43 protein-coding genes (1 of these 43 only partly in view) are annotated in these 55,709 nt (G+C 47.5%); 21 read left to right on the top strand and 22 right to left on the bottom strand.

Features of this window, described 5'->3' with window-relative positions; translation table 11 throughout:
• Positions 1–175: 175 nt before the first annotated feature.
• From L0U89_RS16780 to L0U89_RS16765, 4 genes are read right to left on the bottom strand one after another with little or no spacing between them, the layout of a single operon-like run.
• A complete protein-coding gene (locus tag L0U89_RS16780) occupies positions 176–910 on the bottom strand; it encodes a sugar isomerase domain-containing protein (protein WP_234862574.1) in 735 nt (244 codons plus the stop codon).
• 2 nt (positions 911–912) lie between these two features.
• Complete coding sequence (locus tag L0U89_RS16775; protein ID WP_234862573.1) at positions 913–3,054, bottom strand: c-type cytochrome domain-containing protein; 2,142 nt, start codon at positions 3,052–3,054, stop codon at positions 913–915.
• Between the two features lie 14 nt (positions 3,055–3,068).
• On the bottom strand, positions 3,069–4,520 hold the full coding sequence (locus tag L0U89_RS16770) for a DUF1501 domain-containing protein (protein WP_234862572.1): 1,452 nt from the start codon (positions 4,518–4,520) through the stop codon (positions 3,069–3,071).
• A 1-nt stretch (position 4,521) separates the two neighbouring features.
• Complete coding sequence (locus L0U89_RS16765) at positions 4,522–6,831, bottom strand: PSD1 and planctomycete cytochrome C domain-containing protein (protein ID WP_234862571.1); 2,310 nt, start codon at positions 6,829–6,831, stop codon at positions 4,522–4,524.
• A gap of 240 nt (positions 6,832–7,071) precedes the next feature.
• Here L0U89_RS16765 and fahA point away from each other — a divergent pair, with 240 nt between their 5' ends.
• Positions 7,072–8,343 carry a fumarylacetoacetase gene (gene fahA / locus L0U89_RS16760; protein WP_234862570.1) on the top strand — a complete coding sequence of 424 codons (1,272 nt, stop codon included), beginning with the start codon at positions 7,072–7,074 and terminating at the stop codon, positions 8,341–8,343.
• Between the two features lie 112 nt (positions 8,344–8,455).
• Here the strand turns inward: fahA and L0U89_RS16755 are convergent, their stop codons facing one another.
• Positions 8,456–9,202 (bottom strand): energy transducer TonB, encoded by a 747-nt coding sequence (locus L0U89_RS16755; protein WP_234862569.1) that lies wholly within the window; start codon positions 9,200–9,202, stop codon positions 8,456–8,458.
• 182 nt (positions 9,203–9,384) lie between these two features.
• Here L0U89_RS16755 and pgi point away from each other — a divergent pair, with 182 nt between their 5' ends.
• On the top strand, positions 9,385–11,031 hold the full coding sequence (pgi, locus tag L0U89_RS16750; RefSeq protein ID WP_234862568.1) for a glucose-6-phosphate isomerase: 1,647 nt from the start codon (positions 9,385–9,387) through the stop codon (positions 11,029–11,031).
• Positions 11,032–11,065: 34 nt separating this feature from the next.
• Here pgi and L0U89_RS16745 read toward each other — a convergent pair whose 3' ends face one another.
• The 5 genes from L0U89_RS16745 to L0U89_RS16725 form a co-directional block, all read right to left on the bottom strand.
• Positions 11,066–12,724, bottom strand: a complete 1,659-nt coding sequence (locus L0U89_RS16745) for an amidase (protein WP_234862567.1) — start codon at positions 12,722–12,724, stop codon at positions 11,066–11,068.
• Between the two features lie 214 nt (positions 12,725–12,938).
• Positions 12,939–13,784 (bottom strand): glycosyltransferase family 2 protein, encoded by an 846-nt coding sequence (locus tag L0U89_RS16740; RefSeq protein WP_234862566.1) that lies wholly within the window; start codon positions 13,782–13,784, stop codon positions 12,939–12,941.
• Complete coding sequence (locus L0U89_RS16735; RefSeq protein ID WP_234862565.1) at positions 13,781–14,854, bottom strand: glycosyltransferase family 4 protein; 1,074 nt, start codon at positions 14,852–14,854, stop codon at positions 13,781–13,783. The genes L0U89_RS16740 and L0U89_RS16735 overlap by 4 nt, the downstream gene beginning before the upstream one ends.
• Positions 14,855–14,893: 39 nt before the next feature.
• Complete coding sequence (locus L0U89_RS16730) at positions 14,894–15,727, bottom strand: glycosyltransferase family 2 protein (protein WP_234862564.1); 834 nt, start codon at positions 15,725–15,727, stop codon at positions 14,894–14,896.
• Positions 15,724–16,578, bottom strand: a complete 855-nt coding sequence (locus L0U89_RS16725; protein ID WP_008628828.1) for a glycosyltransferase family 2 protein — start codon at positions 16,576–16,578, stop codon at positions 15,724–15,726. Before L0U89_RS16725 ends, L0U89_RS16730 begins: the two co-directional genes overlap by 4 nt.
• A 326-nt stretch (positions 16,579–16,904) precedes the next feature.
• On the opposite strand from L0U89_RS16725, the gene L0U89_RS16720 reads away from it, so the two are divergent.
• The 5 genes from L0U89_RS16720 (at position 16,905) to L0U89_RS16700 (ending at position 22,770) form a co-directional block, all read left to right on the top strand.
• On the top strand, positions 16,905–17,999 hold the full coding sequence (locus L0U89_RS16720) for an alpha/beta fold hydrolase (protein ID WP_234862563.1): 1,095 nt from the start codon (positions 16,905–16,907) through the stop codon (positions 17,997–17,999).
• A complete protein-coding gene (locus L0U89_RS16715; protein ID WP_234862562.1) occupies positions 17,908–19,158 on the top strand; it encodes a DNA recombination protein RmuC in 1,251 nt (416 codons plus the stop codon). The genes L0U89_RS16720 and L0U89_RS16715 overlap by 92 nt, the downstream gene beginning before the upstream one ends.
• Positions 19,159–19,208: 50 nt before the next feature.
• Entirely contained in the window at positions 19,209–19,871 is a 663-nt protein-coding gene (locus tag L0U89_RS16710) for a tetratricopeptide repeat protein (protein ID WP_234862561.1), read from the top strand.
• A gap of 96 nt (positions 19,872–19,967) precedes the next feature.
• Complete coding sequence (gene trkA / locus L0U89_RS16705) at positions 19,968–21,314, top strand: Trk system potassium transporter TrkA (protein WP_008628832.1); 1,347 nt, start codon at positions 19,968–19,970, stop codon at positions 21,312–21,314.
• A gap of 1 nt (position 21,315) precedes the next feature.
• Entirely contained in the window at positions 21,316–22,770 is a 1,455-nt protein-coding gene (locus tag L0U89_RS16700) for a TrkH family potassium uptake protein (RefSeq protein ID WP_234862560.1), read from the top strand.
• Here the strand turns inward: L0U89_RS16700 and L0U89_RS16695 are convergent.
• The 3 genes from L0U89_RS16695 to L0U89_RS16685 all read right to left on the bottom strand — a co-directional run bounded on the left by L0U89_RS16695 (position 22,767) and on the right by L0U89_RS16685 (position 28,863).
• The gene (locus tag L0U89_RS16695; protein WP_234862559.1) at positions 22,767–24,674 is read right to left on the bottom strand and encodes a sensor histidine kinase; all 1,908 of its coding nucleotides are present in this window, start codon (positions 24,672–24,674) and stop codon (positions 22,767–22,769) included. The two genes, L0U89_RS16700 and L0U89_RS16695, sit on opposite strands and share 4 nt — an antisense overlap.
• Before the next feature lie 159 nt (positions 24,675–24,833).
• A complete protein-coding gene (locus L0U89_RS16690; RefSeq protein ID WP_234862558.1) occupies positions 24,834–27,281 on the bottom strand; it encodes a ligase-associated DNA damage response DEXH box helicase in 2,448 nt (815 codons plus the stop codon).
• A complete protein-coding gene (locus L0U89_RS16685; RefSeq protein ID WP_234862557.1) occupies positions 27,271–28,863 on the bottom strand; it encodes an ATP-dependent DNA ligase in 1,593 nt (530 codons plus the stop codon). The genes L0U89_RS16690 and L0U89_RS16685 overlap by 11 nt, the downstream gene beginning before the upstream one ends.
• Positions 28,864–28,987: 124 nt before the next feature.
• Between L0U89_RS16685 and L0U89_RS16680 the strand changes: the two genes are divergently transcribed.
• A complete protein-coding gene (locus tag L0U89_RS16680; RefSeq protein WP_234862556.1) occupies positions 28,988–29,500 on the top strand; it encodes a hypothetical protein in 513 nt (170 codons plus the stop codon).
• Between the two features lie 64 nt (positions 29,501–29,564).
• On the opposite strand, the gene tamL is transcribed toward L0U89_RS16680, so the two are convergent.
• Entirely contained in the window at positions 29,565–31,961 is a 2,397-nt protein-coding gene (tamL, locus tag L0U89_RS16675) for a translocation and assembly module lipoprotein TamL (protein WP_234862555.1), read from the bottom strand.
• An 18-nt stretch (positions 31,962–31,979) separates the two neighbouring features.
• Here tamL and L0U89_RS16670 point away from each other — a divergent pair, with 18 nt between their 5' ends.
• Genes L0U89_RS16670 through L0U89_RS16660 form a run of 3 tightly spaced genes read left to right on the top strand, consistent with a single transcriptional unit; the run spans position 31,980 to position 34,519 of the window.
• Positions 31,980–32,744 carry a TrmH family RNA methyltransferase gene (locus L0U89_RS16670; RefSeq protein ID WP_234862554.1) on the top strand — a complete coding sequence of 255 codons (765 nt, stop codon included), beginning with the start codon at positions 31,980–31,982 and terminating at the stop codon, positions 32,742–32,744.
• Positions 32,745–32,747: 3 nt separating this feature from the next.
• Entirely contained in the window at positions 32,748–33,734 is a 987-nt protein-coding gene (locus tag L0U89_RS16665; RefSeq protein ID WP_234862553.1) for a bile acid:sodium symporter family protein, read from the top strand.
• On the top strand, positions 33,731–34,519 hold the full coding sequence (locus tag L0U89_RS16660; protein WP_234862552.1) for a PhzF family phenazine biosynthesis protein: 789 nt from the start codon (positions 33,731–33,733) through the stop codon (positions 34,517–34,519). The genes L0U89_RS16665 and L0U89_RS16660 overlap by 4 nt, the downstream gene beginning before the upstream one ends.
• A 7-nt stretch (positions 34,520–34,526) precedes the next feature.
• Here the strand turns inward: L0U89_RS16660 and L0U89_RS16655 are convergent, their stop codons facing one another.
• Together L0U89_RS16655 and L0U89_RS16650 are read right to left on the bottom strand one after the other, a co-directional pair.
• A complete protein-coding gene (locus L0U89_RS16655) occupies positions 34,527–35,603 on the bottom strand; it encodes a 3-oxoacyl-ACP synthase III family protein (protein WP_234862551.1) in 1,077 nt (358 codons plus the stop codon).
• Between the two features lie 109 nt (positions 35,604–35,712).
• A complete protein-coding gene (locus tag L0U89_RS16650) occupies positions 35,713–36,348 on the bottom strand; it encodes a peroxiredoxin (RefSeq protein WP_234862550.1) in 636 nt (211 codons plus the stop codon).
• 595 nt (positions 36,349–36,943) lie between these two features.
• Here L0U89_RS16650 and L0U89_RS16645 point away from each other — a divergent pair.
• Both L0U89_RS16645 and L0U89_RS16640 read left to right on the top strand, forming a co-directional pair.
• On the top strand, positions 36,944–37,558 hold the full coding sequence (locus tag L0U89_RS16645) for a TIGR04282 family arsenosugar biosynthesis glycosyltransferase (RefSeq protein WP_255777925.1): 615 nt from the start codon (positions 36,944–36,946) through the stop codon (positions 37,556–37,558).
• Between the two features lie 48 nt (positions 37,559–37,606).
• Positions 37,607–38,197 carry a DUF6134 family protein gene (locus tag L0U89_RS16640; RefSeq protein WP_234862548.1) on the top strand — a complete coding sequence of 197 codons (591 nt, stop codon included), beginning with the start codon at positions 37,607–37,609 and terminating at the stop codon, positions 38,195–38,197.
• A gap of 132 nt (positions 38,198–38,329) precedes the next feature.
• Here the strand turns inward: L0U89_RS16640 and L0U89_RS16635 are convergent, their stop codons facing one another.
• Positions 38,330–39,673, bottom strand: a complete 1,344-nt coding sequence (locus L0U89_RS16635) for an amidohydrolase (RefSeq protein ID WP_234862547.1) — start codon at positions 39,671–39,673, stop codon at positions 38,330–38,332.
• A 92-nt stretch (positions 39,674–39,765) separates the two neighbouring features.
• Between L0U89_RS16635 and L0U89_RS16630 the strand changes: the two genes are divergently transcribed.
• Both L0U89_RS16630 and L0U89_RS16625 read left to right on the top strand, forming a co-directional pair.
• Positions 39,766–40,737 carry a YheT family hydrolase gene (locus L0U89_RS16630; protein WP_234862546.1) on the top strand — a complete coding sequence of 324 codons (972 nt, stop codon included), beginning with the start codon at positions 39,766–39,768 and terminating at the stop codon, positions 40,735–40,737.
• A gap of 187 nt (positions 40,738–40,924) precedes the next feature.
• Positions 40,925–42,796 (top strand): serine hydrolase domain-containing protein, encoded by a 1,872-nt coding sequence (locus L0U89_RS16625; protein WP_234862545.1) that lies wholly within the window; start codon positions 40,925–40,927, stop codon positions 42,794–42,796.
• Positions 42,797–43,157: 361 nt separating this feature from the next.
• Here the strand turns inward: L0U89_RS16625 and lhgD are convergent, their stop codons facing one another.
• Complete coding sequence (lhgD, locus tag L0U89_RS16620; protein ID WP_234862544.1) at positions 43,158–44,357, bottom strand: L-2-hydroxyglutarate dehydrogenase; 1,200 nt, start codon at positions 44,355–44,357, stop codon at positions 43,158–43,160.
• Positions 44,358–44,496: 139 nt separating this feature from the next.
• On the opposite strand from lhgD, the gene L0U89_RS16615 reads away from it, so the two are divergent.
• The 3 genes from L0U89_RS16615 (at position 44,497) to L0U89_RS16605 (ending at position 50,546) form a co-directional block, all read left to right on the top strand.
• Positions 44,497–46,977: a DUF5686 and carboxypeptidase-like regulatory domain-containing protein gene (locus tag L0U89_RS16615; RefSeq protein WP_234862542.1), complete on the top strand. Its 2,481-nt coding sequence runs from the start codon at positions 44,497–44,499 to the stop codon at positions 46,975–46,977.
• Positions 46,978–47,110: 133 nt separating this feature from the next.
• Positions 47,111–49,060 carry a threonine--tRNA ligase gene (thrS, locus tag L0U89_RS16610; protein ID WP_008628871.1) on the top strand — a complete coding sequence of 650 codons (1,950 nt, stop codon included), beginning with the start codon at positions 47,111–47,113 and terminating at the stop codon, positions 49,058–49,060.
• Between the two features lie 271 nt (positions 49,061–49,331).
• A complete protein-coding gene (locus tag L0U89_RS16605) occupies positions 49,332–50,546 on the top strand; it encodes a S8 family serine peptidase (protein ID WP_234862541.1) in 1,215 nt (404 codons plus the stop codon).
• A gap of 38 nt (positions 50,547–50,584) precedes the next feature.
• Here the strand turns inward: L0U89_RS16605 and L0U89_RS16600 are convergent, their stop codons facing one another.
• Positions 50,585–50,818 (bottom strand): DUF3820 family protein, encoded by a 234-nt coding sequence (locus tag L0U89_RS16600; RefSeq protein ID WP_008628873.1) that lies wholly within the window; start codon positions 50,816–50,818, stop codon positions 50,585–50,587.
• 138 nt (positions 50,819–50,956) lie between these two features.
• On the opposite strand from L0U89_RS16600, the gene L0U89_RS16595 reads away from it, so the two are divergent.
• Complete coding sequence (locus L0U89_RS16595) at positions 50,957–51,913, top strand: aldo/keto reductase (RefSeq protein WP_234862540.1); 957 nt, start codon at positions 50,957–50,959, stop codon at positions 51,911–51,913.
• 8 nt (positions 51,914–51,921) lie between these two features.
• Here L0U89_RS16595 and L0U89_RS16590 read toward each other — a convergent pair whose 3' ends face one another.
• The 3 genes from L0U89_RS16590 to L0U89_RS16580 are packed head-to-tail and all read right to left on the bottom strand — an operon-like array spanning position 51,922 to position 53,858.
• Positions 51,922–52,149, bottom strand: coding sequence for a hypothetical protein (locus L0U89_RS16590; protein WP_369413257.1), 228 nt, complete (start codon positions 52,147–52,149; stop codon positions 51,922–51,924).
• Positions 52,150–52,204: 55 nt separating this feature from the next.
• On the bottom strand, positions 52,205–52,615 hold the full coding sequence (locus tag L0U89_RS16585) for a hypothetical protein (RefSeq protein ID WP_008628878.1): 411 nt from the start codon (positions 52,613–52,615) through the stop codon (positions 52,205–52,207).
• A complete protein-coding gene (locus L0U89_RS16580; protein WP_234862538.1) occupies positions 52,596–53,858 on the bottom strand; it encodes a sterol desaturase family protein in 1,263 nt (420 codons plus the stop codon). Before L0U89_RS16580 ends, L0U89_RS16585 begins: the two co-directional genes overlap by 20 nt.
• A gap of 126 nt (positions 53,859–53,984) precedes the next feature.
• Between L0U89_RS16580 and L0U89_RS16575 the strand changes: the two genes are divergently transcribed.
• Entirely contained in the window at positions 53,985–54,473 is a 489-nt protein-coding gene (locus L0U89_RS16575; RefSeq protein WP_234862537.1) for a DNA topoisomerase IV, read from the top strand.
• A gap of 55 nt (positions 54,474–54,528) precedes the next feature.
• On the top strand, positions 54,529–55,709 hold the 5' portion of the coding sequence (locus tag L0U89_RS16570) for a DNA topoisomerase IV subunit B (protein WP_234862536.1). The gene runs 715 nt beyond the window's last position; 1,181 of the gene's 1,896 nt are visible here — the first part of the coding sequence; it begins with the start codon at positions 54,529–54,531; its stop codon lies off the right edge, out of view.

Genomic DNA, 55,709 nt, shown 5'->3' with positions numbered 1-55,709 from the left:
TCCAACTCCTCAACCACATGCTTCTTGAAGCCAATACTGTACCGCTTGAATTCCCGAACCGTTTTTGTCATATTTAACCTGATTTTAGTCTGACCTCTTCTGTCAAGCTATTTCAGGACATGTCACTAGTCTCTCGCTTCTCGCATCTCGCTTCTCGCATCTCGCTTCTAATCCCTCACAGCCCCTTAATCACCCCCTTGTACTTCGCTATCAGGGCGTCATTGTAGGCTTCGGCACCGTCGGCGTTGGAGCTGCTGAAAATCTCGGGATCTTGGCCATTCTTCACCATAAGTGTTGCGGCTTGCACCATGATGCCCTGCAGCAGCATAGTCACGATAATGGTGGAAGTGGGGCCGACTTTGTAGGGATATCCGGGAATGGACACCGCCGCATCACCGATTTCGCCCAAGTTGTCAAAAAACACATCCGCTACTTCATAAAGTTTGAGGCCGGAGGGATGCCTTGAAGCCACGGATTGGCTATGTTGGAGGTTGGTGATGACGATGACCTTGGCACCCGCGGACTTAGCGATCATGGCCATGTCTATGCTGACGGTATTGCGTCCAGAATTGGAAGAGATGATAAATACGTCCTTTGGCCCGATGGGATAGTCCTGCAGCAGCTGCTCTGCATAGCCGCTGAGTCGCTCCATTTCTGTGCTGCGTGATGCGTCCTTGTGCAGCATCAGCGCCTCGTCCAAGATCGGCCTGACCCGGGCAAATCCTCCCGCACGGTAATATATCTCCTCAGCAAAAATATGTGAATGTCCTGTCCCCGAGGTGTAGATGAATCCGCCTTGACCCAAAGCCTCAGCTACCCACTTGGCAGCCAATTCGATTTTTTCAGATTGTTGGGGCAGGGCAGCGACTTTTTGGCTGATTTGCTCCCAGTATTGCTTGTAGGCTTCCATGATCAGTTGATGAGGATTTCGTCCACGAATACCCAACCCCTTTGACCTGCGCCGGGATGCCAGCTTGGGATCGGATTGATAGGGGAGAGCCGAACTTTGACCTTCCGTACGCCGCTCTTTTGGATAGGATACTCTTTGAGAAATAGTTGGCTTTCTCGTACCTGCGTAGGCATCTCGGGTGTTTCCGAACTCAGGACTTGGAAATTTCCGCTTTCATCAGCAACCCAGATTTCCACCTTGGCCGGAGGGAAGATGTAAGAACCTTCCGCAGATAGCAAACTAAAGGCAATGTTTTGAATCTCTTTTGGGTCTGCAAACCCTAGCTCTATCTCAAAGGGTGTGTCCTTAAATCCCAGCCAATTGCCTGAACTGAAGTCGATGTCTCCTTTTTCCAAATCAAAAAGCGTTTCAGCGCCTTTGCCTTTATAGCGGTCACTTGGCGGGTAAGTTAGACTAATTTGGTCTGGTCGGATGCCTGATTTCAGGAAAACAGTCTGTCGTTCGGGACTGCCCAGCCAGCCTTGTGCAAATGCTCTGGCTTTGAGGTTTGCGCTCTTTTCGAGGAAAAACGGACCTTCATAGACGATATGATTGGAACTGTCGGGAGTGGAATTGTCCAGTGTGTAGAATACTTTCACCGATCCGATCGGGTGCTTCATCGTCACCTGCACCTTGTCCTGGAATATCGTCTTTTCAGATTCAATGACGGGCGCATTGAGTTGGTAAAGCCTGCCATCGTCTTCGAATCCCGATTCGACACGGGTGTCGGGCAAGGAAGCGCTCAAAGTCGTGAGTTGGCTCGCCGGTAATTGCGTATTCCATACATAAAGTTCAGCCAGGTTTTGCATCTTACCCAGATGGCTGACAGCATCCTCCGAGAGGGGGTTGCCGCTGAGAGATAGCTCTTGAAGGTGTTCGAGCTTGGTCAAGCTGCTGAGTCCGAAACCGTTGATGCCCGTAAAGTTGAGATTGAGTGTTTCCAGATTGGGGAATTTTGCCAATTTATCGAGATCAGCATCCTTCAAAGGCATGTTTTGAAGGTTGAGGTCCACGACCTGCTCCCTGATTTTGGAGAGTTCGTCCAGGGAATTGGAATTGAATTGGGACTTGCCAAAGAAACTCACCCGTAAGCCGGGAGAATCCGGATAAATGGCCTGGATTACCCGGTATTCATTGTTCAGCTTCGCTATAGTGCCTTTATCGGCAAAGGGGAAGTCATAGGTTTTCCGGTCTTTGTCATCAAATAGACCTTTGGCCAGGGTGAAGAAGGTGCTTTCTTGGGGATACTGGTTTACCTTTTTGTCAAAACGTGCAGAATCCAAGACCCATGCCTGCAGCAGTTCGATTTCCTGCTCGGTCAATTGGATTTTGCCTTTGGGTGGCATGTGTTCTTCATCTTCCATGGGCAGGAATATGCGGTGTAGCAATAAGGATTTTTCCCAATTGGCGTTGTCCAAAGCCGGCCCAGTTTCCCCGCCCGTGAGGAAAAACTCCATTTCGTCCAGCCTAAGCTCCCCTTTCTTCTTGTTGGGGCCGTGGCAGGAAATGCATTTTTGTTCCAAAATCGGTTTGATCACGTGGTCAAAGGCCAATGCTTCTTCCAGTGGCACCTCGGGCTTTTCTTCCAACTTTGCGAGCGGTGCCAAAAGGTAATCCGAACCGTGGGTGATATTCGCACCCAAATGCCCCGCTACGAGTACCAGGGCCAAGGCAAACAGCGAACTGAACTTGGCAGCTTGGATTTTATTCTTTGTCCAAAAGAAATACCATAGCGTGCCCGTCCAAAAAACCCCTAAACCGGTCCATTGGTGGGGAAAGAGCAGGTCTTCTTCATATCCGCCCTCTGCGCTGAGAAATAGCCCCGCCAAGACCGTGAGTCCAGTCAAGACCAAGCTCGCCAAAAAGAGGAAACGCAACGCCGATTTGGTTTGGATGCCCAACCAGTTTGGGTACCAAAAAAGCAATCCTGTCAGAAAAAGAAGTACGATCGGAAAATGCAGTAGCAGGGGATGCATCCTTCCTACCACTTCCAAAAACACCGGTAGGCTGATGAAGTTTTGGCCGATGGTAAGGATCAGGACAATGCCATGGAGTACGATAAGGACGTTTTCTAGAATGGGTATAATCCTTTGGTTTTCAGTCATAAAATCAAATACTTTTAAACCAAAATATCTTTTACCACATGTCCGTGTACGTCAGTCAAGCGGTACCTTCTACCCAAATGTTTATAGGTCATTTTCTCATGATCGATACCCATCAAATGGAGGATCGTCGCTTGGAAATCATGGATATGGACCGGATTTTCGACGATGTTGTAGCCAAATTCGTCCGTCTCACCATAGACGATGCCTGGCTTCACGCCACCACCCGCCATCCAAATCGAAAATGCGCGCGGATGGTGATCGCGTCCGTAGTTGTCCACTTTGATGGTGCCTTGGCAGTAATTGGTCCGGCCAAACTCACCACCCCAAATGACCAAGGTCTCGTCCAAAAGCCCCCTTTGTTTCAAATCCGTAATCAATGCGGCCGAAGCCTGGTCCACATCCTTGGCTTGTCCCCGCATCTCGTTGGGCAGATTGCCGTGTTGGTCCCAGCCTTGGTGGTAGAGTTGGACGAAGCGGACGCCATTTTCGGATAGTTTCCTGGCCAAAAGGCAATTGGCTGCATACGTACCCGGAATCAAGCAATCAGGTCCGTACATTTTGATGATGCTGTCAGGTTCCGAAGATATGTCAGTCACTTCAGGCACAGCCGTCTGCATCCGGAAAGCCATTTCGTACTGTTGGATTTTGGCTTGGATTTCGGGATCGCCATAGGATTCGTAGTTCAAGGAATTGAGTTCTGAAAGCTTGTCCAGCATCTTGCGACGATCCTCACGGCTCATGCCTTTGGGGTCTCCGAGGTACAAGACGGGATCTTCGCTGGCTGAAAATTGCACACCTTGGTGGACTGATTCCAAGAATCCATTGGTCCAAAGTTTGGAATACACGCCCTGCCCGTTCCCCTTTCCACGGCTCAGAAGCACACAGAAAGCCGGCAAGTTGTTGTTTTCACTACCCAAACCATAGCTCAACCAAGCGCCCATGCTGGGTCTGTTGCCGACTTGGGCTCCGGTTTGGAAAAACGTCAAAGCGGGATCGTGGTTGATCGCTTCGGTATGCATGGACTTGATGATACAGATGTCATCCACCACCTTGGCAGTGTAGGGGAAGATCTCCGAAATCCATGCCCTTGATTCTCCGTACTGATTGAATTTATAATAAGAGCCCACGAGTGGGAAAGCTGTCTGGCCCGCTGTCATGCCCGTTAGCCTTTGGCCCATGCGAATAGAGGCAGGAAGTTCCTGTCCCATGCGCTCATTGAGAAGGGGCTTGTAGTCAAATGTTTCCAATTGGGAGGGCGCTCCATTTTGGAAAAGATAGATTACCCTTTTCGCCTTTGGCGCAAAATGCGGGATTGCCGAAAATAGGGCATCCTCTTCCTGTTTCCTTTTGAACAAATCGGGAATCAAAAGACTACCTAAAGCCAAACTTCCCACTCCCAAACTCAGCTTCGAAAGAAACTTCCTCCTGTTTTGGTTCAACCCGTGTTCCAACTGTTCTTTTTCCATATTATACCTTGGTAATGGCTTCTTCCAAATTGTAAATTGTCATAATCACCTGCATCAGTGCCGCGGATTCAGCGTGGATTTCCTTTTCATCCAGGGGATATTCGCCTACCTGCATCAAGTCTTTTGCTTTTTCCGGTTCATTAACAAACCGCTCATTTTCCTCTTCAAAATAGGACACTAAAATATCCAGCTCCTTGGTGGAGGGTTTTCGACACATGATTCGTTGGAAAGCCTCCTCTATCCCGGCTTCAGCATCCGGTTTTTCTTTATGGATTTTGGTCGCCAACACACGCGCGGCTTCCATCATCAGCGGATCGTTCAGCATGACCAAAGCCTGCAGCGGCGTATTGGTACGCCCTCTGTTTACCTCGCATTGGTCCCTGTTGGAGCCATCGAATATGATAGGCATCGGCGGAGGGGAGGTAAGCTTAATAAAGGTGTATAGACCCCTGCGGTATAGTTTTTCGCCCTTGTCCTGTTTATAGGTCTTTAATTCACCCCGGCCGGAAGTTGCCGCTTCCCAAAGTCCTTCGGGCTGATAGGGTTTCACGCTTGGTCCTCCGATTTTTGGAACCAAAAGCCCTGAACTGGCGAGCATCAGGTCCCTCACGTTTTCGGCGGTAAGCCGAAGCCGGGGCGCCCTGGCGAGGTACTTGTTGTCAGGATCGATTGAAAGCTTCTTCTGGTCCACCTTGGAGGACTGCATATAGGTGGCTGAAGTCAGTATTTTTTTGATCAACCGCTTGGTGTCCCAGCCATTTTCCCTGAAATCAACTGCCAGCCAATCCAAGAGCTCGGGATGCGAAGGCAGATCGCCCTGCATGCCAAAATCCCCGGTAGACTTGACCAAACCTTGTCCAAAAATTTCCTGCCACATCAAATTCACAAATACACGTGAGGTCAGTGGGTTTTTGGCATCCGTGGTCCATTTGGCCAATCCGAGGCGGTTTTTTGGAAAATTCTCCCCAAAATCGAGGATGCTTTCTGGTGTATTTGGCTTTACTGGCACTGTGGGAGCGTCGTAGACACCCCGCGCCAGGATATAGGTCGTACGTACCGTGTCCAACTCTTCCATGACCGATACCATCAACTTGCTGGTATCGGGATGGTTGATGAAGGTCAGCAATTGGTCGATGTCATTCCTTTCGATCCAGAGAATCGGTGTCTTCGCAGGTTTTGATTGGGATACGTCACCTTCATACCCTTTTTCTGGTGTGTTATTGAAAAAGGCAAAAAGCTCGTAGTAGTTCTGCTGTGAAATCGGATCATATTTATGATCATGGCATTGGGCGCATTCCATCGTAATGCCCAAGATTCCTTTGCTAAAGGTATTAGTCTTGTCAAGGACATACTCAATGCGGTATTCCTCGGGAATCACGCCGCCTTCTTCGGTATACTTGTGGTTTCGGTTGAAAGCGGTGGCCAAAATCTGCTCCTTCGTTGCATTGGGCAGCATATCGCCGGCAAGCTGCCAAGTCAAAAACTGGTCGTAAGGAAGGTTGTTGTTGAATGCATGGATGACCCAGTCGCGATAGGGCCATTGGGTGCGCACGTTGTCGTCTTGATATCCGTAGGAATCGGAGTAGCGAGCGATATCCATCCAAAGCACGGCCATTTTTTCTCCAAAAGCCGGTTTGTCCAGCAGTTGGTCAACCATTCTGCTGTAAGCATCGGGACTTTCATCTTTTTCAAACTGGGCCATCATTTCCGGCGTGGGCGGAAGGCCGGTGATATCCAAACTGATGCGCTTCAGCAACTCAGCTTTGGTCGCGGTCTCATTCGGCTTAAGTCCCTTTTGCGACATCTTTGCCAAAGTGAAATAGTCGATTTCATTTTTTGGCCAATCTTCGTCCTTCACTTTTGGAAGTGGGGCCTTTTTAGGAGGAACAAAGGCCCAATGGGGTTCATATTGAGCACCTTCCTTGATCCATCGTTTGATAAGCTCAATCTCTTCCTGCGTCAAGGCCAGATTGGACTCCGGGGGAGGCATTTGAGTATTTGGGTCTTGGGAAATGATGCGGTGGTAAACTTCCGATTTTTCTAAATCACTGGGCACGATGGCGAATTTGCCCGGATTTTCCTTGAGGGCGGCAAATGCCGCATCGGCGAGGTCCAATCGCAACCCGGCTTCCCTTTTGTTGGCATCGGGGCCATGGCAGGCAAAGCACTTGTCCGAAAGGATGGGCCGGATATGAAAGTTGTAGCTGAGCTGTTCATCGCTTCCCAAATCCAACTCAGAAGAGGAATTGTTGGAGTTGCATGCCAAGTGAAGGCAGATGGGAAGAATTAGGATATACCTCGTGAGACGCATGGAAAAGACCTATTTTGGGTTCAGATGGCGAAGGTAATTTGCTAAAAAAATCGAACAACTTCAATCGCTTGCATAAAAAGTTTAAAAAACAGAATAGTCAATAACCCATTGCGCATATTTCAGAATTAAAAATGTTCACTAACATTTGAGGCAAATGGTATTTGAAGGCCGATCCAAGCTGTTCAAGTTTTTTCTTCCTCTCAATTATTTATCTTTGGCCAGCCAAAAAGATTTTTGAGTATGTCATCCAACGTCATTCAAGCCTTGAACAGTTGGGTTCAGGTGCCTAAGGATTCCGATTTTAGTATCTACAATTTGCCCTTCGGGATTTTCCAAACCAAACGTCTTACGCCACGTGCAGGTATAGCTATTGGGGATAAGATCATCGATCTGTCCGTGTTACATGACGAAGGCTTTTTTGTGGACATCACCCAGCTTCCCAACGACATTTTTTTACGGGAATACTTAAACGACTTTATCGCACTTGGAAAGCCTGTAACCAAGAGGGTGAGGGAGCGTGTCCGTGATTTGTTGTTGGAAACAAATGGAAAACTCCGTGACCACCAATGCCGAGGCAAAGCATTGGTTACCATGAAGGAAGCCCAAATGCTGATGCCGGTGAAAGTGGGGGATTACACGGATTTCTACAGCAGCATCGAGCATGCCACCAATGTAGGCAAGATGTTTCGTGATCCGGAAAATGCCCTTTTGCCCAATTGGAGGCACCTTCCGGTAGGATATCATGGGAGGGCTTCGTCCATCATCCCCTCTGGAATTCCGATCCATCGGCCCAAAGGCCAATTCAAGGATCAAGGAATGGAGAGTCCCGAGTTCGGACCTAGCCGAAGATTGGATTTTGAGTTGGAGTTGGCATTTGTAGTCGGGAAGTCGACCAAAATGGGCGACACCGTCTCTACCTCGGAAGCGGAGGACCATATCTTCGGATTCGTTTTGTTCAACGATTGGTCGGCCCGGGATATCCAGTCTTGGGAATATGTGCCCTTGGGGCCATTTTTGGGAAAAAACTTTGCTTCCTGTATCTCACCTTGGATCGTGACTTTGGAGGCTTTGGAACCATTCCGGAAAAAAAGCCCCGAACAAACGCCTGAAGTACTTCCTTATTTGCAAACTTCCAAGGACCATGCTTTTGATATCCAGCTCGAAGTCTACATTCAGCCTGAGGGCATGAAGCCGTCCAAAGTGTGCACTTCCAATTTCAAGTACATGTATTGGAACATTGCGCAGCAACTCGCGCACCACACCATTAACGGCTGCAACCTCCATGTCGGCGACATGATGGCTTCGGGGACCATCTCGGGCCCAACTGACGACAGCTTCGGTTCTATGTTGGAGTTGTCCTGGAAGGGAACCAAGCCAGTTATTTTGGAAGATGGCGTGGAGAGGAAGTTTATCGAAGATGGCGATACCGTCATCATGAAAGGCTTTTCGCAGATGGGAGATGTCCGCGTGGGCTTTGGCGAAGTGGAAACGAAGGTCCTTCCTACGAAATAGTTCGACTTTTCAGGTTCAACTTTTTTTCAACCAGTCAAAAGTATAAAGAGGTTCCGCACGATAGTCTCGTTGGCTTTTCCGTTCCCAGGCTCATGTATTCGGTCCAAAAAACTCAGCCCAGCTTGAAATGTATCGGGAGATACATCCATTTGGTGACAGGATTTCCCTCCATATCCACCGCTCCGCGGAATCCCTCGCCATACAAGGAAAGCACCCGGATGGCTTCTTCTTGTAACAGAGGATAAACATCTGCTGCGTTCACGACTTCGATTCGGCCGATAGAGCCATCACCTTTGATTTCCAAAGCCAATTCAACCGTGCCTTCTTGTCTTTTTTTCCTCGCTTCGACGGGGTATTGGAGATTTTGCCTTATAAATTCTTGGTAATCGACCACTGATTTTTTGAATCCCGGCTCAAAAATATTCGTGGAGGTAACGACCTTTTCCTCATTGACTACTTTCTTTCCAAAAATTACTTCCTGTTCATTTCCGTAGTATTCAGCGATGACTTTTCCGTTTTGGAGGTAGTAAATCGTGTAATTGTTCTCGCTGTTTTTCCTTTCTTTGATTTTATAAACCTGTCCGCTTGTGTCCACGTCTTCCCAAACGGTTTTTGTCGGATTCTTACCGTTTTCAAAATACTTCGTGACAATCCGAACGAGTTTGTTGTCGAGATCATAAATCCGCTCCACCTGCTTTCCATCTGCGATTGGATTGACAACTTTCATAAAAGCCATATCCTGTTGGGGCTTCTGAAGCGGCACGAAATGTCTGTTTAATGGGATTTTCGCCCTGTCGTTTGCTGATAGATTCATACAGAAAACGAGACCCAATAGGGTAAAAAACATCTTGCGAGTCATAGTTTGAAGGAGATAGAAATTTATTCTTTAATCGTAATCGTACTAATATTGGTTGTGAAAATAATTGGATAGTTTTTATCAACCAAAGATTATTTTCTCGACAAACACCTTGATGCCGCCGAAATCGGTTTCATCCACGGATATTATCTTCTATTTTTGTGCCAAGTTTTAAACCTATTGCCATGAAATCCCAGAATCCCACCACAACCCAAGCTTGGAAGCGTCTTGCCAATTTTTCGGAAGTCAAGAAACATCAGCAAATCAAAAACCTTTTCACTGACCCTGCGCGATTTGACAAATACGCCATCAAATGGGAAGACGTCTTGGTTGATTTTTCCAAAAACAGGTTGGATGACGAAACCATGCGGGCGCTGTTGGATTTGGCAGTGGAACTGGACTTGAAATCCGGCATCGAGGCGATGTTTACCGGAGAAAAAATCAACGGCACGGAGGGCAGAGCAGTATTGCATACTGCCTTGAGAAACCGCTCCAACAAGCCAATTTTTGCTGACGGAAAAGACGTAATGCCCGATGTCAATGCTGTTTTGGCGCAGATGAAGGCCTTTGCCGACCAAGTTTCCCAAGGGGATTGGCTTGGATACACGGGCAAGCCCATCAAGTCCTTGGTGAATATTGGGATTGGGGGGTCGGACCTTGGGCCAGTGATGGTCACCGAAGCTTTGAAACCGTACCAAAATCCCAATCTGGAGGTGTTTTTCGTATCCAACGTGGACGGTACCCACATGGCGGAAACGCTGAAAAGGGTAGACCCTGAGACAACTTTGTTTTTCATTGCTTCCAAAACTTTCACTACCCAAGAAACCATGACCAACGCCCATACGGCCAGGAGTTGGTTTCTGGAAAAAGCCAAAGACGGCGCGGCGGTAGCAAAGCATTTTGTGGCGCTTTCAACCAATGCGAAGGCTGTAGCGGAGTTTGGGATCGATACCAAAAACATGTTTGCGTTTTGGGACTGGGTAGGCGGAAGGTATTCACTCTGGTCTGCAATCGGTCTGCCTATAGCTTGTGCGATCGGTTTTGACAACTTTGAGGCCTTGCTCACGGGCGCGCATGCGATGGACCTGCATTTCCGCCATGAGCCATTTGAAAAAAACATTCCCGTGATCCTTGCCCTGATCGGGATTTGGAACTGCAATTTCCTTGGAGCTACCTCCGAGGCGATCTTGCCCTATGACCAGTATTTGCACCGCTTCGCCGCGTATTTTCAACAGGGAAACATGGAATCCAACGGCAAGTACATCAGCCGTACCGGCGAGAATGTCAATTACACGACAGGGCCGATCATTTGGGGCGAACCAGGTACCAATGGACAGCATGCCTTTTACCAACTGATCCACCAAGGTACCCACCTGATTCCTTGTGATTTTATCGCGCCGGCAATTTCCCATAACCCCGTGGGTGACCACCATGTCAAGTTGCTATCCAATTTCTTCGCCCAAACGGAGGCGCTGATGAACGGAAAGTCGCTCGAGGAAGTCAAATCGGAAATGGCTAAAGCGGGCAAATCCGCCTCGGAAATCGACCAAATTGCGCCACATCGGGTATTTGAAGGCAATCGCCCGACCAACTCAATTCTCATAAAACAGATTACTCCCTATACCCTGGGTGCCTTGATTGCGATGTATGAGCACAAGATTTTTGTCCAAGGAGTCCTTTGGAATATCTACAGCTTTGACCAATGGGGCGTAGAACTCGGCAAGGTCCTTGCCAACGCCATTCTTCCCGAACTCAAGGACGCAGGGCCTGTCAGTAGCCACGATGCCTCTACCAATGGGCTGATCAATGCCTATAAGGAGATGAGGGGGTGATCTGACTGACACCGCCTACTGCCACTGCCTCCTGCTACTGCCCTTTCACCCCAGTCGGCACCTTTCCATGGTGGGAGTAGCTTGCCTGATATACTTCAGCGAGTTGCAGGATTTTAGCTTCGTCAAAGTAATTTGCCAACAAGGTGATTCCTTTTGGCCGTCCCCGCTCGTCGAATCCGGTCGGTAAGGCCAAGGCGGGATGCCCGGTCAAGTTGGTAATCATCATTTGGTTGCCGCCAAAGGTGGGGGAGAGCACCACGTCAAATCCGGCAATGGCCTTGGAAAATTCCTCAATCAAGCGCGTCCTGTGCCGGTTGGCTTGGATATACTCTACAGCAGGGATAAACCGTGACTGTCTCAGGGAGTTTGCCCGGGAGCCCCGGTGCTGCTCGACCATCTGGTCCACCCGGCCAGTTCTCACAAGTTCATCAAAAAATGCTCCGGCCTCTGCCCGTAAGATGATATCAAAAACCTCAAAAGGAAATGAATCCGGCAGGTTCACAGGTTGAAGTTCAATGCCCAGTTGCCGAAACTCTTCCAATGTCGAAGCAAATTGCGGCAAGACTTTTCCCGAATCAGTCTCAAACAACTTCTGGAAATAGCCCACCTTCAGCGTTTTGATTTCGGTTGGATATGCATAAGAAAAACCAGTCGTCTTGACGGTTTTCTCCAAGTGGTCCTGACCCCGGATGAAATCATATACGACGGCACAATCTTGCGCTGATCGTCCTATGGGTCCAACCTTGTCCATAGACCAGGCCAAGGTCATAAATCCATGCCGACTCACCGCCCCAAAGGTCGGTCTGAGTCCCGTGACACCGCAGCGATGGGAAGGGGATACGATAGATCCAAGTGTTTCCGTCCCAATTGAAAATGCCACCAAGCCTGCCGCCGTTGCCGATCCTGAACCTGCCGAGGAACCTGTGGCTCCTTGGCTGAGGTCCCATGGATTTTTGGTTTTGCCGCCAAACCACACATCGCCGCGCGCGAGCGCCCCGGATACCAATTTTCCCAACAAAACTGCTCCCGCATCCTCTAACTTTTTCACCACGGTGGCGGTTTGGTCGAGGTATTGGTCTTTGTAGGGTTCCGAACCCCAGGTCGTTGGATAGCCGGGCACAGCTGCGAGGTCCTTCACACCGTATGGAATCCCATGCAGCGGACCTCTGTATTTCCCGGCTGCAATCTCCTCGTCGGCTTTTCTTGCCAGTTCCAAGGCCAGTTCTTCGGTAACGGTGACGAAGGAAAGCAGTTGGGAATCATGCTTTTTGATGCGGGAAAGATAGATTTCCGTCAATTGAACCGAGGTCAATTTTCTGCTTTTGATAAGGGAAGCCAATTCCAAAATCGGCAGAAAGGCAATGGTCTCAGGATTTTCGGGCAAGTCAACGTTGTCGGGAATCTCCCATTGGTGAATGGGCGTTTCCTTGGGAAATTCAAAGCCAATCGGAAACGGCTCAAAATACAATGCGGGCTCTGTGTCGTAGGACAATTCAAAGGTGCGCATCTGCTCGTAGCCCTGCAGGTTTTCCTCCAAATAGCCCAACATCGTATCGATCTTGGCTTCGGAAAATTCCAAGCCAATCAACTTCTGTGCGACCTGAACGTCATTCAAGTTTATTTTGTCTGCTTGCTTTGTGCTCGCACAGGCCAGCATCAGCCATGCCGCAATCCAAATGGCATAATTTTTCATTCTGAAAAAATATAGAAAAAACACAATCCTGTTGCCGCAAAAGTTTCCAATGGAGATTAGCTATGGCAAATGGGTTTAATGGTTGCGAGAAATCGGCACGAACGGGCCTTCCACGACATCAAGTTCGGGTGGGGATTATACCTTTTTTGCCACCTAGACGATGGAGAGGTCTATGTTTTTATCTTTTGACCCACCGCTACATGACGTCAGAAGACTACCTGAAAATCTCCAATATGCCCCTTCCAAAATTGCCGCTGCGGAAGCAAATCCGCGCACGCACGATTTTCTCCCGTTTGGAGATTTGGGAGATTTTGAGGCTTCCACTCCCATACTTTTGGATGATGTATCGCCGAATGCGGGCCGTTTCATATTCGAAGCCCAACCTTTTGTCCAGGTCTCCGGAGTTGCTGATGGAAGTGGACGAAACACGGTAAACGGCGGTATTGTCAGCCAAATAGTGGATTTTGGCATGTTTTGCGATCGAAAGCCAAACAGGGTAGTCAAAAGTGGCGAACCTCAAATCGACGTAATCCGCTATCGAACAATACTTATCAAAAAGGGCTTTACGGAAACAGACTGTGGGCGAGAAAATGATATTGCGCAGCAGCAGGTATTCATAAAGTTGGTGGTTATGGCTTTCCAATATAGGTGTCTCGTCCCCACTTAATTGGAACTCTCCGTCCCTGAGACGCTGCCAACGGGTAAAGGATAGCCCAAAATCCGGATGCAGGTCCAGAAATTCCACCTGTTTTGCCAATTTCCTTTCATCCGTCCAATAATCATCGCTCTCCAAGATTGCCAGGTATTGTCCTTGTGCCTTTTCCAACAGGCTTTTGTAATTCTTCATCAAGCTTTCATTGCTTGGCTTTACAAAAAGGCGGATACGGTCCGGATGTTTTTCCGCATAGGTTTTTGCAATGGATGCCGTATCATCCGACGAAGCGTCGTCCGAGATGAGCAATTCGCAAGGGAAATCCGTTTGCTGCATCAAAAAACTATTGATCGCCTGCCCAATCGTCGCGGCATGGTTATAGGTGGGCATCAGGACGCTTACTTTCATGATTTCAGCTGTTTGAAGAGTGCTTCCCACTGGTCCACAATGGCCTCGATCCCGAATTTTGCGGAAGCTTCGATGGCTTTTTGGGAGAATTCTTTCCGTTTTTCGGCATTGGTCATCAGGTCAACAAGTCCCGCTGCCATCTTGTCGATATCCTGAGGTGGGACCAAAATCCCGGTCTCTCCGTCAATCACGATATCCCTCGGCCCTGTCTCGCAATCGAAACTCACCGCTGGTAGACCCATTGCCATCGCTTCTATCAATACCAAGGGAAGTCCCTCGTGCCTGGAGGAAAGTGCAAAAATCGAAGCCTGCTTGTACTGGGAGACGACATCCTTTGTGGGAGGGAGGATTTCCACGCTCTCGGAAACCCCTAAGGATTGTATCAATTTTTCCAAATCCTTCTGGAGCTTTCCCGCCCCCACAATCCGAAGTTTCCAATCGGGAGCCTTTGGATGTGCGATATGCCAGGCTTTTACCAACAAATCGAAACCTTTCTGATCTACAATTCGCCCGACAGCCAAAACCCGATTTTCTTTCATCGGTGTTTTCTCGGAAACATCTACCGTGATGGGATTGGGGATGGAGATCACTTTTTTGGCACCAAATTTCTTTTGATATGCTTCCACGTCACCCTGTGTCAGGGTCACGATCATATCGGAATGCTTGACAGCGATTTTTCTGGAGAGCGAATGCATCAGGTGCCAATTGGTATTGACATTGAAGTGCTCCCAAGTAATGGTCGTAAATCCCCTGGTAGCGGGAATATTGACAAAAGAGCGGCCCGCATCGACGATGATGATGATATCTGGTTTTTCCTTTGCAAACAGGTCCTTCATCAGCCGCACCCTTCGGATATCCCTGACGATCGGCAATCCGCTTGACTTAGGCCCCTCCAGATAGTGGCGAATCACCTTTTTGTCAAACGTAAAAAATGGATTTTCACCTTTGCCGACAATGCTGACGATCTGGACCTGGTGCCCACGGTCAATCAAGGCCTTCGAAAATATCGCAGTCACGCGTTCCGTTCCCCCCGAGTAGTTGAGCCCTTTGATGATAAAAAATATTTTCATGGATGTTGGTTTTTTGGACAAAGGGCGATTGGCTTTGAATCAAATACAATTTCTGAACCGTTCCGGGATTCTGATGATGATCTCCATGTTGAGCATGGAAGGTCGGTTCCATTTGTACGGCGGTCTGAACCATTTTTGGATGAACTGCGCACGGGGCAGCCACACATTGCCGTCTTTCGCCTCGTGCTTTGATACGGCTTCGATGGTTCTCCGACGCATGTTGAGGTGCTTTTCCCAACCCATGGCAAGGCGGTCCTTATCTTTGAAGCGATCAGCGATCATTTTGGCATCGAAGCAGCCGAAATGGAACATGTAGAGATTCTTGTCGATATGGTAATTGTGTCCGCGGATGCGGTGAAATCCCACACCCCAGGTCACGGGCTTGGTGATGACGCAGGGCTTGGTATAGTCCGGGGCGATCATCGCATAGCTCCTTTGTTCCAAAAAACCTTTGTTGGGGTCGTATTGCCCTTCTTCGCCTTCGCGTTGACCGACGTCCAAGCCGACACCTGAGACGGTGGTACGGATTTTCAGGTTGCCGAGGTATTCGCCAAGTGTCTTGCCCAACTTTGGTTCGACCACCAAAAACTCATCGGCATCACAGCCGATGACTATGTCATATTGCTGCAGATGGTAGGCGGCTTTCTTGGACAAAAATGCCAAGCGCCCGGGTTCTGCGGAGCCGATTGGTCCCGGTATTTTGTCACAAAAGATGATGTTTGCTTTGCCGGAATGCTTTGGTGGGTCTTGGTCCTTTCCATCCAGGTAGATGTACAGATGTTCCTCTCCGATCTGATGCCCGTAGTACTTGATCCATTTTTCAAGGAAAAAATTATCGTGTCGGGCCATGGTAATCACACAGATGCTTTTCATACGGAATTTTTGAAACGTTCTGGAATATGGACTATAAGCTTCCAAAAGTACATGTAAGGCCTAAACCAGGCAAAGGGATGCCTGATGATCGTTTGGAGCATATGGGCAATCGGAAGATAGGTGTCGCCGGGTTTCGCTTTTTTCTTCCCAGCTAGATCGATCGCCCTCCGTCTTTGGAGCATATGCTTCGTCCAGCCCGCTTTCAACCGTTCGGAGTCTTTCATTTTATTTTCCAGTATGCTGATATCCACCGAGCCAAAATGGAACAGATAGAGGTTTTTGTCGATCCGGTAGTTGTGGTTTTTCACTCGATGAAAACCCGCACCCCAAGTCACTGGTTTGGAAATCACCACAGGTTTGGTGTATTGGGAATCCAAAAGCGCATAGCTCCTTTGGGAAAGAAAAGGCTTAGTTGGGTCCAGAGTAGGCTCTTCGCCGATTTTCTGACCCACGTCCAAGCCCAAGCCCGAGACCGAGGGGCGTACCTTGATACCACTCAAGTAGGCGCGGAGCGACCTGCCGACCTTGGGATCTACGACCAGAAACTCATCACAATCGCATCCAATCACCAAATCATAGCGCTGAAGCAGTTTTGCGGCCTCCTGATTTAGGAAACCGATGCGGGTCCTGTCTCCGACTGTCATTTCCTCTTGCTTATGCGGTCGCTTGGTCACATTCACTCCTGCGGCATTTTCGGGAACAACCTGATCTTCGCCGTCCAGATACACATAGAGGTTTTCCTTGCCGAGTTGACCGCCATAGTAATCGATCCATTTGGTCAGGAAGAAAGTATCGTTTCTGGCCATCGTGAGCGCGCAGATATTTTTCTGTTTCTCCTGATTGTTTTTCATGTAAGACTGGTTTGAATGACCCAAAAAGAATCGAAAACTGATTCGGTATAATTCCCCTTTGCTGTCAAAATTAACGCCATAAACCGATTCTTGTCACATTTCGAATAAAAACTATAGTAGATTTTATTTTGTGTAGCAAAAATCTATCGGGTTTTAGGAAAAGCGAGCCAAGTTATTAGACAGCGCGAAACCCGTTTATTTTGTTTCAGTTACCTCTTTTTGAATGAATTTAGGCATAAAGCGTCGCAAACTATCACGCAATTACTGCGAGGTCCCGCCCTTTCTTTTCGCGGTTTTTATATATTTAAAAACTGAATCCCTCTGCCGTGAAGAAATTGGTGCTAAGAATCGCAAAATTCCTCCTAGTTGTATTACTGATCCTCGTGGTAGGCCTTGTTGCGAGTTACCGCCCTGATTTGTCCTTTGAATCACTCGTACCCAAGTACACCGATGAGTATTCACATTTTCTAAATGTGGACGGAATCAACATCCATCTCAAGGTAAAAGGTGAGGGTGAACCTATTTTTTTGATACATGGATCCTTTTCCTCGCTGCATACTTGGGAAGCCTGGGAGGATGAATTGAGTCGGTATTTTATGACGATATCGATGGACTTACCTGGACATGGCCTTACTGGTCCGGACTCTCAAAAACGCTACGGAATCACAGACTATGCTGGATTTGTACTGGACATAGCGGACCAACTGAATCTCCAGAAATTCCATGTGGCTGGCAATAGTATGGGCGGAGCAGTCGCATTAAGGCTGGCTTCTGAGGCTCCTGATCGCATTTTGACGCTGAATCTGGTGGATGCAGCCGGCGCACCGCCTTCACTGGCCAAGGATTCTTCTAGGGTGAAATCCTACAATTCGGGGGCTTGGATATTTAAGGTTGCCCAAAATCCGGTTTTCAATAAGCTACTTTTGAAATGCACCCCAAAATTCCTATTTGGAATGAATCTGAAGCAGGTTTTTGCGGACGATGACAAAATCACAGAGGACATGCTGACACGGTACTATGAATTGCTGCGCCGAGATGGCAATCGACAGGCGACAGTAGATCGATTGACTGGAAGAAAGCCCTATGACTTGGATTTCTCAAAAATCAACATGCCCGTGCTCATCATGTGGGGTGCAGAGGATAAGTGGATATCCCTCGACAATGGAAGGCGATTAGAGAAAGCCATACCCCGCGCTACTTTGAAGGTTTTTGATCATGTCGGTCATGTTCCTATGGAAGAATCACCGACTGAAACTGTCGCGGAATATTTGGCTTTTCTGGGCGTTAGTGTGGATAGGGATTATCTTTCCCCCAAAACGTACTACAGCTATGTCAATCGAATGGGCCATTTTGGCCATGCTTCTGCTTTTGTTGGCCAGTCAGATCTGGCTGATCGCAAAGTTGGGTCCAGAGAAAAGTAACACGAAGAAATTCGAATCCGAGCTGCTGCAGCTCAGAGAAACGCTTCAAAAGGAAGCCCAAAACAATCGGACTGAGATGCAGTCCCAACTCATCCAGCAGTTTGGGTTGGTGTTTGAGTCCTTAAGGGCAAGTTCCAAAGACCAAGCGGATGTCCTGAAGGATTTTGGACGCCTTTTTCGTGAAAACGTACAGGAATTCAATGCCTTGCAACGGGAGAAGTTTCAAGAATTGGTCTGGAAGCAGGAGCGTATGGTGGCCTCTACGGAGGAGAAACTGGAAAAAATGCGGGAAACCGTGGACGAAAAGCTCCAAAAGACTTTGGAGGCCAGGTTGGGCCAGTCTTTCGAATTGGTGAGCAAACAGCTGCTTGAAGTGCAAAAAGGGCTTGGAGAAATGCAGCATCTCGCGACAGGAGTAGGGGACCTCAAGCGTGTCCTTAGCAATGTCAAAACCCGCGGCATGCTGGGTGAATATCAGTTGCAGGGGATATTGGAAAATATCCTCACCCCGGACCAGATTGCAACCAACATAAACCTGCATGCGGGAACTGCGGAGCGGGTTGAATTTGCCGTCAAAATGCCAGGCAACGGGGACGACGGTCCCGTTTATCTGCCTATTGATGCCAAGTTTCCCCAAGAAACCTATTACCGGCTTTTAGACGCCTATGAATCTGGGGACAAAAACACAATCGAAACAGCGAGGATAGAGCTTTTCAAATCCATTCGTAAATCCGCCTTTGATATCAGTTCAAAGTATCTGAAACCACCGTTCACCACAGATTTTGGGGTGATGTTTTTGCCGATGGAAAGCCTTTACGCCGAAGTGCTGCGCGATCCACAGCTTGCCCATTTTCTACAACGGGAATACAAAATCATCGTCACAGGGCCGACAACCTTAGCTGCCATGCTCAATAGCCTGCAGATGGGCTTCCGTACTTTGGCAATCCAGCAACGATCCGGTGAGGTTTGGCGAATCTTGGGTGCAGTGAAGATGGAGTTTTCCAAGTTTGGGGATTTGATCAGCAAGGCCCAAAAGAAAATTTCAGAAGCCCACCATGATTTGGATGAATTGGTCGGGACACGTACACGGGTGATACAAAGGAAGTTGAGGGAAGTAGAGGAATTACCTGAGAATGAAGGAAAAAAAATGCTCGAGTAATCATTGGTTTTTTCGTTTTGGGTGGTTTAGTTTGGAGAAAACAGTCGTTTATGAAATTGATCTTCTCCTGCCTCTTTTTCCTCTTTGTTTACGCCCAGTCGTTTTCGCAGAAAATCTTTGATGTCGAGGGCGAAACCAGGGCTAATTCCATCGAAGTGAACAATGCAGCAATCACCATGATCAGCGATGGCAATTATGCTACCGCCTACAAGGTATTGGTGACCGTAATCGAGCAGGATCCCTCATTTCATTCAGCCTATTTGAATCTTTACCGTGCCGGCAGCAATTTACCCGACAAAACAGATGCGGTGGTTGAGACGCTCAGGGTGGGCCTGACGATATTTGAGGAGGATGACGAGATGGCTTATTACCTTGGTAATATCCTTCAAAAGGCCAATAGATTGCCTGAGGCGATAGAGGCATATTCTGATGCCATAGCGTTTTCCATGAAAAATGGGGAGGATTTTCCGCTTGTTTGGGCTTATCATTTTAACCGCGGCAACTGCTTCTTGAAATCCAACCAACATGCGAAGGCAATTCCAGATTATGACTATGCGTTGAAACTGAGTCCAGACAATGCAGACGTGCTTACCAATAGGGGGTTTTGCTTTTACAAAACAAACAATCGCAACGCGGCATGTGCTGATTGGAGGGAGGCACTTGAGCTGGGCAACGAACAGACGACAAAATACCTTCAGTCGTATTGCAAATAAATTTAAAGATTCTTATTGCGCTTAGTTTCAAAACATCCTACCTTTTCCGCGATTTAGGCAGGCGTACCTTTTAATCCTGACTATTTAGGTTTATACATGGGAATGAACATAGTGATCGCAGGTGCCGGCGATATGGGATATCACCTAGCTGAGCAACTGAGTTACGAAAACAAAGACATCACCCTCATCGATCTGGACAAGGATGCGCTCGATTACGCAGCTTCCCATTTGGATGTATTGACCCTTGTGGGGGATGCTACCTCGATCGAGGTACTCAACAACGCCAACGTCACGGATGCGAGCATGTTTATGGCAGTGACGACGTCAGAGAAAACAAATATTGTCGCGGCCACCTTGGCCAAGCAGCTTGGCGCCAAGCGTGTGATTGCTCGAGTCAGGAACCATGAATACCTCGATCCAGAACATGAAGTGTACTTCAAGAATGTTGGCATCGACAATATCATTTCCCCGACCAAGCTGTGCAGCGAAGAGATTTTCAAGATGATCAAGAACTCCAATTTCACGGATGTTTTTGAATTTGAAGGAGGAAAGCTGAATATTGTCGGCATCACCTTGGACCAATACAGTCCATTGGTGAACAAGAAAATCCAGGATATCAGCGATGAGGAGCTTTTTGAGGATATCCGTATCGTTGCGATTGTAAGGGATCAGATGACCATCATACCTCGGGGAAGCACAATCATCAGAAACAACGACCATGTTTTTTTCATTTCCAACAAGCGCGCGGTCGAATCAATCATCGAACTACTTGGCCAGAAGAAAATCACCATCAAAAACGTCATGATCATAGGCGGTGACGATATGGCCTACACGACTGCCCTTAAGCTCGAGGACGAATACCGGGTTACTTTGGTGCACAAAGACAAAGAACGATGTAAGTGGCTTTCCGAGAGACTGAATAATGCCCTGGTAATCAATGGGGATTACAAAAATATCGAACTTTTGATCGAAGAAGGTTTGGAGGAAATGCAGGCTTTCATTTCACTGACCGAGTCTTCCGAAACCAATATCATCACTTCACTGAGTGCCAAAAACCATGGGGTTTACAAAACGATCGCGCATGTAGACACGCGTGAATATATCCACATCTCGCATAGCATTGGCGTGGATTCCCTCATCAACAAGAAACTTGTCGCTGCCAACCAAATCACCCGGTTTTTAAGAAAGGGAAAAGTGGAATCAGTTTCCGGCATTTATGGTGTGGATGCTGAGATCGTCCAATATTCTGTTGCGAAAACCAATCGGGTGACCAAAAAACCACTAAAAGAACTGCATTTTCCCGATACCGCCATTGTCGCCGGTGTTATTAGAGGCGAGGATGTTTTTATTCCAGATGGCGACTTTGTTTTGAACGTCGACGATAAGGCGATCATTTTGGCCTTGCCAGCGGCGAAGGCTGCGTTAGAGAAATTTTTCCACTGAAATGATCCACTACAAAGCTATCGGCAAAATCATGGGAGGCTTGTTGATGCTCTTGGCATCACTCATGCTTCCCGGAATTGCTTTCTCCCTCTATTTCAAAAGTGGAGACCATGGCCCTTTGCTGCTTTCAGCTGCGACGTCATTTGTGATAGGTGCGACGCTTTTTTTCTCTCTATCCAAGCAGGACCAAAATGTCCGCAAACGCGAAGGATATCTCATCGTGGCTGTAAGTTGGCTCCTAATGACACTCTTTGGGATGCTTCCCTTTCTACTGAGCGGAGCAACAAGTACGATTCCCGATGCGATTTTCGAGACAGTTTCCGGGCTTACGACTACGGGTGCGACGATTTTGACAGATATCGAGGTGGTTCCAAAGGGCATACTCTTTTGGAGAAGCATGATCCAATGGATCGGTGGTTTGGGAATAATCGTGTTGACAGTGGCCATTTTCCCCCTTTTGGGAATTGGTGGAATCGAACTATTTGTCGCAGAGTCGCCCGGTCCAACCTCTGATAAACTGCATCCGAGGATTCAGGAAACCGCAAAAAGACTTTGGTATGTCTACACAGGACTCACCGTGCTGGCCGGCATAATGTTTCGCATTGCGGGCATGGATTTTTTCGATGCGGTCAACCATGCTTTGACAACCATGGCAACGGGCGGATTTTCGACCAAAAACGCAAGCTTGGCCTATTACCAGTCACCTTTCATCGAGTATGTAGCGATCTTCTTTATGTTTTTGGCTGGAACAAACTTCACGGTCTTGTATTTTGGACTGACCGGAAAGTTTCACAGGGCATGGAGATCAGATGAATTTCGGGCGTATCTGTTTTCATTGATCGGGATTGTATTCTTTCTCTCATTGCCGGTTTATTATTATTCAGGGCAACAGGACTTGGAAAAAGCGATCCGGGACACGATGTTTCAGGTAATATCTCTTGTTACAACAACGGGCTTTGTTACGGCGGACTATACAGCCTACCATAGTGGTTTGACTCTAATCTTCTTCATGCTTTTGTTTTTGGGTGCTTCGGCAGGATCTACCAGCGGCGGTATCAAGTATATCCGCCACCTAACTTTTGTGAAAAATTCATGGCTCGAATTCAAACGTATTGTTCATCCAAGAGCGGTGGTTCCCCTCAAAATAAACGGTGAACGCGTCACAGGAAAGATCATCACCCATATCATGAACTTCCTGTTGATTTATTTGATGATTTTCGTCTTGGGTTCGATTGTAGTTTCCCTGATGGGCTATGATGTTCTCACTTCCTTTGGTGCCGTTGCGACTACACTTGGGAATGTGGGTCCCGCGATTGGAGAAGTAGGTCCTGTTGACAACTTCGCGTTTTTTGACCCATTCACCAAGATATTCCTTTCCTGCATCATGCTTTTGGGAAGGTTGGAATTGTTTACGATCCTGATCCTGTTTACGCCTTATTTCTGGCGTGCAAATTAGGGTTTTGGAAGCGTAAAGCTGAAGGTAGATCCGTAGCCGATTTGGCTTTCGACCCAAATGTCTCCTTTGTTTTTCTGGATCAATTCCTTCGAGAGCAATAGTCCAAGACCAGAACCTTTTTCGCGATGGGTGCCGCGTGTCGAGAAAAATTGATTGCCAAACAATTTCTCCAAGTTCGCTTCCGGAATTCCAGTGCCTTGGTCAGCGATCGAGATCGTATAAAACCTACCGGAATCCTCTGCTGAAATTGAAATCATGTCACCGTTGTCCGTAAACTTCAAGGCATTGGTCAATAAGTTTCGAAACACGATGTCCAGCATGTTTCGATCTGCCTCCACTTCCAGGTTTTTCGGGATGAAATTTTGCAGGTTTTGGCCTTTGTAGAATTGGGACGTTTTGAAAAAGTTGATGTTGGATTCTACAAGTGTGTAGAGGTTGCAAGAAGATATTTCGGCGCGGATTCCGTTCATTTGGCTCCTTGACCATACCAACACATTTTCGAGCAGAATGGAATTATTGCCGATGCTTTGGCTTAAAATCGGCAGATAGGCCTCAAATTCTTCTTTGGTAAGGTTTTGTTCGTTCAGGAGGTTGACCATGGCCCAAAGTGAATCCATCGGCGCTTTGAGGTCATGGGCGAGAATGGAGAAAATCTTATCCTTTTCCTGATTGAGCTTATCCAATTCGGCAGTTTGTGCTTCTATTTCCTCCTGCTTCGTTTTCAACATTTTCGAGCTGGCTTTCTCCTTTTTGAACGATCGGTAGTACACTGAAAATGCAAGGAAAAAGGAAAACGCCATTAGCAATAGCGCGTAAAGGACATAGCTTTTGAATCGCTGGTTTGCTTCCATCAGCTCCTTTTCGCGGTTTAGGGAGGCAATCTCTTCCCGCTGTTTTCTTACCATGATGCCCGAAAGGTACAACTTTGTCTTTTCTTCGGTAAAGGTTTGGCGGGCCTCATCCAACTTATCCAGGTATTGCTTCGCCGCATCGGTATCGCCCTTGAAATTGGCTATCTGATATAGGAGCCCATAAGCTGTAATCATCGCTTCGGAAGCTGGGATTTCTTCGTTAATTTCAATTGCCTTTGCCGCTACTTCCTCAGCTTTCCGTAGATTCTTCTTTTTAAAATAAACGTTGCCTAGTTCACCCAACACATAGATTGCACCCCTTTTGTCGTTTTCCAGACTATATTCCATAAACTGGCTCAAATCGCGCTCTGCCAATTCCAGGTCACCCATCTGCTGGTAAATCCGGCCACGGTTCATCTTCGAAATGAAGATTTGCCTGACATCGGCCAGTTTTTCACGGATTTCAATCGCTTGGTTGATTAGCGCCAATGCTTCCTGATAATTCTTGATTTTTGTCTGTACCACGCTCATTCCAGTGTAGGTATAGCCAAGTCCATCTAAATTATTGATTTTCAGGAAAATATCTTTTGCTTCCTCGTAGTATGTCATAGCATCCTCATAGGACTCCTGATAGTAATGTATCTGTGCTATATTGTTGAGAGCAAAGGCTTCCTCCTTATGATTGCCTGAACTTTTGGCTACTTTAAGCGCCTCTTCATACATCTTGAGGGACTCCTCTTGCAGCTCAATATTTCGGTAGGCGATTCCCAATCGGTTTAGGTTTTGTGCTTGCAACTCGGGATTTTCCAGCAGCTTGGCGAGTTCAATTGCTTCCTCATAGTATTTCCTCGAAGAGTCCGAAAGGTGCACCTCCCAAGCCAAATCCGAAACGATTGTCAGTTTCTGCCTAAGGTCTTTCGTTTGCAGGTATTGCTGGTATAGCTCTTGCGCTTTATTGCTCTGCCCAAAAGCTGTCTGATAAATGCCCAAAAAGCAGGACAGAATAATCCACGCCGCTATGCTTGCAGTTTTTTTGGGGTGATTTAGGGGCATCGCCGTTTTTTGATTGTCGAATGAAAATCCAAAATAAGGCGATTTACTTGTCCCACCAAAAGTTGACCAGTCAAAATTCGACTTTTTTGACTTGACTCAGAACCTTTTTTTAAGGTTTGCCCCTTTGACAGAAAATGATTTCAGACCGATGAACACAGGTCAGTCCAACATTTGCGCCCTCATCTTTGCAATTCTTTCTTCCAATGACTCCGAAGACAGTGTGGCGCGCAGGCGATCGACCATGATGGGGAAGGAAAAAGGAGTAAACTGACCGGGTTTCTTGAGAACGATTTGCTGCCGATTGATTTTCCGGATCGCTCCAAAGATGCTGTCTCGTTCCATTTGCATTTCCAAGACTTCCCGATGCGCCTGTTCCAAAAGCAAATTTTCAGGGTCATAATCTTCAAAAACGCCAAATAGAATCCCGGAATTCGATTGGAGGTGCTTGAAGCGTACGGGTTTTCCAGGGAATCCTTGAAACACGAGACCTGAAATGGTAGCGACATCCCGGAATTTCCGCTTCGCCATTTCGCTCTCATTGACGCACCTCAAAATATCTTCCTCTAAGTTGTGTTCTGAAAACAAGTCTTCTTCCAAAATGTCCTCTATTGGAATCGGTGAATCGGACAGCAGCTCAAATCCATAATCATTCATCGCTATGCTGAAGGTAATCGGATAATTTACCGAAATCCTGTAGGCCAATAGGCTACCCAAAATCTCATGGACCATCCGGCCTTCGAAAGGGAAAAAGAAGAGGTGGTGGCCTTCTTTGGAAATATTCTTTTCGATCAGCAAAGTATTATCATCGGGAATAGTGGAAAGCCGCTGCTGTAGGTCCAGTAGAGGGGCAACATACCTGACTTCCTCTGATGCAAAAATCCCTTGAGAGGCATCGCGCAGGATTTCCCTGATCTTCCCGGAAAGCTTCGAAGTAAGCGAGATTCTTCCGCCCATGTAAGAGGGCGTATTGGAGCTTTTTCGCGTGGAGAGCTTCACGATTGCGCTCATGTCCTTTATTTGGACAAATTCCAGGTTGCGACCGGAAAAAAAAAACCGATCGCCCGGCCTGAGTTTGGAGAAAAAATACTCCTCAATCATGCCGAGGAAGGTGCCGTTCTTCAGCCGCACCTTAAGCATCGGATCACTGACGATGGTACCCATGGAAAGCCGATGGCGCATGGCAGTTCTCTTGTCTTTGATCCTGAAAACCCCATCATCACCCATTTCGACCTTGGAAAACTCCTCGTAGCCTCCAAGCGTCTCGCCGCCTTTGGTTACAAAATTCAATGCCCACTCGTATGCTGTCCAGGTCAGATGCTGAAAGGAGTAGGTGTGTTTGAGAATTTGGAAAAGTTCATCCTTCCGAAAACCATCACCAACCGCAAGCGTGACCAGAAACTGCACCAAGACATCGTAGGTCAACTCGGGACAGTGGATACTTTCCATTTCGCCGGTTTCGACGGCGCTTCTCAATGCCGCAGCTTCGATCATTTCCAGCGAATTGGTCGGCACAAAATAGATTTCGCTGGGCAGTCCCGGTTGGTGGCGTGAACGCCCTGCACGCTGTACAAATCTTGCCACACCCTTCGGACTTCCTATTTGTATCACCGCTTCTACGGGCCTGAAGTCGACTCCCAAATCAAGGCTTGAGGTGCAGACGACGAGTTTCAGCTTTCCCGCATGGAGCGATTCCTCAACCCATGTGCGTACCGCTTGGTCGAGCGAGCCATGGTGCAAAGCAGCCAATCCTGCCCAATCTGGCCGGATTTCCATGATCTTGTGGTACCAGATTTCAGTTTGGGCGCGGGTGTTGGTAAAAAGCAAGACCGAATGGTAGCGATCAATGATCGGCAGGACTTTGTCGATCAATTTGATGCCCAAATGCCCAGACCAAGGGTACTTTTCAAGTTCATCGGGAAATACGGTGTGGATTTCGATTTTCTTTTCAATATCCGCCTTGACGATGTGTATGTTTTCCTTTCCCAAAAGAATCCTGCACGCATCTTCTAAGTTACCAATCGTAGCAGATATGCCCCACAGCTTGATGGGTTGTGGGCAAATGCTACGCATATAGCTCAAAGCCAGTTGTACCTGGACCCCTCTCTTGTTACCGACAAGCTCGTGCCATTCGTCTACAATGATGGCACGCATGTCACGAAAAAGTATTTGGTTTTCCTTTTGGGCCAACAGAACATGCAGCGTTTCGGGCGTCGTCACGAGGCATTCTGGCGGATTCTTTTTTTGATAGGTTCGTTCTTTGTTGTCGGTGTCGCCGTTGCGTACGGAGACCTTCCAAGGCAGACCGATTTGGTCGCAGACTTCTTGCATTGCTTTTTGGATATCCTGGGCCAATGCCCGAAGTGGTGTGACCCAAATCATCAATGTGCCGTTTTTTTTCGGTTTGCGCCAATTGTCGGGATGTTCTTTGATGTACTCAAGGATGAGCGGAAACCACAGCGCAAAAGTCTTCCCGCTACCCGTGGGGGCATTGAGCAGTCCGGACTTTCCTTCCAAAAAATCCCTCCATGCCCGAAGCTGAAAATCAAAGGGAACCCAGCCTTTATCGTCAAAGTACTGGATACCCACTTGGAGGTCTTTATTTTCCATATGCGTTCAACAAGTCTTTCAGATCCTGCAGGGTATTGGCTTCCTGAATTGGTTTGTCTTTTCTCCACCTTTGGATGCGGGGAAAGCGAAGCGCGATGCCTGACTTATGTCGACTGCTCTCCTGGATTCCCTCAAATGCGATCTCAAAAACCAATCCCGGCTTTACGGTACGGACAGGACCAAACTTTTCCAAAGTATTGTTTTTGACGTACCGATCGACCTCACGCATTTCCGCGTCGGTTAGACCTGAGTAAGCTTTTGCAAACGGAACTAGGCGGTCACCGTCCCAAACTGCCAGCGTATAATCGGAATACAAGTCTGCACGCCGACCATGGCCTTTTTGGGCGTAAACCATCACACCGTCAATAGATAGCGGCTCGATTTTCCATTTCCACCAGGCACCACGTTTTCTTCCGACTTCATAGGCAGACGAAAGGCTCTTGAGCATCATTCCTTCTGCCATAAATGTTCGTGCTTGGCTCCTGATTTCCGTCAACTCTTCCCAGGAATCGGCCATTATCCTTTCTGAAATGACCAATTTCGGATCCACATGTAAGTCTTTCAGCCACTCCAATTTCTCCCTACGATTTACTAATTCGGATTGTCTCAAATCCTTGGTTTCCCATTCCAGTACATCGTAAGCGATGAAAGCCACAGGCGCTTCTTGAAGGATTTTTTTTCCGAGTGTTTTTCGTCCGATGCGCTTTTGAAGGACGGCAAAGGGTAGGGGACTTCCATCCTGAAAGGCAATGATTTCACCGTCCAAGACAGTTCCGAGGGGAAGGGTTTTTGCCATTTGGACCAGTTCGGGAAACTTTTCCGTTACCAATTCTTCCCCACGCGACCAGATATGTACCTCGCCCCTGCGGTGGATAATCTGCCCACGAATGCCATCCCATTTCCATTCAACAAGCCATTCGCTTGGACTGCCCAAGGCTTCTGCTTCTGAATCAAGAGGGTGGGCGAGACAAAAGGGATATGGCTTTGATCCGTCTGAATTACCGAAATCATCCAGAAGCAATTGCCTAAAATCCGTCTTCGCTGGATTCCAATCTCCCATCAAGCGGTGCGCGACTTCGGTTTTTTCCTTTTCAAACACTTCCGCTACGGCTTGGGTGACGAGCATTTGACTGACTCCTACCCGAAAGCCGCCTGTAATGATCTTGTTGAAAATGAACCGCTCATCCTTGTCCATTTGGTCCCAAGCCCAAAATATCTTATCTCTTTTTGTTTCTTCGGGATCATGTTCCATGCCGATAAGGAACTCAGTCCAGAAGGCCAAGGACATTTCCTGTGAGAAACTCGGTGCGGGCAGTAGCAGGGCGATCGTTTCCGCCAGATCGCCTACCGATTGATAGCATTCCTCAAAAAGCCAATCCGAAATTCCCGATTTTTCGCTGCACCAGTTCCTCAATTGACGGGTGTTTACCTGCCTTTTGGGACGTCTGTGGGTGAAAAACGCCAAGGCCCAGATCCGGTCTTCATCGCTTGCCTGACGGAAAAAATCCTTCATAGCATTGACCTTGTCAGAGGTTTTGTTGCTTTGGTCAAGTCTCAGAAACAACTCAGAAAAGAGTCTCATGGGGATTGGTTTGTGGCGCGAATGTGATTTGCTGCACATTCGGGTTGAAAATATTTATATATATTTAACAATCTTCTAAACTTCCCGACAAATTCGGGCGTTTTTGATTACAAACATCAGTCATATGAAAAAGTTAGCGGTTTTCTTTCTCCTGACGATCTTTGCAGCTTCATGCCAAAAGGAGGAAGAATCGATCTACACCAATAATGAATTGAGCTACAATCTCTACAAAAGTTCGGACTTTGATTACACCGGAAAGGTAACCGTAAGGGAATTGACAAGCGGAGGCTTGGAACTTAGGATCGAAATGGTAGGGGAAAAAGGCGGCTCTGATTACTTTTTTCCTGCTCATTTGCATTTTGGAGCCTATGATAGTCCCGACAGCCCGACAGCATTTCTTCTAAATCCAATCAATATCAAGGATTTGACCAGTGTCACCAAGCTTGGCGCTTTGTCAGATGGGAGGGTCTTGGATTTTGAAAGTTTCAAAAAACTGAATGGGCATATCAAGGTACATTTGGCCGACTCTGGGCCCGAGTATCAAATCATCTTGACAGCTGGAAATATCGGCAGCAACAACAATGATCCACAGGCTTTTGACCCATCGAAGATTACACTTTGCTCGCCGTATTATTAAGAAATTGTATCGAATAAAGATCAGGAAGAGGCCAAAAAGCCTCTTTTTTTATGCCCCGGTAGAATTAGAATGGATAGCCGATGCCAATGTTGAATACGGTTTGCCCACGAAATCCGGGAAATGACCTGAAAAATTGATTGAGGACGTACCTCTGCCCGAGCGGTCTCCCTGGATCAAAAGCTTTTACCCCAACGTCAAGGCGAAGCACCAGAAAATCAAAATCCATTCTCAGACCGACGCCCGTGCCGACCGCAATTTCCTTGTAAAATCTATTGAACTCGAAATTCGCACCAGGCCTCGTCGGGTCGTCTTGGAAGGTCCAAGAATTGCCCAAGTCGATGAAATAGGCCGCATCAAAGTAGCCGTACAGCTTGGTCCGCAACTCAAACATTCCTTCAAATAGAATTTCTCCCGGCTGTTCGAAGCGGTAATCCTGTGTGGGTACATTTGAGCCGGGTCCCAACCGGCGTGGCTGCCAAGCTCTAATGCCTGTACTGCCACCAGCAAAAAAGTACTTCTCGTAAGGCAAAACCCCGTTGCTAACACCATAGGGCCGAGCCAACCCCAAATTAATGCGATATGCAAAGGTCTGTTTATTTGTTATTGGAATATACCTGCGAAAATCAGATTGAAACTTGAGAAATTGAAAGTATGCCAAGCTTCTGTTATCGACAAAATCATCTCTGACAAAATTGAGTGTAGTACCACCGCTCTCAAAGAATAGCCTCCAAAGGGAAGCTTTATTTTTCTGAAATGCACCGTATTGGTTGAAATTGAAAATAACCTGTCCCGAAATACTGCTCACGTAAGATGGAAGAAATGAATTGATGAGGTTGTTGCCTTGATCTCGCAGGTCATCGAGCAAAGCATAGAATTCTTCATCCAAATTGGATCGGATGAAGTTGGCATCGAGCAAGTTGACTGTGTATTGCCGCCGGAAAGTCCTTGTGTTCCAATTGTAGGAAATGGCACCCGTGACCGCTTCCCGGATATATTCCGGCCGGTTGATATAGCTGTAACCTATCAATGTACGGGTGCGCGGATTGTAACGACCCAAGGTTTCCAAGGAACCCGCTGCAAATGGAAACAGAAATTGCGGAAAGATCACTGAGGCAGAGGTGTTCAATTCCCTGCTTCGAAATACACCGCCCTCGCCGGTCGCGGACACCACTCCTTCCAAACCTGCTCGGAAATAGAATTCAAAAATTTCCGCCCCTCTGAAAAGGTTTCGGTTTCTCAATGAATGGCTGAAAAATGGTCCCGGAACCTGTTCGGTAATACTTGCGCCGAGTTGGTTTGTAATCTGGAATTTTTGGTTTGGTTGGGTGAAGATTTTTGGCCGAAGCGTATTGCCGATGGTATCAAAGGCGATGTTGACAAAACGAAACAGATCGAGGTTTGCCAGTTGCCGCTGCGTATCGATCACATTTGAGCGACTGTATAAGGCTCCCTTTTCCAAGAAGATCCGCGAGGAAATGATCTTTTCCGAATACCGATCATCATAGAGATCAAACTCGATATCACGGAAATAAGTCACCTCGCTATTGTCAATAAAATTCAAGGATGGCGGGTCTACGGAGAAGAAAATCGAATCGAGCGTATAAACCCGATGGAAATCGGAATAGATTGGTTTACGAATAATCTGTTCGACGACCACGCTGTGCTCTACTGTATCTTCATATACATTATATTCAATGTAGGACTTGGAAAAAGTGTAATAACCGTTGTCTTTCAACAGGTCTTCAACGCGCTGCCGCTCTCGGGTCAAGGCGTTTTGCTCATAGATTTTCCCGATTTTGATTTCGGAGGCGCTATTCGATTTTTCGAGCAGGGTATAAATTTTAGGGTCGTCTGAGTTGGTCAAGAACGAATCAACCACGTAAGGCTCACCTTCATAGATCAGGTATTCGATGTTTGCTTTTTTACGCTTTGTGGTTACGGAAAAATCGGTTTTTGCATCAAAAAAACCATTGTTGGCGAGCAGAAAGCGCATTTGTTGGGCCGATTCCAAGGTTTTTGCACTGTCCATCACGACGCGAGGATTGCCGGTGCGCATGAAAAAATTCCCATATTCCAGCCGCTTCTCCAGGGTTTCGAGATAGCTGTTGACCTTGTTGAGACGCTTTGTCTGTTTTTTGTTCAATCCGCCCTCCTCGTTGAGTTGGATCAGTTCGCGGCGCTCCTGTTCATACTCGGCACGTTTGATTTGTTGTTTGGTGCTATCAAAAGTCCACTCGCCAAAGTTGTAGATGGAGACGCCGATGGAAGTATTGATCAGGGGAATCCGCGTATTCGGGGTCTGTCGGATCATGTTGTAAAGGGCGCCTTTATCGCTCTTTTTGACTCCCTTGATCTTGACATTGTATACCAAATATTCACCGTCTTTCAGTCCTTTGGTCAAAGAACAGGATGAAATCAAGACCAGCAGCACGAGAAAGTTTATATATTTGGCTTTATTCACTATTTGGCTTTTCCCCGGATGTTAAGCAAAAATACGCTTAAGTTTATTAAATCCTTACAACAAAAAAAGTTCCGAATTGAGGAGCAATCGTTTTTTGTAGAAGGCGCCAAAAGTGTCCTCGAACTGCTGGGGTCGGATTTTGAAGTCACCCATTTGTTGTACACCGATCGGTTTTTAGACCATCACCCCAAGGCACTCTACGGTTTCAAGGGTGACGCCTATTCAGTGACCGAAAAAACCTTGGAAATGGCAGGGTCGCTTCAGACAAATGACGCAGCCTTGGCGGTGGCGAGAATGAAAGAGAATGTTCCGTTTTCGCTTCGGCAAAATGAATGGGTGTTGGCTTTGGACGATGTCCGGGATCCAGGAAATCTTGGGACCATTATCCGGATAGCCGATTGGTACGGGATCAAAAAGGTCGTGATGAGTCTCGAAACGGCAGACTTGTACAATCCGAAAGTTCTGCAGGCCAGTATGGGAAGCTTCACCAGAATCCGTTTTTTCTACACTGATTTGGAAGCGTTTCTTCCCCAATCGAAGTTGCCATTGTTTGGGGCTTTTTTGGACGGTGAGTCTGTTTACACCTCAAGATTTCCAAACGGGGGAATATTGGTCATGGGAAATGAATCCAAGGGCATTTCTTCCCGATTGGAAAAATGTATCCAACATAAGGTAACCATTCCGAGGTTTGGAAATGCGGAATCCCTCAACGTCGCGGTGGCTACTGCAGTCATTTGTGACAATATTCTCAGGCAAATCACCACAAACTCCAAAAAAGTCTGAGCGATGTCCAAGCTGCGCAGCACACTCCAAAAGGTCGGTTTGAATACGTTCTTTTTCCTCTTGATCGGGACGATTTTTTTGGCTAAAGCATTTCCCGAATGGGGCACCGAAAGTGCACCGATTCCGCTCAAAGAAATCACCGGCGCTGGGATTTCATTCATTTTCTTCTTTTACGGGGTCAAACTGAGTCCCCAGCAACTTAGATCCGGACTTGCCAATTGGAAGCTGCATCTGGTGGTACAGTCGACAACCTTTCTGGTCTTTCCGTTGGTGGTTTTGGCGCTCTACGGCATTTGGGGAGTGGAGGGGGATTACTTGTGGCTAGGGACTTTTTACTTGGCGGCATTGCCTTCGACCGTATCTTCATCAGTCGTAATGGTATCTATTGCGGGTGGAAATTTACCTGCTGCAATCTTCAACGCCAGCATTTCCAGTATGGTGGGTATCTTCATCACGCCGCTTTGGATGGAATTGATGATTGCCGATACCTCGGTAAGTTTTGATCTTAGCCATACATTTTGGAGGCTAAGCCTACAGGTCTTGTTTCCGGTGATTATCGGGTTGATGCTACACGGAAGGTTGATTGGATTTGTCAATCGGCATCAGAAAACCCTCAAGAATTTTGACCAAAGTATCATCTTATTGATCGTTTTCACGGCATTTGCGGAATCATTTTCGGAAAATATGTTTGAAGGAAAATCGACCGCAGACCTTCTTTCTCTCGGGGTTTTGATGTTGGCCTTTTTCCTGTTGATGATGTCATTGATGTATGGGATATCAAAGGCATTGGGCTTTTCGAGGGAAGACATGATTACCGTGATTTTCTGCGGTAGTAAAAAATCCCTGGTGCAAGGGGCCGTGATGGGTCGGGTGATGTTTCCCGATCCGAAGGTGTTTGGGATATTCCTGTTGCCGCTGATGGTATATCACACCTTGCAATTGATCGTTGGTTCTGCAATAGCGCAAAAAATGGGAGAGAAAAAGACATGAAAACACTCAAAATATATCAAGTTGACGCCTTTGCGGAGCGAAGGTTTGAAGGCAATCCCGCGGCGGTCGTGCCCCTGACGGAATGGCTTTCTGACACGGAAATGCTCCAAATTGCCATGGAGAACAACCTTTCCGAAACGGCATTTTATATCGTAGAGCAAGATCAAATATTCCTCCGATGGTTTACGCCTGCGGTGGAGGTGGACCTGTGTGGACATGCGACTTTAGCGACCGCCCATGTGTTGTTTCAGCATGAAGGATTTGTTGGTGAAGAGATTACCTTTTATTCGCCAAGGTCTGGATTGCTAAAAGTGAAAAAGGAGCAGGACCTTTTGACCTTGGATTTTCCGGCCGATAAATCGGAGAGCATTGAATTGGATAAGAAAATGCTGGATGCGTTTGATCCCAAACCAACCGAGGCATATCGGGGAAAAACCGACTGGATGTTTGTATTTGAAAATGAATCGCAGATCAGGGACTTGGAATTTGACTTGGCAAAAATCGCCGAATTCCCCGTCCGTGGGGTAATCGCAACGGCAAGGGGAAAGGAATTCGATTTCGTTTCCCGATTTTTTGCTCCACAATCCGGCGTTCCCGAAGATCCCGTTACAGGTTCTGCGCATACGACGCTGACGCCTATTTGGGCGGAACGCCTCGGCAAGCATCAATTGCAGGCCAGACAAATATCTGCCCGTGGCGGCAATGTTTCCTGCACTTGGAACGGTGATCGTGTGCTTTTGGGTGGAAAAGCAGTGACCTACCTAATTGGTGAAATCTTCATTTAGGCAAAGTTCAGGGGACTTTGTATACGAAAGCGTTGACGTTCATGCCTGCGCCTACGGATGCAAAGACCAAATGGTCGCCCGATTGGATCGAGTGTTCCTCCAATTCGCCCTTGATGATTTGGTCATATAGGATCGGCACCGTCGCCACCGAATTGTTACCCATTTTTGAAATGATCATCGGCATCAGTCCATTCGGAATCTCGTCGATTCCGTAGAGTTTCATGGTACGCTGCATGATTGCCTCGTCCATTTTGGCATTTGCTTGGTGGATGAGCACTTTGTGGATTTGGCTGATGTCAAGGCCGGATTTGTCAATCGCCTGTTTTACTACGCCTGGCACCGTATTGAGGGCGTATTCGTAGAGCTTTCTCCCGTTCATTTTCAAAAACAAGGTATCATCCTTGAATTGGGGATTGTAAGAGACGTCCATCCGCAGCAAGTGCGCTTGGGTGAGGGTATCTGTTCGTGTTTTGTGGCACAAAATCCCAATTGGATCTTTGCTTTTGACCCCTTCCAAAATAACCGCACCGGCACCATCAGAATAGATCATACTGTCTATATCGTGGGGATCGATAATCCTGGAAAGTGTCTCCGCACCGATTACCAAGGCCCTTTTGGCATCGCCTGACTTGATAAAATAATCCGCATGGATCATACCTTGCACCCAACCTGGACAACCGAAAGGAAGATCATATGCCACGCAGTCCGGGTTTTCTATCTTCAGCATGTGCTTGACCCGGGAAGCTATTGTCGGCAGGAAATCGGACTTGCGGTTGTCGTCGAGAATCTCGCCGAAATTCTGGGCGACTATGATGTAGTCGAGTGTTTCGGGGTCGATTTTGGCGTCGATCAAAGCGGCTTCAGCCGCAAAGAATGCCATATCCGACGTATTCAATTCCGGCGATAGATATCGCCGTTCTTCGATTTCTGTGATTTCCTGAAACTTGCTGATGATTTGTGGATTCGGTTTTGGCTGTTTGTTTCCTTGGTTATCCAAAAACTCATGGTTCAAAAAGTCCTCATTTTTGACTACCACGGAGGGCAGGTATGAACCCGAACCCTTGATCACAGAGTAAATCGTCATTTTTTGGCTGATTGTTGGTGGAACTGAATCCCAAGTAAGGAATTATATTTTAGAAATCAGCGGCAAAAATCCATAAAAAAAACCCTGGGATTCGCCAGGGTTGATGTTCCTACAAGTTGGGTTGTGGGGTTGTGCGCAGATAAGGTTTGATCCGCTTGTGGCCTTTCGGGAATTTGGCGGGTATGTCCTCATCCTTGATGGCAGGTGCGATAACCACGTCCTCGCCTTGCCGCCAGTTTGCGGGCGTCGCGACAGAATAGTTTGCAGTCAATTGGAGCGAATCAATTACCCTGAGCAACTCGTCGAAATTTCTGCCTGTGCTGGCTGGATAGGTGATGATCAACTTGATTTTCTTGTCAGGTCCAATGACAAAAACCGAGCGGACAGTGAAGTTCTCGTTTGCATTTGGATGGATCATGTCATATAGGAATGAAATTTTCCTGTCTTTGTCAGCAATCAAAGGGAAATTGACCGTCGTGTTTTGGGTTTCGTTGATGTCATTGATCCAGCTTTCGTGGTCTGGTAATCCATCGACGCTCAAGGCGATGACCTTTGTATTTCTTTTTTCAAATTCCTGCTTCAGTTTCGCCACGGTACCCAACTCCGTGGTGCACACCGGTGTATAATCCGCTGGATGTGAGAAAAGAACTCCCCATCCATTGCCCAGATATTCGTAGAAGTCGATCGTGCCTTCCGTGGTCTCCGCAACAAAATTGGGAGCCACATCTCCTAGTCGTAATGCCATAATTTTGAAAATTTATTAGTCTATAGAATTTGTAGGAAATATACAGTTTTTGATCCGGTTTTGTTTTTCCGTTCCTGTATTTTCTCCTGAAAAAAGATTTTCAGTTGTTCGACCGTTGCACCGTCGGACTGTCTGGTACCATCGCCTGTGGCGATGGGATAGGCTGCTGTCTAGCTATCTTTTGCTATCCTGCGTTTCCGAACGCAGGATTCACTCGAAATCCGAACCTATTCGATCATACCGCCTCTCCGAGGCTCGTGAATCTAAATTGCGATTCTTTGCGACAATCAGAGCGCCCCCATGGGACTGAAGTTTTCGGTCCATACTGAACTGAATTCCGGGGGATTCCCACTTCGTCGGAATGACGCTGCGGCGAATAAACCCAAGCTTCCAAACTTTCAACCTTCAAACTTTTTAACCTTGTAACCTTGCAACCTCTGTACCCACAAACCCAATTTTCCAATATTTCAATTTTCCAATATACCAATTCCCAATCTCCCAACCTTCCATCTTTGCCGATCTGCATAAAATCCGACAAACATAATCGTACTGTTTTTCTATTTTGCAGACTGGTATTTAGGGAGACCAGGGTCATATGGAAATTAAGCAATCAAGGGCCTTACTTGTGTTTCAGAAAAACACATCGCGTGGCAAAGTGAAAACAAGACTTGCGGCATCGATAGGAGAGGAAAAGGCCTTGGACATCTATCGTGAGCTTTTGATGACCACATATTTGGAGGTGGGTAAACTTTACGGGATTGACGTGATTCCATTTTTTTCTGACTATCCCGAACCCTTGCCGATCCCGTTACACAATTCACCTTCTCGCCAAATTCAGTCCGGTCAGGACCTTGGCCAAAGGATGTCAAATGCATTTGCCTGGGCTTTTGCAAAAGGCTACGATCGGGTGGGAATCATAGGGACAGATTGTCCCGAGTTGAAGCATGATATCATCCGGGACGGTATCGAGCAGCTCGAAAATTTTGATTTCTGCATCGGTCCGGCATTTGACGGAGGGTACTACTTTTTGGCGATGCGGGAACATCATCCATGGATTTTTGAGAATATCCGCTGGAGTAGTCCGTATGTGCTTGAGGAAACCTTGGCGTTGGTAAAAGGTCGGGAACGGAGTTTCAGTCTTTTGGAAATATTGCGGGATGTAGATACAGAAGATGATTATTTGGCATTTTTAGCCAAAAAAAGAATTTGATCTATTGCTTTTAATTCCTTCAATTTGGGACAGTTAACCTTTCCAAATATGAAACGCAAATTCTTTATACTATCCATTTTTGTCGGTTTGCACTTTGCTGCTTTTGCGCAAGAAATCCGACAGTACGAGGTGTTGGTTGCAGGTATCAAAATTGGGGATATGGTTGCAAAGAAATCCACGGAAAAGGACATGGTTCAATATGAAATCAAGAGCCAGGTGAGTTTTTGGTTTTTCGGAAAGATCAACCTTTCCTATCACACCCTCTCCAAGTATAAAGATGGGATGCTAGTAAGTAGTGATGTAAAATCAACAACAAACAAAGGGAATTTTGAATCTTCGGTAAAATGGAAGGGCAAGTATTATGATGTAGATGCAAACAGCTATAAGTATGAAAACAAGGAGAAGATTGATAGGCCATTTTACTGTAGCGCAGCGGTTTTGTTTTTTGACGAACCAGTCAAACACCTTGAAATGATCGCCGAAACCTACGGAACACCTACCAAAATCAACAGGAAAAAGGGTTATTATGAAGTGGTCGTCAACGGCGATACCAATCAATATCATTTTGTGGATGGCAAAATGGTCAAGGCAGTGATGGAATTTCCCATCAAAAACTATGTATTGAAGCTTAAGGAATAAAAAAGGCCGAAACAATCGGCCCGTTTATTTATCATCAATACCTATGAAGAAAAATTTACTTGCGTAAAGGTAGGAATCTCGCTGTAGTTGGAAGTTAAGCAAGCATGAAGTTTAAGTCATCATGGCGTTATCTTATTTTTTGGAGTCCATCATTACTTCCTGGTTTTTCAATATGTCCATCGCAAAAAGGCTCATTGCTTTCATGCCGGTTTTGATGGTAGGTTCAGGAACCGGTGCAAAATAGGGCGAGTGTAATCCAGGAATTTCGAGTCCCTCAGCTTTTGCTTTTTCGAGAAATGCCGGATCATTGGCGCCGAGATAAAACATGGTGATTGGGATTTTTCTTTCCTGCATCCCATACCTGCTAAAATCCTCGCCGATCATTTGGGCTTCCACAGGAACCACCTTTGATTCATCGAAATTGGCCTTGAAAACTTTCATCATTTGTTGGGTCAGGAGGTCATCATTGATCAATGCGGGCGTGTGTGGTTCGCGGATCCAATAGCTCGGCATTTTTGATTCAGGAAGACCGGCAGCTTTGGCGAGGTTTTCACTAATGCGCTTGACGCTGCCGATCATTTCTTCCCTGACCGCAGGGGAATAGGACCTCAAGGTAAGCTGCATGACCACTTGATCGGGAATGATATTATGTACTGTACCGCCGTGAATGGATCCCACGGTCACCACCGCAGGGTCCGTCGGTGCAATTCGTCTACTGACGATTGTCTGATAGGCTTGGATCATTTGGGCACTGAGGACAATAGGATCGATGCCCTTGTGTGGTGCTGCGCCGTGGGCACCTTCTCCATAAACTGTTACATTCATCATATCCACGCCTGCCATGAGCGCTCCTGATTTATACCCGAGCGTGCCAGCCGGCAAAAAGGGATCATCATGCAGCGCAATAGCATAGTCGGGGTGGGGGAACCGGGAGTACAAGCCATCGTTCAGCATGTTCCAAGCTCCCATGCCATTTTCCTCGGATGGTTGTCCCACCATCAAGAGTGTGCCGCGCCAAGCTTGTTTATTGGCAGCCATGAGTTGTGCGGTTCCGACAAATACCGACATATGGATATCGTGCCCACAGGAATGTGCTACAAAGGTTTCCTTGCCGTCATTTCCGATCGTTTTTTTGGTGGATGCGTAGGGAAGTCCGGTTTTTTCTTCCATGGGCAATGCGTCCATATCGGTTCGGATCAACAATACCGGACCCGAACCATTTTTCAACACGCCGATCACGCCGTATCCGCCAATTCCCGTACTCACTTCATAGCCTGCTTTTTTCAATTCATCTGCTATGCGTGCGGAAGTTTCCTTTTCCTGGAGCGAAATCTCGGGGTTTTGGTGGAGGTGCTTGTAAAGCTTGTCGAGAGATGGGTAGAGTTTGTCGATGTCTTGGTCCAAATTCTGCGCTTCTGCAAATCCGCCAAGGGATACAAGCCCGGAAAAAGCCAAGGCAATGAATGATTTGTACATAGAATTAGGAAGGTATTTCTTTCAAATAAAACAAATAATTCCCGGTTGTGGTCGGATGTTTTTATTTTCGCAAGGATTTCTTCTTTCAGCAAATGCCAGTTATACCTTCATCCTCGTATCGAAAACCTCCCTTTTTCCTTTGGAATGGACACTTGGAGACGATTGTTCCGAGCATTTTCAGAAAAATCGAAGGAGTGGCTTACCAAAGAGAAAGGATTTGGACTCCGGACAAAGATTTTTTGGATTTGGATTGGTCAAAAATTGGAAGCAAAAAGCTGCTGATTATTTCCCATGGTTTGGAAGGCAGTTCAGAAAGGCATTATGCCAAAGGACTCGCCAAGCTTTTCAACCAATATGGATTTGACGTATTGGCTTGGAACAACCGCTCCTGCAGTGGAGAAATGAATCTTGCACCTTTTCTATACCACCATGGATCGACTTATGACCTTGATACCGTCATCCGGCACGTGGAATCCACACAAAGCTACGAGGCATATTTCCTTTGTGGAATCAGCATGGGCGGGGCCCAGGCTTTGAAATACCTCGGTGAAAAAGGACTGGACTTGAATCCAAAAATCAAAAAGGCAGCTGTCTATTCTACTCCGTGCAATCTTCCCGATTCGGCAGCGACCCTGCGTGAAAGGAAGAACGCATTTTACAAAAAGCGCTTTCTCACAAAGTTGAAGGCCAAAATGAAGCTGAAGGGACAGCAATTTCCTGGATTGGTTGATTTGGACCGACTCGATACAGTCATGGATTTTAACACCTTTGACACCGAATACACCGCAAAGGTGCATGGCTTCGATGATGCGGAGGACTTTTACAGAAGTGTCAGTGCTGATAATTGGATGAAGGATATCCAAATTCCCACCTTGATCATCAATGCGCTTAATGATCCATTGCTGATGGGAAAATGCTACCCGGTTGCCCTTGCTAAAAACCACCCCAAGCTATTTTTGGAAATGCCTAAGCGGGGTGGTCATACGGGATTTTTGGTGCCTGGACAGGAATTTACTTGGGCGGAATATAGGTTTTTGGATTTCTTGGGAAACACCTTGAAGTAATCGGTGAGATTTTCGTCATTTTTTTAAACTGAGAATTGTAATCCACCAACGGCACCGATTTCTCCATTAGATTTTGATACTTTGAAGCGCCTTTATTTGGATCGGTGCTCCCTTGTATGTAAACCTAGTACCCCAGACAAATCGCCTCCAGCCTAATTTGGAGAACATGTTCAAAATCCCTTAAACTATGCCAATTTCCAAGATTTTTAATTCATTTAAATCAAAGGGGATCAGCTTGCTCTTTGCGCTGATCCTAGTCGGCGTCCCAGCCTTTGCCCAACATAAAGGCCCGCGATTGATAGTGCGGGGCGATGACATGGGCTCAAGCCGGTCCGCCAATCTTGCCAGTATCGAGACATTTGTGGATGGAGTGGAGACCTCCATCGAGTTGATGGTCGTGACGCCGTGGTTTCCCGAAGCGGCCAAGCTGCTGAGGCAAAATACTGGAATCGATGTCGGGCTACACCTGGTCATCACGAGCGAATGGGACGGGATCAAATGGAGGCCTTTCACGCATGCGCCAAGCTTGACCGACAAGGACGGCTACTTCCTGCCCATGATGGGGGCGAACAAAAACTATCCTGGTCTCGCCATCACAGAGAACCCTTGGAAACTGGAGGAAATCGAACGGGAGTTTCGGGCGCAGATTGAGTTTGCGCTGAAGCATGTACCGCAAATCAGCCACCTTTCAGGACATATGGGTGCAACGGGCTTTCATCCTGATGTCGCGAATATGGTGGAAAAGCTGGCCGCCGAATATGACCTGCCAGTCATGAGTCGGGCCATGATGCAGCAGATTGGCATCTCGGGAACCACCTACGATGGCCCCAAAGCCACTTCGGAAGAGAAAGAGGCAGCATTTATCCGGATGCTCGGCAAACTCGAACCTGGGAAATCCTACATGTTTGTCGATCATCCGGCCTATGACAATCTGGAAATGCAGGGCGTGGGCCATATCGGCTACGAGGATGTGGCGGTGGACAGGCAAGGTGTCACAGATACATGGACAAGTCCCAAGGTCAAGCAGGCCGTCAAGGACAACAATGTCGAGCTGATCAATTTCATCACCCTTGCCAAGGCACTTCCTCGGAGTACGCCCGAGGCTGAAAAGGTGAATCCCAAAGGAATAGAAAATTACCTGGCCGCAGTGAAATCAAGCGGACAAGACCTGCATAGCCTGATGATCCTGCGCAACGGAAAAGTGGTGGCGGAGCGTTGGTTTGGGGACAACGCCGCCAACAAGCCACATGTCATGCATTCCGTCAGTAAAACATTTACGGCAACAGCCGTCGGTTTTGCAGCGAGTGAAGGCCTACTGAAGGTGTCCGATAAGGTCATTTCTTTTTTTCCAGACAAATTACCAGCGGTCGTCAGCGACAATCTGAAAGCCATGGAAATCAGGCATTTGCTGACCATGACCGCCGGGCACGACACGGATCCCACGCGGGCCATTCGCGCTGAAAAGGACCTGGATTGGGTGGAGGCATTTTTGGCACTGCCGGTAGACCATCAGCCGGGAACGGAATATGTCTACAACAGTCTCGCGACTTTTATGCTTTCTGCGATCCTCCAAAAAGTCACGGGCGATCGTGTGCTTGATTACCTGCAGCCGCGTTTGTTCAGGCCTTTGGGAATTGTGGGTGCGGTTTGGGACGAAAATCCGCAGGGTATCAGCGTAGGCGGTTGGGGACTCCACATCAAGACGGAGGACATGGCCAAGTTGGGCCAATTCTATCTCCAAAAAGGACAATGGAACGGAAAGCAATTGTTGCCGACGTCTTGGTTTGACGAAGCAACCGCCGCCCAGGTACCCTCTCTTCCCGCAGGTACCAAGCGCGAAAACCTGAAAGTGAAACCAAAGGACAGCGACTGGCTGCAGGGCTACGGCTATCAGCTTTGGCGAAGCAGGTATAATTCCTACCGGGCGGACGGCGCCAATGGTCAGTTTATCCTGATCCTGCCGGAAAAAAATGCTGTCATCTTGGCCACGGCCAATATCCAAGACATGCAGGGCGAAATCAACCTGATGTGGAAGCACTTGTTGCCGGCCCTGAAGTAAGGTGGATTCGCAGGAGAAAACGAAAAAAGGCAGCCCAGCAGGCTGCCTTTTTGAGTAACTATTACCCAATCAATCTCCGGGCTATCCCGGAATTGAAATCTTTATGTATGGAAATACAACGTTTCTTTTCTGATAGACGAATTTGGAACCCCCAACGTCCAGAAATGATTTAACACCGAATCTTAAAAAAAGTTAATGGAAGTTTTTAAGTTGAATTTAAGATTGGAAATGAAAGACCCAAAAAGGAGGAAGCGATTGGGTGAATTCAGTCCTTTTTGTGAGGATCGTGACGCAAATGATCCGAAAAAAGACGGGCACAAATCTGTGCCCGCCATGGAATCGATTTGGGAATCATGTTGGATCAAAACCGCTTCAGTGCCAATGCCGCAACGGTGCCGCCTATTGCCAATGAACTCGTGGCGGCAGGGGAGGGGGCATTGAGTACATGGATGCCGAGCTCGTTTTCACGGATGCAGAAATCATCCAAAAGTCCACCGGTCCGGTCACAGGCCTGCGCCCTCACGCCCGCACCGCCATCCACCAAGTCACTTTCTTGGATATCGGGGATGAGTTCCTGTAGCGCCTTGGTGAAGGCTGCCTTTGAAAAGGAGCGGTACATTTCTCCCACGCCTGTTTTCCAATATTTGGAGGCGACTTTCTGGAAACCCGGCCATGCGAGTGTTTCCCGCAGTTCGCCGATGTTGACATCCAAACGCTTATAGCCTTCCCGACGGAAAGCCAGCACGGCATTCGGTCCGGCTTCCACGCCCCCTTTCATCATGCGGGTAAAGTGCACGCCTAGGAAAGGAAAATTCGGATCCGGGACGGGATAGATGAGGTTCCGGACCAAGTATTCACGTTCTTTTTTGATTTTGTAGTATTCGCCCCGGAAGGGAATGATTTTCACGTCCAAAGGCTCGTCTTGGTGCATTTGGGCCACTTTATCGGAGTACAGTCCCGCACAGTTGACGAGCAGCTTGCAGGCATATTCCTGCCCATCCGTTTGGATATAGTTGATGTGGTTCAATTTTTTGATACCCTGCACCTTAGTGCCTAGGAAAATGCTTCCACCCAAAGACTCGAACTTGCGTCCATAAGCCTTTGCCACTACTTTGTAATCGACGATTCCTGTCTGGGGCACGTGAATCGCCGCCACGCCCGCGCAATAGGGTTCGTACTCCTTCAGTTCATCCAAGGAAATATGGCGTGTGCCGGTGAGTCCATTTTGCAGGGCGCGTTCATGAAGGCCATTCAATATCGAAACCTGTTCGGGCCGGGTTGCCACGACCACTTTGCCTGTGATTTCAAAAGGGATGTTCTCCTCTGCGCAGAATTTGACCAATTGGTGGTAACCTTCGATGCAATTTTTGGCCTTCAAAGAGCCCGGCTTGTAGTAAAGCCCGGAATGGATAACGCCTGAATTATTGCCCGTTTGGTGTTTGGCCAGTTCCTTTTCCTTTTCGAGGATCGCGATTTTGAGGGATGGATGTTGGGATTTTATCTTGAGTCCGGTCGCGAGGCCGACTATTCCGCCACCGACGATGATGATATCGTAAACCATATGCTATCTTTGGGACAAATATAAGGTTCAATTGATTTCCAGTTCAACACTTCCAAAACCTTATAGCAATATCTACAACCAACCTATTTCAGCGCCTTTGGTTTGATTTGTCTCGACTGAATGACCAGGCACACCACATATGATTAAAAGTTATTTTCTCAGCCTGGTTTTTTGCTGGCTTTCTTTTTTCGCCTTTGGCCAAGTCACGATCAAGGGAAAGGTTACGAATGTCGACAATGGCGACCCGATTCCTTTTGCCAATGTAGTCGTCAAGGGCACAACCTTGGGTACAACCACGGATTTTGAGGGCAATTACACACTCGCGCTTCGTTCCTTTGCCGACAGCCTGCAGGTATCTTACTTGGGGTACATTTCCCAAACCAAGGCGATCGAAAAATCCCCCGCGGTCACGATCAATTTTCAGTTGGTGCCTTCGACTTTCAATCTTTCCGAAGTGGTCTTTTCAGCGGGAGAAAATCCGGCTTTTGAAATCCTCAGAAAGACAGTCAAAGCGAAAAACAACTTCGACAAGCGAAATCTAAATGCCTACGAGTCTGATAATTATACCAAAATCGAACTTGCCCTGAACGAGGTCGAAGGTGACTTCAAGGAAATCAATCAGGTGAAAAAAATCCTCGGAGTCCTGGACAGTATCAAGCAGCTCACCAACGACGAAGGCAAGAAAATCCTCCCAATTTTTTTCTCGGAATCCTATTCCAAATTCTACTATCGAACCGATCCGATTTTGAAGAAGGAAGTCATTCTCAATTCCAAATTGACGGGCGTCGGCATTACCGATGGCACTACCGTGGCCCAAATCACGGGGTCGGTTTTTCAGGAATATAACTTTTACCGCAATTGGCTGACCATACTCGAAAAGGAATTTGTCTCTCCAATCGCGGATGGTTGGCGGACTTTCTATGATTATGACTTGCTGGATTCGGTCCTCGTCGGCGGTGATAGCTGCTACATGCTCAAGGTATATCCGCTCCGGGAGCAGGATTTGGCTTTTTCGGGATTGATTTGGATCAACAAGGAGAATTATTCCCTCAAGCAGGTCGATTTGGCGATAGCCGAGTCGGCCAATCTCAACTTTGTGGAGACGATCAAAATCCAGCAGGAACTCGTCCCCACGGAAAATGGATTTCAGTTGCCCGCAAAAACCCGCGTGCTGATCAAGATCGGCAAGTTGACGGATAACTCAGTCGGACTCTTGGCGAAGTTCTACAATTCGAGTTCGGACTTCGTGATCAATCAACCCCATCCACCGAATTTTTACCTGAAAGCCGTGGAGCTCAGCCAAGACTTTGACCAAGGCGAGGAGGTGTTTTGGCAGGAAGTGCGACCCGAACCGCTGACGAGTGAGGAACTTGTTTCGCGGCAGATGGTCGATACCTTGGCGAGGCTGCCCGTGGTGCGTTTCTATTCGGAAGGGATCAAATTCCTATCCACGGGTTTTTTGCCGGTCGGAAATTTGGACCTGGGACCATGGACCGGCCTAGCCAATTACAACGATATCGAGGGATTTAGACTTGGTGCAGGCCTTCGCACCAACCTCAAATTCAGCAAGTCGGTGGTGTTGACGGGCTATTTGGCGTATGGATTTGGTGATCAGCAGTTCAAGTATTTCGCCTCGGCGACCAAGATTTTGGACAAAAATCGCTGGACCACGATCCAAGTCAATACCCAAAAGGAAATCGACCAAGTGGGCCTGGAGATCGAAAACCTGCAGCTCAACAGTATCTTTTTGGCCGCAACGCGGTTTGGTACACTCAACAATGCCTATTACAGCACCCATTATCGCTTTATCGCGCAGCGCGAGGTCTTCCGTGGATTCAACTTGACTGGCGGCATGAGTTGGAAGCATTTTGACCCCACTTTTCCTTTTTCCTGGCAAGACCAAAATACCGGGAAACTGAAATCCGATTTTGACTTGGCCAACATCAACCTCGGCTTCCGCTACGGCCGGGACGAGATTTTTGTGATCAATGACAACCAACGCATTTCCCTTGGTCCGGTGAAGTGGCCCATTTTCGACTTTCGGTTCAGCCAAGGGCTCGATCGCTTGGGTGGCGAAATCCAATACCAGCGCTATCAGATGAGCGTGTACCACAAGCTGAACCTGGGTCTTTTGGGCGTATCGCGGTACGAGTTACGGACAGGGATGGTCAGAGGCGTGGTGCCGTTTCCTTTGCTTGAAAACCACATTGGCAACGAGACCTTTTTCTACACCACGGCGGCATTCAACCAGATGAACATTGCCGAGTTTGCCAGCGATCGTTTTTTGAGTCTGAAGTATGGGCACTCCTTTGAGGGCTTTGGCTTCAACCAAATTCCCCTGATCAAAAAGCTCAAATGGCGGGCAGTGGGCAATGCCAACCTGCTTTGGGGCTCGGTCAGCGACAAAAACCTCTTCGTGGTGCCTGAATTTGACGAAAACGGCAACCAAATCCCTGCCTTCGGATTTTTGGATCCATCCAAGCCTTATGTGGAGCTCGGGTATGGAATTGAGAATATCTTCAAGTTTTTCAGGGTCGACTTTTTCCACCGCATCACTTACCTTGACAACCCCGGAGCGCGGCCTTTTGGCGTGAAAGTGAGCGCACAGGTGATTCTGTGATTCTTCATGGTGTTTGAAGAAGTCCAACTCTTTTGAGCAAGAGGAGAAAAAGCCAGTCGCATTTCGCATATTTGCAAGTCGAAAAAAGCATCTGTTTGTAAAGATGCCATGTACCATTTATCCAAAAACTTAAATGTCCAACCAACAAGTAAAAATTACCCTTCCCGACGGTTCGGTGAGGGAATACGAAAAGGGAGTTTCGGGGCTACAGATTGCCGTTAGTATCAGCGAGGGTTTAGCCAGAAATGTCCTAGCAGCCAAAGTCAATGGCGAAGTGTGGGATGCCAGTCGTCCGATTTTGCAGGATTCCAGCGTACAGTTGCTGACCTGGAACGACAAGGAAGGCAAAAGCACCTTTTGGCATTCTTCCGCCCACCTGATGGCAGAGGCCTTAGAAAGCCTCTATCCAGGAATCAAATTTGGCATCGGTCCGCCGATTGAAAACGGCTTCTACTACGATGTAGACTTTGGCGACAAGCCCTTGGAAGGTGCCGAATTGGAGCAAATCGAAAACAAAATGCTCGAGCTTGCCCGCCAAAAAAACGATTACATCCGAAAAGATGTAGCCAAAAAAGACGCTATCGCCTATTTCAAGGAAAAAGGGGACGAGTACAAGCTCGACCTTTTGGAAGGCCTTGCCGATGGTTCGATCACTTTCTACGAGCAAGGCAACTTTGTGGACCTTTGCCGCGGCCCGCATATCCCCAACACGGGATTTATCAAAGCCGCCAAACTGCTCAATATCGCCGGTGCTTATTGGCGGGGCGATGAGAAAAACAAGATGCTGACCCGTATCTACGGGATCACTTTCCCCAAAGCCAAGGAACTTGAAGAGTACCTGCACATGCTTGAAGAAGCCAAGCGCAGGGACCACAGAAAACTCGGCCGGGAATTGGAACTGTTCACATTTTCGGAAAAAGTGGGCATGGGATTGCCACTTTGGTTGCCAAAAGGAACCCTACTGCGCGAGCGTCTGGTCGCTTTCATGAAGCGTGCCCAAGACAAGTCAGGTTATCAGCAAGTGACTACGCCACATATTGGCCATAAAGTGCTCTACGAAACTTCGGGCCACTATGAGAAATATGGCAAAGATTCCTTTCAGCCGATCCACACTCCTAATGACGGAGAGGAATTCCTGCTGAAGCCGATGAACTGCCCGCATCACTGCGAAATCTACAAACACAAACCAAGGTCCTACAAGGACTTGCCCATCCGCTATGCGGAGTTCGGTACGGTCTATCGCTACGAGCAAAGCGGCGAGTTGCATGGTTTGACGCGGGTGAGGGGATTTACGCAGGATGATGCGCATATCTTCTGCCGTCCCGACCAGGTGAAGGAGGAATTTATCAAGGTCATTGACCTCGTTTTGTATGTGTTCAAAGCCTTGGGCTTCGAGGATTACACCGCGCAGATTTCGCTGAGGGATCCAGATAACAAAGAAAAATACATCGGAACCGACGAAGCTTGGAACAAAGCAGAGGCTTCCATCATCGAAGCAGCTGCAGAAAGAGGGCTTGAGACTGTCACCGAACTCGGCGAAGCGGCATTCTACGGGCCTAAGTTGGACTTCATGGTAAAGGACGCGCTGGGTAGAAAATGGCAGCTTGGTACCATCCAGGTTGACTATCAGCTTCCGGAAAGGTTCCAGTTGGAGTACATCGGTTCGGATAATCAGAAGCATCGTCCGGTCATGATCCACAGGGCGCCGTTCGGCTCCTTGGAGCGTTTCGTGGCGGTCTTGATTGAGCACTGCGCAGGCAATTTCCCGCTTTGGCTATCTCCGGAGCAGATCACGATTCTGCCGATTTCGGAGAAATTCATTGAGTATGCCGAGCAAGTTAAATCCATCTTGGAGGATTCGGACATCACAGGCGCTATCGACAACCGTGATGAAAAGATCGGCAGAAAGATCCGCGACGCAGAAGTCAAGAAGATTCCATTTATGCTGATCGTCGGAGAAAAGGAGCAGCAGGAAGGTATGATTTCCGTGCGAAAACACGGAGAAGGTGACTTGGGTGCGATGCGTCCGGAGGAGTTTGTTAGCTACTTCAAAGGCATCATCCGTGAGGCGATTGCGCATTGATTTTGCAGAATTGAGCTGAACTGTTAGAAAGACTCATTCAAAAAAAGTTAAAACCGAATTTATTTTAAATCCCTTGGAAACGATCGCATCGAATTCCAAGGGATTTTTTATTTCTTAAGTATTGATTCCGCTGGCTTAGGTGTCTGCCCTTAAGTAGAAATTGCAAACAATCTATTTTATAGTAATTATTGCAGGTATGAATTTTTTTTATTTACTTTTCTTTCGCCAAATGTTATTTGGTAAAATAGTTTACACCTTAACCTTAATCATCATGCTTAAACGATTCACACATTTCATCGGTAGCCGCACTGGAATGGCAGCGCTCGCGCTTGTGGCATTTACATTCTCCTGTCAGGAAAATGCGGAAACACCTCAGCTCGGTCTTGAGGATCAAGTCCTCAAATACCAAAACGGAGACATTATTCCAGGCAAGTTCATTGTTGTCATGAAGCCCGAGGGCCTCAATTTCAGAAGAACAGACAAATACGAAGATGTGCAAGCCAATATGCGGATGGCTGCCACCAATCTATTTGCGAAATACAGGATTTCTGAACAAAACGTGGGTGCGGTTTATGGAACCGTCTTGGATGGCTTTGCTGCGAGTTTGAACGCAGACCAATATGAGTTGGTGAAAAATGATCCTGCTGTCCTTTACATTGAGCCTGATCGAGTGGTTTCCATCGCACAAGGCAAGCCTGGCGGTGGCGGAGGTTCCACGGTCCAAGAAACTCCTTGGGGCATCACCCGCGTCGGGGGTTCTGTGAATTATACCGGGACCAACGTGGCCTGGGTAATCGACACAGGAATTGATTTGACCCACCCGGATCTCAATGTCAGCACAGCCAACGGCTTTACCGCCTTCACTTCCGGTAAGGACGCCAACCTCAATGATGGCAACGGTCACGGTTCACACGTAGCAGGTACTATTGCCGCAAGAAACAATACGATCGGCGTAATTGGTGTGGCCGCAAACGCCCCGGTCGTCCCTATCAAAGTGTTGGATAGCAGAGGTTCAGGCTCAAATTCCGGCGTGATCGCAGGGGTTGATTGGGTTGGTTCCAAAGGAAAGACAGGCGATGTTGCCAATATGAGCTTGGGAGGAGGTGTTTCTTCAGCCTTAGATGCAGCGGTATTGAACGCTTCCAATAAGGGAATCAAGTTCGTGATCGCGGCTGGAAACAGTGCAGCCAATGCCAACAACTATTCCCCAGCCAGGGTCAATGGCGCCAATATCTGGACAATCTCCGCCTCGGATATCAATGACAATTTTGCTTCTTTCTCCAACTTTGGCAATCCACCTATAGACTACTGCGCACCTGGGGTGAGCATCAAATCAACTTGGAAAGGCGGCGCTTACAACACCATTTCAGGTACTTCGATGGCGGCACCGCATGCAGCGGGAGTTCTACTCTTGGGAGCGGCGAGAACGAATGGATTTGTGAAAAATGACAAAGACAGCAGCCCGGATCCGATCATTTCTAGATAACTCATTTTCGGAATCAAAGTAAAAAGGACCGCTTTCCGTCAGGGAAGCGGTTTTTTATTGATACTTTTTTTCAATTCGGTCAAAATACCTTCGAGCCCATTGATTCTGATTTCGTACATCGTGCTCAGCCACATCCCGAGCTTACCTTCTGGAAAACCTTGCCGATGCATCCAAACCAAATAATGCTCCGGGATGTCGCACAAGAGTCTTCCTTTGTACTTCCCAAAGGGCATCGTCTTGGTCACGAGGTCAATCAGAATTTGTCTATCCATTTTTGAGCTTTTCGGGAATTGAAATCTGGGACAATTTCAGGGATAAAAACCAATGGTCAAAACATATACACAAATGCAGGGTTTTCATTCCGATATAGCGCAATTCGAAGTAAATTAGGGGAAAATTCAACATCCAAAATGAAATCTATCACTTTTAGCAACGGCGACCAAATGCCGATGATTGGTTTGGGAACTTGGAAATCCAAGCCAGGCGAGGTCTATCAAGCAGTCTTATGGGCAATCGAATCCGGCTACCGCCATATCGATTGTGCCGCGATATACAACAATGAAAAGGAGGTTGGGCAGGCATTACAGAAGGCATTTTCAGACAATTTGGTGAAAAGGGAAGAAATGTTCATTACCTCCAAGCTTTGGAACAGCAACCACCGCCTCGATGACGTGGTTCCCGCCATCAAATCCACGCTGAAGGATCTCCGACTTGATTATTTGGATTTGTACCTCATCCATTGGCCGATCAGCTTCAAGCACGGAGTGGGTTTTGCGCAGACCCGGGAAGAGTTTTTTACCTATCAGGACATTCCGCTTTCGCAGACTTGGGCTGGAATGGAGATTTGCAAAGAAAAGGGCTTGGCAAGGCATATTGGGGTTTCCAATTTTAACATCTCCAAGCTGGAAGAAATCATCAAGTCCGGAAAGCATGCGCCTGAAATGAACCAGGTGGAATTGCATCCGTTTTTGCCTCAAGACAAATTGGTTGATTTCTGTAAGTCAAACGGCATCCACCTGACGGCCTATTCACCGCTGGGATCTGGAGATCGGGCGGCATCTATCAAGAAGGCCGATGAACCGAACCTGCTTGGTCATCCGCTCATTCAGGAATTGGCAAAAAAACACAATGCCACAGCAGGACAAATACTGATTGCCTATTCATTGGCGCGCGGTATCGTGGTCATTCCCAAATCCGTGAATCAAGAGCGTATCGCCCAAAACCTCCAAGCCTATGGGATTGAATTGGACGGGACAGATATGGAAAACCTGGCAAATATTGGCACGAAGTATCGGTTTGTCGACGGCTCGTTTTTCACCGGCGCAATCAGTCCATACAAGCTTTCTGATCTTTGGGAAAAAGAGTAGGTCTGCACCTAGCTGTTTTTAAGCAACCTGATTACCAGCATTTCCCATTCTTCATCCAAGGAAATGTCCGGGCGGCTTTCCGCAGCCCTGCGGTACCAGTAGTCAGCGTTCCAAATGTCTCCTTCTTTTCGGTGCAGGTAGGCGTGAATACGCGCGTAAATCTTACCATCCGGACCGTCTACCAAGTCGTGTGCCTTTTGCCAGTTGCCCTTTGCGTCGTACCAGAGTGCCTGCAAAGGAGCCCCGATATGGCTCGGGGGCGATGGATTCGCGATTGATGCTACAAAATACTCAAGGCTCATTTTCGGGGCGTCCGGGGTCCAAGGTTGAAACTGTCACTTCGCTGACCCTACTCAGGGCATTGAGCCGGATGATGGCCATCAGCGGCTCGGCATTCTTCGCCACGCCCTCACAATCGGTGCTTGGCTCAAAGTAATAAATGTAAAACGACTGGCTTCTGTTGGCCAGTTCCACCCGGTCCGGTCTGCCGAAGGTCTTGATCAAAGCTTGGTTGTCCTTTCCCAGAATATCGTCTTTTACGGCCTTAAAGTCATCGACCTCCTGCGCCCTCAGGCCCAGACAACCGTTGCGGTCTTTTTTCCAGTTGTCGAGATCCACATTTTTGAGCTCGATTTTGGAGGAGCAAGCCTGTATGCCAACAATGAAAATCAACAAAACAATACTAAACAGTCTTGGTCGCATGGATCCCGGGTTTTTTGATATTGGATTGAAAATGCCTGATCGTATCAAAGTTGAATACGAGCCAGATGTAGCTTACCGAAGATATCAGAACCGACAGCAAAATGGGAAACGGACCTGAAAGCATTCCATTTGAAATCCACCAAATCCCTACACCAAAGACGGCAATCCTGACGATCTCCTGAAATTGGAACCACCTGTTCTGTTCAAATATCCCGGAAAAACTGACCGTGGTCCAAATGATCAACACAGACACACCCAGCTTTGCCCAAGCATCGAAACTGGAGACATTGAAGAGAAAAAAAGCCGTCAAACCGAGCAACAAGACGTATTGAAAAAACACGTAATAGTTGAGCGGAGCGGGAACGGTCGTATCAAATTTCTTGAAGTCCTTTGGCACTTCCTTTACGTTCCGGTAGCCGCCAAGGTACTCAGGAAGCCACCCGGGTTTATTGAAGAGGTATTTGACCTTATCCGAAAACTTCGGAATCATCTTCAGTTCCTCCTTCATGGTCGCGTAGTGCGCCAAGTTGACCCAGACTGGATTCCAGCTATTGACTGGTGTGGTGATGCCGTAGGTCGGGCGCTCTTCCTCTTCCTGAAACGTGCCAAACCATTTGTCGAAAATGATAAAGGTGCCACCATGGTTTTTGTCTATGTACTTTGGGTTGCGGCCATGATGGACGCGGTGGTGGGAGGGCGTATTCATGAATTTCTCAAGAAATCCCATCCGATCGATTGCCTCTGTATGGATCCAGAATTGGTACAGGAGATTGATACCGGATACCAAAACAAGTGAAATAGGATCAAACCCGATGACCGCCAAAGGCAGGTAAAACATAAAGGTCCAAATCGTTTGGGTGGAGCTTTGCCGCAGCGCTACGGAGAGGTTGTATTCCTCCGAGGAATGATGGACCACATGTCCTCCCCAAAAGAGGTTGATCTCATGGCTCAACCTGTGCGCCCAATAGTAGCAGAAATCGTACAGGAAAAACAGCAGCAGAAATGTCCAGATATTGTTGGGAATTGAAAACAGCGCCAATTTTTCAAACAGAAAAGTATAGATGCCGATAGAGAGGACCTTCAGGAAAACCCCCGTGACCTGGGAGACCACGCCACAGTTGATATTGGTGATGGCGTCATTGAGTCGATAGGAGGGATTCTTTTGGAACCTCAGCACAAGCAGTTCGATTCCCATCAGGATAAAATACATGGGAATCGCGATGACGACTGGACTCAGATTCATTTTAGTATCAGTTAATTGGGCTGCAAATGTGGGAAATCTACCAATAAAAACCCAAAAAGGGAAAAACAGTTTCGGTTTTTGTCTAGTCTTTAATCTCTATATTAGCGTCCAAAATTCAAGGTTATCATGTATTATCGGTTTGGCAAAGTATTCCATTTTATCAGTATTCTTTTGTTTGTATTCGTCTTTTTGTACACCTATTCCGCCCTGCCGGATTTGGTGGGATTTGAGCAGAGTGAGTCGGGTGAGTTTACAAAAAGCGGCAGTAAGAGCACTTTTTTCTACATAGGGATCATCGCATTTGGCGTTTTGAACCTGATCTTGGCCTTGCCAGCCAAGATGATCGAAAAGCAAAGTACGCCAAACCTAAAGCGGCTTTTTCCAAAGGGCGATTCGATTACCGACTACATGGTCACCTGGATGTACAGTTTTATGGGTGTGATCAATGTCTCGCTCTCCATCATGAGCCTATTTGTCCATGCGATCAACAACCAGAATGAAATCGGGACAGGTAGCTTCGCATTTTTCTTTTACCTCGTTCCTGTACTTTTCGTGGTTTGGATAATAGGCCTGTTTTGGATATTGTTGCAGAAGTTCAAGAGCATTCAGCAATAGCTGAGGGAAGGAATGTTTCTTTCATGAAAAAAGACTAGAAAAAGGGAAAACCAGCATGGCAGAAAACATCAAATACACCGAAGACAGTATCAAGTCGCTTGATTGGAGGGAACATATCCGATTGAGGCCGGGGATGTACATCGGTAAGCTAGGGGATGGAAGCGCGCAGGATGACGGCATTTACGTACTTGTTAAGGAAGTCGTCGACAACAGTATCGACGAACACATGATGGGCTACGGTAAAACCATCGATATCAAAATCTCCGAACACCGCGTCGAAGTGCGTGACTACGGGAGGGGCATACCCTTGGGAAAAGTCATCGATTGTGTCTCCAAAATCAATACCGGTGGCAAGTACGATTCCGGGGCCTTCCAAAAATCCGTCGGTCTCAACGGCGTTGGTACCAAAGCGGTCAACGCACTCTCGGATTATTTCAAGGTCCAATCCTTTCGTGACGGTGAAACCAAAGTGGCGGAGTTTGAGAAAGGAATCCTCAAAGAAGATAAAGCTGTAGAAAAATCCAGCGAACGAAACGGTACCAAAGTGATCTTCACACCGGATGCCACGATTTTCAAGCATTACCATTTTATCCCCGAATACCTCGAAAACCAGATTTGGAACTACGCATTCCTGAATGCGGGCCTGACGATCAACTATAATGGGAAGAAATTCTTTTCGGAAAAGGGGCTCTATGACCTGCTGATGCGCAAGGTGGACGAGGAGAGCATCCGCTATCCCGTCATCCACCTGAAGGGAAATGACATTGAGATCGCCTTGACCCACTCCAACCAATACGGAGAGGAATACTACTCCTTCGTCAATGGACAATTTACGACCCAAGGCGGAACCCATCTGGCGGCGTTTAGGGAGGCCGTGGTAAAGACGATTCGGGAGTTTTACAAAAAGGAATTCGATGCCTCGGACATCAGGCAAAGTATCGTAGCGGCAATCGCCGTACGCGTGCAGGAACCGGTGTTTGAGTCCCAGACAAAAACAAAGCTTGGTTCCCAAAATATCGGCCCGGATGGCCCTACGCTGAGGACCTTTGTCAATGATTTCGTGAAGACGGAACTGGACAACTACCTCCACAAGAACCCCTCAGTCGCAGACGCGCTCCTGAAGAGAATCCTGCAATCCGAAAGGGAAAGGAAAGAAATTTCGGGTATCAAGAAATTGGCCAACGAACGTGCGAAAAAGGCCAACTTGCACAACAAGAAATTGAGGGATTGCCGGGT

It is taken from the genome of Mariniradius sediminis, from assembly GCF_021491425.1.
Classification (GTDB): domain Bacteria; phylum Bacteroidota; class Bacteroidia; order Cytophagales; family Cyclobacteriaceae; genus Mariniradius; species Mariniradius saccharolyticus.
This window is presented reverse-complemented; position numbering and strand designations above follow the sequence as displayed.

Bases quoted from the DNA above. Each gene is read 5' to 3' on its own strand.
- L0U89_RS16670 (WP_234862554.1), top strand. From the start codon at position 31,980: ATGTTAAGCAAAAATACGCTTAAGTTTATTAAATCCTTACAACAAAAA.
- L0U89_RS16580 (WP_234862538.1), bottom strand. From the start codon at position 53,858: ATGAATCTGAGTCCAGTCGTCATCGCGATTCCCATGTATTTTATCCTG.
- L0U89_RS16660 (WP_234862552.1), top strand. From the start codon at position 33,731: ATGAAAACACTCAAAATATATCAAGTTGACGCCTTTGCGGAGCGAAGG.
- L0U89_RS16680 (WP_234862556.1), top strand. From the start codon at position 28,988: ATGAAAAAGTTAGCGGTTTTCTTTCTCCTGACGATCTTTGCAGCTTCA.
- L0U89_RS16635 (WP_234862547.1), bottom strand. From the start codon at position 39,673: ATGTACAAATCATTCATTGCCTTGGCTTTTTCCGGGCTTGTATCCCTT.
- L0U89_RS16600 (WP_008628873.1), bottom strand. From the start codon at position 50,818: ATGGATAGACAAATTCTGATTGACCTCGTGACCAAGACGATGCCCTTT.
- L0U89_RS16645 (WP_255777925.1), top strand. From the start codon at position 36,944: ATGGAAATTAAGCAATCAAGGGCCTTACTTGTGTTTCAGAAAAACACA.
- L0U89_RS16585 (WP_008628878.1), bottom strand. From the start codon at position 52,615: ATGCGACCAAGACTGTTTAGTATTGTTTTGTTGATTTTCATTGTTGGC.
- L0U89_RS16650 (WP_234862550.1), bottom strand. From the start codon at position 36,348: ATGGCATTACGACTAGGAGATGTGGCTCCCAATTTTGTTGCGGAGACC.
- pgi (WP_234862568.1), top strand. From the start codon at position 9,385: ATGAAATCCCAGAATCCCACCACAACCCAAGCTTGGAAGCGTCTTGCC.
- L0U89_RS16690 (WP_234862558.1), bottom strand. From the start codon at position 27,281: ATGGAAAATAAAGACCTCCAAGTGGGTATCCAGTACTTTGACGATAAA.
- L0U89_RS16770 (WP_234862572.1), bottom strand. From the start codon at position 4,520: ATGGAAAAAGAACAGTTGGAACACGGGTTGAACCAAAACAGGAGGAAG.
- L0U89_RS16730 (WP_234862564.1), bottom strand. From the start codon at position 15,727: ATGAAAAGCATCTGTGTGATTACCATGGCCCGACACGATAATTTTTTC.
- L0U89_RS16695 (WP_234862559.1), bottom strand. From the start codon at position 24,674: ATGCCCCTAAATCACCCCAAAAAAACTGCAAGCATAGCGGCGTGGATT.
- L0U89_RS16665 (WP_234862553.1), top strand. From the start codon at position 32,748: ATGTCCAAGCTGCGCAGCACACTCCAAAAGGTCGGTTTGAATACGTTC.
- L0U89_RS16655 (WP_234862551.1), bottom strand. From the start codon at position 35,603: ATGACGATTTACTCTGTGATCAAGGGTTCGGGTTCATACCTGCCCTCC.
- L0U89_RS16780 (WP_234862574.1), bottom strand. From the start codon at position 910: ATGGAAGCCTACAAGCAATACTGGGAGCAAATCAGCCAAAAAGTCGCT.
- L0U89_RS16755 (WP_234862569.1), bottom strand. From the start codon at position 9,202: ATGACTCGCAAGATGTTTTTTACCCTATTGGGTCTCGTTTTCTGTATG.
- L0U89_RS16595 (WP_234862540.1), top strand. From the start codon at position 50,957: ATGAAATCTATCACTTTTAGCAACGGCGACCAAATGCCGATGATTGGT.
- L0U89_RS16765 (WP_234862571.1), bottom strand. From the start codon at position 6,831: ATGCGTCTCACGAGGTATATCCTAATTCTTCCCATCTGCCTTCACTTG.
- L0U89_RS16630 (WP_234862546.1), top strand. From the start codon at position 39,766: ATGCCAGTTATACCTTCATCCTCGTATCGAAAACCTCCCTTTTTCCTT.
- L0U89_RS16575 (WP_234862537.1), top strand. From the start codon at position 53,985: ATGTATTATCGGTTTGGCAAAGTATTCCATTTTATCAGTATTCTTTTG.
- L0U89_RS16710 (WP_234862561.1), top strand. From the start codon at position 19,209: ATGAAATTGATCTTCTCCTGCCTCTTTTTCCTCTTTGTTTACGCCCAG.
- L0U89_RS16640 (WP_234862548.1), top strand. From the start codon at position 37,607: ATGAAACGCAAATTCTTTATACTATCCATTTTTGTCGGTTTGCACTTT.
- lhgD (WP_234862544.1), bottom strand. From the start codon at position 44,357: ATGGTTTACGATATCATCATCGTCGGTGGCGGAATAGTCGGCCTCGCG.
- fahA (WP_234862570.1), top strand. From the start codon at position 7,072: ATGTCATCCAACGTCATTCAAGCCTTGAACAGTTGGGTTCAGGTGCCT.
- trkA (WP_008628832.1), top strand. From the start codon at position 19,968: ATGGGAATGAACATAGTGATCGCAGGTGCCGGCGATATGGGATATCAC.
- L0U89_RS16715 (WP_234862562.1), top strand. From the start codon at position 17,908: ATGTCAATCGAATGGGCCATTTTGGCCATGCTTCTGCTTTTGTTGGCC.
- L0U89_RS16735 (WP_234862565.1), bottom strand. From the start codon at position 14,854: ATGAAAATATTTTTTATCATCAAAGGGCTCAACTACTCGGGGGGAACG.
- L0U89_RS16605 (WP_234862541.1), top strand. From the start codon at position 49,332: ATGCTTAAACGATTCACACATTTCATCGGTAGCCGCACTGGAATGGCA.
- thrS (WP_008628871.1), top strand. From the start codon at position 47,111: ATGTCCAACCAACAAGTAAAAATTACCCTTCCCGACGGTTCGGTGAGG.
- L0U89_RS16740 (WP_234862566.1), bottom strand. From the start codon at position 13,784: ATGAAAGTAAGCGTCCTGATGCCCACCTATAACCATGCCGCGACGATT.
- L0U89_RS16625 (WP_234862545.1), top strand. From the start codon at position 40,925: ATGCCAATTTCCAAGATTTTTAATTCATTTAAATCAAAGGGGATCAGC.
- L0U89_RS16725 (WP_008628828.1), bottom strand. From the start codon at position 16,578: ATGAAAAACAATCAGGAGAAACAGAAAAATATCTGCGCGCTCACGATG.
- L0U89_RS16745 (WP_234862567.1), bottom strand. From the start codon at position 12,724: ATGAAAAATTATGCCATTTGGATTGCGGCATGGCTGATGCTGGCCTGT.
- L0U89_RS16685 (WP_234862557.1), bottom strand. From the start codon at position 28,863: ATGAGACTCTTTTCTGAGTTGTTTCTGAGACTTGACCAAAGCAACAAA.
- L0U89_RS16615 (WP_234862542.1), top strand. From the start codon at position 44,497: ATGATTAAAAGTTATTTTCTCAGCCTGGTTTTTTGCTGGCTTTCTTTT.
- L0U89_RS16700 (WP_234862560.1), top strand. From the start codon at position 21,316: ATGATCCACTACAAAGCTATCGGCAAAATCATGGGAGGCTTGTTGATG.
- L0U89_RS16775 (WP_234862573.1), bottom strand. From the start codon at position 3,054: ATGACTGAAAACCAAAGGATTATACCCATTCTAGAAAACGTCCTTATC.